Source organism: Bacteroides sp. RTP21281st1_H5_RTP21281_210402 (assembly GCF_040918965.1).
Lineage (GTDB): Bacteria > Bacteroidota > Bacteroidia > Bacteroidales > Bacteroidaceae > Bacteroides > Bacteroides congonensis.
In genome coordinates, this window is record NZ_JBCOWR010000003.1 from 157132 (window position 1) to 214802 (window position 57671).

Here is a 57671-nt window from a genome sequence, read left to right on the forward strand (position 1 = left end):
TTTTAAAACTTTCCTGGTCAATGAAGTCTGATAGAATGAATGCCGTACAGCGTCTTTTCATCACATTAGTCAAGTATTCTAATGCAAGACGTATATTGGTACGACGGCTTTCCGGTTGAAAGTCAATCAGTTCACGGATAATATATAGAATATGTTTACGTCCCTTTTTAGGTGGAATAAACTTTTCTATCCGGTCTGAAAAGAAAATCACGCCGATCTTGTCATTATTCTGTATGGCAGAAAAAGCAAGAGTAGCCGCAATTTCCGTTACCATGTCCTTCTTTAACTGTTTAACAGTACCAAATTCCAAACTTCCGGAAACATCAACCATCAACATGACTGTCAGTTCACGTTCTTCTTCAAACACTTTCACGTAAGGTTTGTTGAAACGTGCCGTCACATTCCAGTCTATGTCACGTATATCATCGCCAAACTGATATTCCCGGACTTCGGAGAACGACATACCCCTACCCTTGAAAGCCGAGTGATACTGGCCTGCAAAGATATTGTTAGACAATCCCCGTGTCTTAATTTCAATCTGACGAACTTTTTTTAGTATTTCACTTGTCTCCATTTATACAGTAGTTAAGTAGTAAGTAGCTAAAGTAGTCAAGCATAACACTATGACTACTTATTGACTGTATTATAACTACGAATCAGGGCACTTCAACCTTATTCAGAATCTTGCTGATGATTTCGTCCGAAGTCATATTGTTAGCTTCCGCTTCGTACGTCAATCCGATACGATGACGAAGGACATCATGTGCAACAGCACGTACATCTTCCGGAATTACATAACCACGACGCTTGATGAAAGCATATGTACGGGCAGCCAAAGCCAGATTGATAGAAGCACGGGGCGAACCACCAAATCCGATCATATCTTTTAATTCTTTGAGATCATATTTTTCCGGGAAACGGGTAGCGAATACAATATCTACGATATAACGTTCTATTTTCTCATCCAAATATACCTGACGAACGACTTTGCGTGCTTCAATAATTTCATCAGCTTTTAGAATCGGTTTCACATTGAACTTTTCTCCATTGATATTTTGGCGGATAATCAACTTCTCTTCTTCCAACTTCGGGTAGTCGATGACCACTTTCAGCATGAAACGGTCGACCTGTGCTTCAGGAAGAGGATAAGTTCCTTCTTGTTCAATCGGATTTTGAGTCGCTAATACAAGGAAAGGTTCTGGTAATACAAATGTCTCTTTACCAATAGTAACCTGACGTTCCTGCATGGCTTCCAACAAAGCACTCTGTACTTTGGCCGGAGCACGGTTTATTTCATCAGCCAGTACAAAGTTGGCGAAAATCGGGCCTCTTTGTACCTTAAAAGATTCATCTTTCTGACTGTAAACCATTGTTCCTATAACGTCGGCAGGCAATAAATCCGGTGTGAACTGGATACGGCTATATTTCGCGTCGATCAGAGAAGCGAGTGTTTTAATAGCCAAAGTTTTTGCCAAGCCAGGTACACCTTCCAAAAGAACGTGACCATCGGAAAGCAATCCGATAAGCAGTGATTCAACCAAATGTTTCTGACCAACAATGATTTGGTCCATACCTGTCATAAGATTGGTAACGAAAGCACTTTGTCTTTCAATCCGCTCATTTAGCTCGCGGATATCAATTGATTCAGCCATAAATACTTAATATTTTATTATTTAATTCCCATTATTTTTATGTAAGCCTTGCCTGTGTCATAAGGCTTTTAATTTTGCTTCCAAAAGTACGCCATATAATTAACGATTGCAACTAATTTTTATTAAAAAACTATGCGAAATCTTTAGATTAAGGTACTTTCATACGCTTTTGCACATCCATAACATTTCACCCGACCAATACAGTGTTTGTATGGTCGGGTGAATGGATTATTGTTACTTATTCTTTGGTAAGTTCCGGTATTTTGACTGTTGTACCGTATGGCACATTATTGGGATTCTTGATTACGTCCGGATTATGTTTCACAATGTACGGCCACATAGCTTTTGTGCCATAGAATCGCAAAGAAACTCTTGTCAAAGTTTCGCCCTCTTTGATTGTGTATTTGGTTTTGGTTCCCGTAATCTTATAAGATGCCGAATCCAAATAAGCAGAAGCTGGTTGTTGTTGCACAACTTTATTTTCAGTTTTTGCGGGAGTGCTCGCTTCTTCCTTTTTAGCAATCGGCTGTGGAGTAACAACTGCTTTAGGTATATCAGGCGTTATTTCTTTAATTGTATCTTTATGCTCGATTGTATCAGAGAGTTGCGCTTCCGGTTGTACGGGTTGAGTTGTGACAGGTGGCATATCAAGCGCATTTTTATCGGATGAAGAAGAAAATAAATCCGGATAATAAATGAATAGAACGACACCGCCGCATAACAGTAAAACAAGAATAATGACAGCAACCAAGTAAGGTACTGGTGACTTTTCTTTCGCCGAAGAATTTTTCTTCTTGGAACTCGGAGAGACAGTAGTCTGTGCCGGCTTAACAGGGGTTGCATTTTCCTCTTTAGCTGGTACTATGGGAATTTCAGGTTTCAGGTTTGCTTTCAGAAGCTCTTTCTCAATAATCTCTTCGGCAGTGAATCCTTCTTTTTCTTTTATAGGAGTCGGCTGTTGTTCGATGATAGATATTTCTTTGGCAACTTCCTCTTCTTTTGGCTGTTCTATCGGTTCTTGTACAACTACGGGGGCGATTTCATCTGTAATCTGCTCTCCAATGGTCGTTTCTTCAGATTGTTCGGTTACCTGTTCTTCCTGTACCGTTTCCTCTTCCGGAAGCTCCTCGCTCTCATCAACAACTTCATTTATTTCTACTACAGCAGAGCTATAATCATCCTCTTGAATCTCTTCTTTCTCATTTGTCGGTGTCTGTACAGGAATCTCTTCTACTATTTCTTCTTCCTCCGTTTCTTCTACCGGAGTATCTTCTAAAATTGTATTTTCATTTAGAACGACAGTCTCAAAATGCGCAAAAGGCTTGTTGATAATATCTCTCAGACTAGCATCCGGAGAAAAGGAAACTTTTGTATGACCTTTTATCTGAAAGCGTTCTCCAGTATTGACATTGACACTTTCCCTACTATCTACATCAATAAGCTTGAAAGTTCCCAATCCTTTGATTTTTACAGTATTCTCGCTTTCCAAGGCTTGTTCTATCAGGAGAAAAAACTCTTTTACGAACGCCTCGGCATCCTTCTTGGTCATGCTATGTTTGGCAGCCAATAAGTCAGTAAGATCTTGAATTGTTAGTCTTTCATTCATAACGGGAAATATTTATTTAAACTTATCTTTCAGTGTATTGCTAGGTCTATAAGATAATACCAATTTGGGAGGAACCAGCATACGCTGTTTACTCGCCGGATTAATAGAAATGCGCTCCGCTTTCTTCTTTACTTCGAAAGAACCGAATCCCTGTACCGCAATCATATTACCTTCCTCCAGCTCTTGCGTCATGCTGGACAGCAAAGAGCTTATTAATTCGGAAGTATCTTTGATGGTATATCCCAATCTTTCTGCCAGTTCAGATGTAAATTCCTTATTATTCATAGTCATCTATTATCTTTGCATATAAATCAAAATCATCTGCATCTATCACTTCTACCTGATAGAACTGTCCGATTTTAAGTTCTTTTTCTGAGCGATTAATCAACACTTCCGGATCCACCTCCGGCGAATCGAATTCTGTTCGCCCGATATAATAATCTCCCTCTAGTCGGTCGACGATAACTTTCATTTGTCTACCGACCTTTTCGGCACTTAATTCAGCAGAGATTTCCTGCTGAATATCCATCAGTTCATCAAGTCTGGCTTGTTTTACCTCTTGTGGGATAGAGTCTTCATATGCTTCTGCTGCATAAGTCCCCTCTTCTTCTGAATAAGCAAAAGCCCCCATTCTATCAAAACGTACTTTTCGCACAAATTCTTTCAGATCCTCAAAATCCTCTTCGGTTTCCCCCGGATGTCCCACCATTAGCGTCGTTCGCAGATGAATACCAGGTACTTCTTTGCGGAATTGCTCAATCAGCCTATAAGTATCTTCTTTGGTAACTTGTCGGCGCATCAATTTCAACATATTGTCGCTGATATGCTGAAGGGCAATATCCATATATTTACATACATTATCGCGCTCGCGCATTACACGGAATAAATCGGTCGGAAAGTGTGCAGGATATGCATAATGCAGACGAATCCACTCCACTCCCGGAATATCTGAAATTCGTTCAATCAATTCAGGAAGCATTTGTTTCTTATACAGGTCGATGCCATAATAAGTCAATTCCTGCGCAATCACTTGAAACTCTTTCACTCCTTGCGACACCAGATACCGAACTTCATCCAGAATTTCTTCTATAGGTTTGGATATATGACGCCCCGTAATTATCGGAATGGCACAATAGGAACATTTGCGATCACACCCTTCTGAGATTTTCAGATAAGCATAATGCTTGGGAGTAGTCAATGTCCGCTCGATGTACAACTCGTCGTGGTATGTTTTCCCTAAATCCTGTAGTAATTCTTTCCAATTGAATTTACCATAAAACTTATCTACCTGTGGTATTTCAATCGCCAATTCTTTAAGATAGCGTTCAGAAAGACAACCCATTACAAAAAGTTTCTTCAGAGCACCTTCCTCTTTTCTTTCGGCAAATTCCAGAATCATATTGATAGACTCCTCTTTGGCGTCACCGATAAAACCACATGTATTGATAACGGCTATTTCTCCTTGAGGTTCTTCCGTATCATGAGTTACGCTGTATCCGACTTCTTCCAACTGACGCATCAACTGTTCCGAGTCAACCAGATTTTTGGAGCACCCTAAGGTGATTATATCAATTCTTTTTCTTTTCATGCATTTTCGCCAAACAAGGAATCTACAAATTCGTTTTTACGGAATACTTGTAAGTCCTCCATACCCTCGCCTAATCCAATATATTTAACGGGAATCTTGAACTGATCGGAAATGCCGATCACTACACCACCCTTTGCCGTACCATCCAGTTTTGTGATAGCCATAGCAGTTACTTCAGTTGCCAAAGTAAATTGCTTGGCCTGTTCAAAGGCATTCTGTCCGGTAGAGCCATCCAATACCAACAATACTTCGTCCGGTGCATCAGGCACCACTTTTTTCATAACGTTTTTTATCTTTGTCAGCTCGTTCATCAAACCGACTTTATTATGAAGACGCCCCGCCGTATCGATAATGACGATATCAGCATTGTTGGCGACAGCGGAACTAAGAGTATCATATGCCACAGATGCAGGATCAGCTCCCATTTTCTGTTTGATAACCGGCACACCTACCCGTTCCCCCCAAATCATGAGCTGTTCTACCGCGGCAGCGCGGAATGTATCAGCAGCTCCTAAATAAACGGATTTACCCGCTTTTTTAAATTGATAAGCCAGTTTGCCGATTGTCGTAGTCTTACCCACTCCATTCACTCCCACCACCATAATCACATACGGCTTTCTTTCGATGGTTACGTCGAAATCGGCTACATCGTCCGAGTTGTTTTCGGTCAGCAAGGCGGCTATTTCATCGCGCAATATATGATTCAGTTCCTGGGTATTCACATATTTGTCAGCAGCGGCACGTTTTTCTATGCGCTTGATTATATTCAAAGTGGTTTCCACACCCACATCAGATGTAATTAGCACTTCTTCCAGGTTATCCAATACTTCGTCATCTACCTTTGACTTTCCAGCCACGGCACGAGCTATTTTACTAAATACGCTCTCTTTGGTTTTAGATAATCCTTTATCTAAAGTTTCCTTCTTCTCCTTTGAAAAAAAACTAAAAAATCCCATATTTACGGTTGTTTGTATAATACATTATTCTACAAAGATATAACAAAGGATTGAAAAAGTAAAAAAAAGAAGCAATAAAAAATCCTCTCACTGATAAACAATGAGAGGATTTTGAATTTATAGCGTGTGTGCTATTTCAATTATTTTTTGAAAAAGTCTTGTACTTTTTCATTAGGAACCATTTGCTCATCAAAAGTATATGCTCCGGTTTTCGGAGATTTTACCATTTTGATAACCTTGGTATAAGCACGACCTTCTTTTGAACCTTCGTGCAAACTAGCTACTGTTTTCTTTGCCATGGGTTATACTTCTTTATTATTTAATTTCCTTGTGTACTGTTACTCTCTTCAGGATTGGGTTGTATTTCTTCAACTCAAGTCTTTCTGTAGTATTCTTTCTGTTCTTAGTTGTGATATAACGAGATGTTCCCGGCATTCCACTGTCCTTGTGTTCTGTACATTCCAGAATCACCTGTACTCTGTTACCTTTTGCTTTCTTTGCCATTGTAAGTTTTCTCCTCTACGTTTAGCCGATTACTTTAATGCTTTTCCAATCACAAAAACCTTTAGCTACAGCATCAGTAAGCGCAGCATCCAGTCCCTTTTTGTTGATAATACGCAACCCGTTAGCACAAATGCTAAGGCTGATCCAACAATCCTGTTCTACATAATAGAACTTTTTGTTAAACAAGTTCAAATCAAAGGTTCTTTTAGTTCTTCTCTTTGAGTGTGAAACATTGTTGCCAATCATGGCTTTCTTTCCGGTAATTTGACAAATCTTCGACATTTCTATCTTATTTTTATAGTTTTATATCTATACTTATTTCAAACAGGACGCAAAGTAAGCACTTTTATCCGTATAAAACAAGGATTTCTTAAAATAATTCACTTATAAGTAGCTATTTTTCTTTATTTGAGTAAATCCCGAAGCATTAGCAGCGCATTATTGCCCGCCCGTTCAATATTCATGGCCCTTCCACGATTTGTTTCCTGCTTGTAAGTACGAATTTCGTTTTTATAACCAGCGGCTATCCAGACAGTCCCTACAGGTTTTTCCGGTGTGCCTCCGCCCGGGCCGGCTATTCCCGATGTAGCAACCGCACAGTCAGTTTTCAATGCTTTCATCGCGCCTTTCACCATTTCAATCACAGTCTGCTCACTTACAGCGCCATAGCGTTCCAAGGTTTCGGTAGAAACGTGTAAAAGTCCCATTTTTACGTCATTGGAGTAAGCCACCACACTACCGTTAAAGTATTCCGAGTTTCCGGCGATGGATGTTAATCGTGCGGCAATACTTCCTCCGGTACAACTTTCTGCGGTGGAAACGGTCAATTTCTTCTTTCTCAAGAGTTCGCCCACAATAATTTCCAATGGCACATCTTCTTCACTGAAGATGTCATCATCTAATATTTTCTCTAGTTTTACTTTTTCGCAGTCAAGAAGTTTTTTTACTTCTTCTTCTCTCTGTCCGCGTCCGGTTAATCTCAGGCGGATTATCCCAAGTTTGGGCAGGTATGCTAATTTGATACATTCAGGTAAAGCACTTTCCCAAGGTTCTAATTTTTCAGCCAATACCGATTCCGGATAATGTTGTACAAGAAAAGTCTGATGGATGATTACATCCGTTTGGAACCTTTCGTGCAACTTAGGTAATACGCTTCCGGTCATTACGGCAGTCATTTCCTGCGGGACTCCGGGCATAGATACAAGTACTTTCCCATCCTTTTCAAACCAACTGACAGAAGCGCTCCCTACAGGATTATTGATTACCGTGCAATTTTCAGGAACCATTGCCTGGCTTTTATTCAGCGCATTCATTGGGATTTTTCCTGCTAACACCCGTTTTACATTCTCGAATACTTCTTCACTGAATACCAGTTGCGTGTGGAAGTATTTACAAAGAGTCTGTTTGGTTATATCATCCTTAGTAGGGCCAAGTCCTCCGGTCACTAAAACAATATTTACCCTTTCCATCGCATTATCAATCGCTTCCAGAATCTCTTCCTCACGGTCACGGACTGAAACAACACGAAGAACTTCAATACCTATTTTGTTTAACTCCTGCCCCATCCAGGCGGAGTTAGTATCGATAACCTGCCCTATCAGCAGTTCATCGCCAATGGTTATAATCTCGGCAAACATATTTCCCTGCTTTATTTTAATTATATATAGGTACGCGAAAGCAACTTATAATGTCACGCGGGAATAAGCCGGAAGATCAATGGAGCAGAAGTCTTTATCCAGATACTTAAAATATCCGGTAATGGCAATCATTGCCGCATTGTCGGTCGTATAGCTGAATTTAGGAATAAATATATTCCAGCCATATTTTTCGGCGTGTTCACGGAACGCATTACGTAGTCCGTTATTTGCGGAAACGCCACCTGCTACGGCTACTTCCTTAATTTTATATTCTTTCGCTGCTTTCCGCAGTTTATCCATTAAGATATCTACGACCGTTGCTTCCAGTGACGCAGCTAAATCCACCTTATGATGTTCGATGAAATCAGGATCTTCCTTCATCCAATCACGCAATGAATACAGGAATGACGTTTTCAACCCGCTAAAGCTGTAATCCAACCCCGGAATATGCGGTTTGCTGAAAGTAAATGCTTTCGGATTTCCCTGACGTGCCAATTTGTCAATAATCGGGCCACCCGGATAACCTAATCCCATGACTTTCGAACATTTATCTATTGCTTCACCTGCTGCGTCATCAATCGTTTGCCCGAGAATCTCCATGTCATTATATGCTTTTACCAATATAATTTGGGAATTTCCCCCGGAAACCAACAGGCAAAGGAAAGGAAATTGCGGTTGCTTATTCTCTTCTCCTTCTGCTTTAATAAAATGTGCTAAAACATGCCCTGTCAAATGGTTAACATCAATCAAAGGAATATTTAAAGAACGAGCGAACCCTTTTGCGAAAGAAACACCGACAAGCAAAGACCCCATTAATCCCGGGCCACGGGTGAAAGCCACCGCACTTAATTCTTCTTTGGTAATGCCGGCGCGTTTCAATGCTTCATGTACTACCGGTACGATGTTTTGTTGGTGTGCCCGTGAAGCCAGTTCGGGTACTACTCCACCGTATGCTTCATGTACGGCCTGACTTGATACCACATTTGACAGCAAATAACCATCCTTGATTACGGCTGCCGACGTATCATCACAAGAAGATTCTATTCCTAATATTATTGCACTCATAAGTATTTAAACTATTAAACGGTGCAAAAGTAATCATAAAACTACGATTCATAACGAACTATTTTATATTTTTGTTCGCAAAATAAAAGTAATCGCATATCAGAACGCTGAAAAAGACTGTACGCTGGGTAGTCGGCATTGTACTGGGAGTATATATCGGGGCTATTATCTTGTTGAATATACCAAGTATTCAACGAGCTATGAGTTCATTTGTTGCCGGAGAACTTTCCGAGGTCTTGAATACAAAAGTCATGATCGGCAGAATCAATATCGGATTATTGAACCGCATTATTATCGACGATGTATTGCTAGACGATCAAAAGGGACAGGAAATGCTCAAAGTTACCCGTCTGTCCGCCAAATTTGATATAATGCCTTTCTTTAAAGGAAAGATTTCTATCAGCAGTGTCCAACTTTTCGGTTTTAATATCAATCTTCAGAAGGATACACCGGATTCTCCGCCAAATTTTAAGTTTGTTTTGGATGCCTTCGCGTCAAAGGACACTGTGAAGAAAGAGAATTCACTCGATTTACGTATCAATTCCATTTTGATTCGTCGGGGTCGGATGGCCTATCATGTACTTTCGGAAGAGGATACACCGGGGAAATTCAATGCCAAGCATATTCAGCTCCAAAATATCATTGCTAATATTTCTTTGAAAGCATTGAGCAAGGATTCTGTGAATTTAGGAATCAAGCGATTGAGTCTAGACGAAAAGGTATCAGGATTTTCTTTGAAGAAAATGAGTTTAAAGTTGGTAGCCAATAGTAAGCGGACGAATATTGATAACTTTGCCATCGAACTGCCGGAGACTTCTCTGAAAATGGATACCATACACTTGGTATATGATAGCTTGGAAGCTTTCAATCATTTTACAGAGAAAGTTCATTTTTCTTTCCGTACATTACCGTCACAAGTTACTTTAAAAGATATTTCACCTTTTGTACCTGTCCTGTCACATTTCAAAGAACCTGTTACGCTGGATATGGAAGTGAAAGGTACAGTCGACCAATTGAATTGTTCGCATTTGGAGATTACAGCGGACGACCGGCAGTTTCGTCTTAGAGGAGACGTGTCGCTTCAGGATTTGTCGCACCCACAAGATGCATATGTATATGGTACTCTTTCTGAACTCTCAGCCAATACTCGTGGTGTCGGCTTCTTAGTACGCAATTTGAGTCATAATTACAATGGAGTTCCTCCCGTCCTCGAACGTTTGGGAGATGTCAGCTTCCGGGGAGAAATTTCCGGATATTTCACGGATTTGGTTACATACGGACAATTGCATACCAGTTTGGGAAATGTAAAGACTGACTTGAAGTTAAGTTCGGATAAAAGTAAAGGGCTGTTTGCTTACTCCGGTGCTGTGAAAACGGAAGATTTCAAGCTTGGTGAACTATTAGCCAATGAACAGTTGGGAGAAATCACTTTCAATCTCGATGTACATGGGAGACATATCACAGATCGGCTTCCGATAGTGGAATTAAAAGGATTGATTGCTTCTATAGATTATAGCAGATATAGATATGAGAATATAACGTTGGACGGCGAATATAAACAAGGCGGCTTTAATGGTAAAGTGGCATTGGATGATCCGAATGGCTCTATCTATTTGAATGGAGATGTCAACGTCACTTCCAGGATTCCGACTTTTAATTTTCTTGCTGTGGTTGACAAGGTACGGCCCAATGATTTGAATCTCACCACCAAGTATCCGGACGCGGAATTCTCTCTAAAATTGAAAGCTAATTTTACAGGCGGGTCTGTGGATGAAATGATTGGAGAAATCAATGTAGATAGCCTGAAGTTTACAGCGCCGGATAAAGAATATTTCATGAATAATATGAATATCCGGGCTACAAAGCAGAATAACGAGAATCAATTAAGGCTGACTTCCGAGTTTCTGACAGCAAGCGTAGAGGGCAAGTTCCAATATCACACGTTGCCTGCCAGTATTTTGAATATTATGAGGAAATATGTCCCATCTTTGATATTACCTCCTAAAAAGCCAATTGAAACACATAATAATTTCCTGTTTGATATACATATATATAATACGGACATCTTATCTACAATTTTTGATATTCCGCTGACCGTATATACTCATTCAACTTTGAAGGGATATTTCAATGATCCTATGCAACGTTTGCGCGTAGAAGGTTATTTCCCTCGTTTGCAATATAAGAATAACTATATAGAGTCCGGTTTGATTCTTTGTGAGAATCCGGCAGATCATATTCGCGCACGGGTTCGTTTAATCAGTTTGAAAAAGAAGGGAGCAGTAAATCTTTCCCTGGACGCACAAGCGAAAGATGATAATGTCAGTACGACATTAAACTGGGGAAATAGTGCGGCAGTAACGTATAGCGGGCAATTGGCTGCCGTGGCCAAGTTTTTACGTACCGAGGGAGAAAAGCCATTATTGAAGGCAATGGTAGATGTGAAGCCTACGGATATTATTTTGAATGATACTCTCTGGAAGATACACCCTTCGCAGGTTGTGGTAGATTCGGGGAAAGTAGATGTGAATAACTTCTATTTCAGCCATCAAGACCGTTATGTACGCATTAACGGACGTCTCTCTGATAATCCCAACGACACGGTTAAAGTCGATTTGAAGGATATTAATATGGGATATGTATTTGATATTGCAAGTATCTCTGATGATGTCAACTTTGAAGGTGATGCAACGGGAACAGCTTATGCAAGCGGTGTGCTGAAAAAGCCTGTGATGAATACCCGTTTGTTCGTAAAGAATTTCTCGCTTAACGAAGGACGTTTGGGCGATCTGGACATATACGGTGAGTGGGATAATGAAAACAGGGGTATCCGTCTCGACGCATCTATTCAAGATATAGCTTCTGCCCCATCACGCGTCACGGGTATTATCTATCCATTAAAACCGGAAAGCGGACTTGACTTGAATATCGAAGCTCATGGATTGAACCTGAAGTTTCTTGAGCATTATATGAAGTCCATTGCTACCGATATAAAAGGCCGGGGAACAGGAAATGTGCATTTCTATGGAAAATTCAAGGGATTGAACTTGGATGGTGCCGTCATGACGGACGCTTCTATGAAATTTGATATATTGAATACTCATTTTGCCGTTAAGGATACAATCCGCCTTGCTCCTACAGGGTTGACATTTAATAATATGTATATTTCCGATATGGAGGGACATACCGGAAGAATTAATGGATATTTGCATTTCCAGCATTTTAAGAACTTAAACTACCGCTTTGAGATACAAGCTAATAATATGCTTGTGATGAATACAAAGGAGTCGGCAGATATGCCTTTCTATGGTACGGTATATGGTACGGGAAATGTGTTACTTTCCGGAAATGCAGTGCAAGGATTGGAAGTTAATGCCGCTATGACCACCAACCGGAATACAGTCTTCACCTATATTAATGGTAGTGTAGCATCAGCCACCAGTAATCAGTTTATTAAGTTTGTGGACAAAACACCCCGTCGCACTATTCAGGATTCTGTTCAAATCATCTCTTACTATGACCAGATACAGCAAAAACGTCAAGCGAAGACAGAGGAACAAAAGACGGATATTCGCTTGAATATTCTGGTAGATGCAACGCCTGACGCTACTATGCGGATTATCATGGATCCGGTTGCCGGAGACTATATCAGTGGAAAAGGTACAGGAAATATCCGAACGGAATTCTATAATAAAGGTGATGTGAAGATGTTTGGTAATTATCGAATTACACAAGGGGTATATAAGTTCAGCTTGCAGGAAGTCATTCGCAAGGATTTTGTGATCAAGGATGGAAGTACGATTACTTTCAATGGTGCGCCTTTGGATGCTAATATGGACATACAAGCTTCGTATACGGTAAATTCTGCCTCGTTGAATGATTTGATACCCGACGCTTCAGCTATTATACAACAGCCTAATGTGCGGGTAAATTGTATTATGAATTTGAGTGGGATGCTGGTACGCCCGACTATAAAATTGGGTATTGATCTTCCCAATGAAAGAGATGAGGTGCAGACATTGGTACGCAACTATATCAGTACGGAAGAACAAATGAATATGCAGATTCTTTATTTGTTGGGTATCGGCAAGTTTTATACAGAAGATGCCCGGAATAACAATCAGAATTCTAATGTGATGTCATCGGTACTCTCTTCTACCCTTTCTGGTCAGCTGAATAACGCACTATCACAAGTTTTTGAAACAAACAACTGGAACATTGGAACAAATTTGAGTACAGGTGATAAAGGTTGGACAGATATGGAAGTGGAAGGCATCTTGTCCGGCCAACTATTGAATAACAGACTGTTGATTAATGGAAACTTCGGTTATCGGGATAATCCGATGGCAAATACCAACTTTGTGGGAGACTTTGAAGCGGAATGGCTGATTAACCGTTCAGGCGATATTCGTTTGAAAGCCTACAATGAAACGAATGACCGCTATTATACAAAAACGAACCTGACCACGCAAGGTGTGGGTATTATGTACAAAAAAGATTTCAATAAATGGAGTGACCTGTTCTTTTGGAATAAGTGGAAGTTACGTAATAAGCGGAAACAGGAAGAAAAGACCAAACAAAAGACAGATAGTATCATCGAAAATGACAGTACAGCAAAGTCTGTATTGAAAAGGCAACGCGATACACACTGATAAATGTTCATTTTCTCTGAAATTCCGTAGTGTAAAACAAGATAAAACATTTCTGAGAACAACCTTGTAGCAAATACTCGTAGATTCTTTTTTGATTTATATTTGCTTCATTATAAATCAAAAAAAACTTATTTTATGAAAACAGGTAATCGAAACATCTACAAAGTTTTAATCATTTTTGCTTTATTGTTTTCCTTCTATGGATGCTCATCAGACGAAGATGAGCCACAAGAAAGCCAACTCCCGACTTTTAAATCATCTTCAAATTCTTTATTTCCTTCGATAACTTCTGGAGAATATGTAGATGGTGTATGGCATAATATAGCTGCATGTTCTGCTACTATATTGGATAATGGCGGAACTCCAATTATCGAATACGGCTTTTGTTGGGTAAAAAACACGACAGACACTCCTTCCTTAGAAAAAGGAGAGAAAATTATAGTAGGAACCGATGACTTTGTAGGAGTCTATAATGCAAAATTATTAGTCGAGTTGTATAAAAATTATAATGTACGAGCTTATGCCATTAATTCATCCGGAGTAAGTTATGATGATATGAAACGTGCCTATGGCGGCTCGATAAGTCCAAGATAAAGTGGTTCAGCAAATTGAATAGATTCCTATTCCTTGATAGGTATAGATAAAAATCCATAAGTAATTAAAAAGCCCTTAATATCATTATTGATAAAAGGGCTTTTTAAATTAATCTTATTCAACTAATATAAAGTAAGCCCATTTCTGAGGGTCATTCCTATATTTGCCTATCATTTCCCGTTGTGTTTTTGTGAAAGCCTCTGGTTTGCTCATTCCTTGCTGCCAATACCGATAAAATCCGGTCATAAATTCTACAGTTTCCCTATCAGGTATTTCAGACAGACTAATAATCATAGAACGTACTCCTGCCAAGCGGAAAGCACGTTGTAATCCAAAACTCCCCTCGCCTTCATGAATTTCTCCTTGTGCAGAATGGCAAGTGGAAAGTACAGCAAGCTCAATGCCTGTAAGATTCATAGCTGATATTTCCAATGCTGTAAGAATCCCGTCATTTTCGCCATTTAATGGTAACTCTTCAACCCAGTTTTTATTAGCACCGGTTAAAATAAAGCCCGTACGCATGAGCGGTTCTTTATAACCACTTTCTCCTTTATGGTTAATGGCAGTACTTTGTATCGAATCATTGTATTCTAGATTGAAACCATGAGTTGCCACATGAAGAACTGCTCCCGACATAGATTGATTGGAAAGTTGTTTGAATGAAGCTTCATTTGCCTCCTCTCCAATATATTTGTGGATTTTCCATTGATTGGAAAGCAGTTGGCTTATACTATTGATTTCCTTTACTGTGCCTGGCAGATAAGCAAATCCTTGTCCACGCAGTTTTTCCTGATCATCATTTTCTGGCTGTATATTGAATTTTGCTCCTCCAAAAAAGAAAATATCTCTATGCGCATGCTCCAAGTTATCTCTCTGCGATTTTATGAAAGGAATATCTCCGGTATATAATAAATGATGAAGAATGTATTTTTCGGATATATACTGTTGCCCATTATGTAAGTCAGCAAAGGGTATTTGGCTTAAATCACCATCTAATGACAGATAAATATGCTCGCATCCTGATATTGCTTTTTCAATCGGTTGCCAGAATCGGGAATATAGTTTATTATGAACAAACAATTGGTGCAAACTTAATTTTGTGGTCAGAGGGATTAAATGAGGAAGTGTATCTTTGGCAGTAAATGCAATAGCTATGTATATTCTATCAAAATAATTATAGGATATAGGTAAACTGACTATGTCCACTACCGCTTCCTTCGGAGAAAGTGATGCCGCTATTTCTTTCCATTCGTGATGCCATGAATATTTGACCGGATATTTCTTTTTCAGATAATCAGTGAGTACAAATTCCATATTGCGTACAGTGATTTCGTTTTCTAATTTTTGAATATAATTCTTCTGTGAAGGATTTCTAAACGCCTTTTCACTAAAACGTAATTTTTCTATCTGTTGTTGCAGTTGAAACACATAACTATCTTGTACAGTGGATATCGTTTCTTGAAGCTTATAGGATACGGTGGTAAATAATTCTTTTTTCAGCAGTTGGCTCTCATATAGAAGTTCTGCTATTTCTTCCCATGTCCCGCATATCATATTGTCACACATGAAGAATTCCATTTCTTCGTAATAGGGTTTTAAAATATCCCATAAATTACTACGTTCAGCCGGCAGTAAATAGGGCAAATCCTTTTCTATATTCGATGTAAGCAATTCCAGTATTCGATGATAAACGTCAGACGTTTTTTGAAGATTTCCTTCCATTTCATATTTCCGTGCAGCATTCTTGAACATCTTAAAATAATCCGGTAATCTTTGGTTATAAAAGATTTCTGCAAGAGATATCGGGTGATACATTTGCTCGGCAATTTTCAGATACTGATCTCCTGTTGAAGAAGAATCTGCTAATAAAGTCAACGCTTTCAATCTGTTTTCAATCAATGTACGCTCTTTTTCGCTTCTTTTAGATTTCAGTGCCTGGGTTAGATAATAAATGGCTTCTTTGAAATTCCCGGCTTCCCAGCAGTATAAACTTGCTCTGTCCCAGTTGTCAGATATACTCGCGTACAAGTCTTCAGCTTCTTTTAATAAAGAATTGTTTCCGGTCTCAATTCCTTTTTGGGTTAATTCCAAGACTCTTATGACTATTGATTGAGTGTAGTTCACGACTGAAACTAATTCAATCATTCCACCAGGAATCAAGTTTCCTTTATGCCCCAGTTTATTGTTTCCTACAAATGTATATATATTTATTAAATCTTTATAAAGCTGAATGTTTTCAGTTTCCTGTTGTGTTGTTGCTAATTTAGCTTCTAATATCTGAATAGCTAACTGAGATAACTCTTCTCCTTGCTTGTACATATTTCTATGCTGGCAATATTGAGCAAGCGAGAATAATTCGCGCGCATATTGTAAACTGTCTTTAGCTGATTCTTCTAATCGCCGGATATGTTCCAGTCCTTCTTTTATTACAGGTTCACTCCATATAGACTTTTGAGCAGTTACATTGTAGGCAACTGCGAGGAAACATAAGCATCCGATGAAACGTTTGATTAAAACCATTTCTTCTTTTTTAAGTCAGTTTTTATTCGGGCAGCAGCACTGGCGAATGCTCCTTTCTCTGCCTGTATCTTACCAGCAAGTTCTCCGGCTTCTTTTCGTTGATTTGTCTTTAAATAACAGCAAAGCAGTAACCACTCTGTTTCTTCTTGATAATCGGTACTTTTTGTATGCAAAAGAATAGTCGTTGCATCCTCTGCTTTCTCTTGTTCCAACAAGGCGACAGCTATAAATAATGAGGTGTAATCGGGCAACGCGTCAATAGTCTTTTCTTGTCGGTTACGATTATACCAGTCGGTAATATCTTTATATTTGCCTTGTTCGTACCATTCGGTCAATAACGCATTCGTGACAGCGTTTTCTTTAGTCAATTCATTGCCACCGCGTGCACGTTCGAGCACAGGTATAGAATGATAAATTAAGTAAAGTTCTTGCGGGCTATACAAAGGCTGGTTACCAAGCCATCCCCCCATTCCCAACAAAAGAATGATACAGGCTGCCGCAATCCAACGAATTCTTTTTCTATTGTTCGTATGCGCAATGTTGGTAAGTGCCATTCGGGCTTTTTTTTCATTGCTTATTAATGTACCTTCCAACAATAAGTACCGGATGGCAACTTGTTCTTTCAGTTCTTTGTCCTTTCTCATGGAAAGGACGAATTGTTCCCGTTCGTCAGTTGTCATTTCGTTTTGTATGAAACGATCTATTTGTTGTTCTGATATTGTTCTGTCCATAACTTTTCTTTTAACGTTTCCAATTAATACCTTTTTCCGCCAATCTTCTTTTAAGTTCGAAAGCGAATCGGCGCAAACATGAGCTTTTTTTATTCTTGGCAACCTGTTCGGTTTTATAGTTCATTTGTTTGGCAATATCTACCATTTTCAGACGTTCCCAATAATAAAGTTTCAAAACTTGTCCACAGTCATCTTCCGCTTTTTCAATCAGTTGACTGACTACCTCTTGTGCTTCTGCCCACTCTTCCATGTAATCATTTTGTTCGAACCATTCGGAAGATAGATTTTCGATAGGCATATATTCAATGTGGTGTTTATTCAGATATTTGCATATCTGATGCTTTCCGATTTCGAACAGATAAGTTTTTAAGGAGCTTCCTTTCTCAACATATTTTCCATCCTGAACATTTTGGCACATACTCATGAAGCTTTCTTGATATATATCAGCAGCCGTTTCCTCTCCAATCGGATAATTTTTCAAAGCAAATGAGATGAAAGACGGCTTATACAAATTATATAGGTAATCTATTTCCCTGTTATGTTTGAATAGTCCGGTCAGCCAATATATTTTCTTCATTTTTCATCTTTTATTTTATCGGTATATTTGAAATGGGATGTTTTCGTCACTACATTCCATATATACAGTTTGTTTTCTGCTTTTACGGAATCCGGTCAGTTGATTCACCTTCTTTTGCAATGCTTCCATAAATCCTGCAACAGAACTGAAGTTTTCGGGAGAGCGGAGTAATGTATAAAAAGCATATGTCAGCATACCGTAAAATTGCTTTTGTGTTTGGCTATAATATTCGTAATTGATTTCATTTGCCAGACAAGCGCTAAAAACAAAAGCGGGAGAAAGACCCTTAATCGGTTTTAGTTTCAGGCTCAATTCCTGATGAATGCCGGGTTTAGGAGTATATCCTTCGGGGGCAAAAATAGCGGATGCTCCACGGATATAATCATTTACTCCGTTATCACGGTTCCCTGTTCCGCTGTGGCAGGCATCCAGTACCACTGTTACCTGTCCTTTGTCGCCTGCTTTTTTTCTTAGTTTGTTTATCCATATACCCAATTCGTCGTCTCGCAAGTGATTCTCGCCTTCATACTTTCCCGGAATATACCAATAACCGGCATCATATAGAACGAGTGACTCGTCTAATCCGTCTTCTTCATCTCCGTTGTCATCCATCATTTGTTGTCCATGACAAGAAAAGTGCAAATAAATGAAGTCACCATAAACTGTCTGTTCCCAGCATTGTTGAAAAGCAGCGGTTACAGCTTTCTTGGTAGCTTGCGCGTTTGATAGTACTTTAATATTGCGGGATTGATATTGATTATTCAATAGCAGTTCAGTCACTAACCCTTTGTCATTGTCAGCATGTATTTTTTCCCAACCACTGATAATCGGATATGTTCCTATACTTATTATCAAGGCTCTGTTTGTTTGTGCCAATACGAAGGCAGATATAGTCAAACAATATAAAAACAGTCTATATCTCATAGTTCTTTTTGTAATATCTATGCAAAAATAGATTATTTTTTTTAATTCCTGCCTGTTGCCTTTCCACTTTTTCCAGTATAAAGAGAAAAAAGCAAACTTGTTTTTTGCGAGATGTGTAATTAACAAGATAAAACTAATCGCTATCTACATAGCAAAAAAACATCTATCATATCTATCATGATTTCCGGTAATTTATTGTATTTCAGATTAATAGGCATGATGGACAAGTCATAAAAAAGGTATCTATCATCATTGCGCCATCAAAAATAGGGTATCTATCATACCATAAATCCCTGAAATAAGGGCTGATTCACCATAAAAAGGCACACTTTTGTTGCAATGAAGCAGATAAATCCATCTATTCATGCCTGAATTATCCTGTTAGGATAACGGAACATCTTGAGCCCGCATATGTGGGCTCTATATCCCACGTATGCGGGATGTGCGGCACACACTTGTGGGCTATATAGCACACAGATGTGGGATATAAAAATATCTTCGCCCTAAATGGATTATTAAGGTATCAAATACTGATTATCATGCAAATAAACTTGCATTCACCTACCATTTAATGCTTGATTTTCCTATAGGATACAGTAAAACAGCCTGGGATAGGTATGATAGATGCATTGTTTTAATGGTAAAATCATGATAGATACCTTTTTTAGAACTTATCTATCATGATTATCTATCTAATAAACAGTGAATTATGAGAAACAATGAAAGTATGATAGATATTTTTTTTCACTATGTAAAAGATGGAAATGTTTTTGGCAATTCAATATGATTACGTGTACCAAGCAATTTTTTTCATTCTCCTCTGTTACCTTTTCCCTTTTTCTTGTATAAAGAGAAAAAACAAACCTTGTTTTGGCAGGGTGCGTAATTAATAGTTGTGATGATGTTTCGAAACAAGGTTCATTGATTTTCATCAACAACCTTGTGCCGGATAGCGCACAACTGTTATTTAACTTATTTTTGTCCGACATAAGTACATAAAACATGAGTGATAAACTAAGTATATCTTATCATACAGCAAAAAGAATCTTATTGGAGCTATTGGAAAATAATGATTTTTCAACGGATGAGGATATTTTGAAGATTTTAGGTTCGGTAGTACAAAAAGAGATTAATAATGAAACAAACAATGATAAGGAAGAAATGAGCCGGATTATTATAGACAAGAACGGGCACATATTTTTGCCTGACTACTCTCCTATGGAAGTAAAGATGCCATATCTGCCGAAAACCGTATTTCTTTTTTTCTTAATACATAAAGAAGGTGTCGAATTTAAAAGTATGTACAACTATATGCATGAATTGTATGAAATCTATCAAATAGTAGCACTAGAGAAAAATACGGAAGCCGGCAAGATAAGGCGCAGTCTTGAAAATTTGGTGGAACCTGTCAATAATAGAATCTACGAAACATGCTCCATCATCCGTCGAAGTCTTGCGAACGTAGTTCCTGAATCATTGATGGAAATATATTGTATTACGGGGAGACGAGGGGAAAAGCATCAGATCAATGTCGACCGCTCATTAATAAAAGTGGAGAATGGAAAACTAAAAGAGATGTTTGATATGAAAAATGATTTATAATGCGGAATAAACTAAATGTTACACTAAAAATAATAACAATGAAAACATTGGATAAACTGTTTGTAAAAGGCAAAATCAGCCATAAGAAAGCAACCCTTCTTTTAGGAGTAGTTTGCGGTACTTTATTAGTATCTTCCTGTGGTGGAAGCATGATCAAGAAAGAAAAAGGAAATGATTGGACAGTAATGAAACTTAAAGGTCAAGTAAAAAAAATGACAGAAAAGAAATCGTCCTTTGATATTTCTTCACTTTATACCTTTAATGAAAAAGGTTATTTTAATGAGAAGGGACAAATTTCAACTTGGCCCGCTAATAAAACTGTAATAACAGAACGGTATGAATATGATGCTGATGGCAAACTCTCTTGCATTAGTTTTTTTAGTAATATGTCAGGTGATTTGCAGAGTAAACAGATCTACAAAGATGGTTTACTTACAGAAGAGCAGAAGTATGCTGCCGATTATCCAGAGAGTAAACTTAGTAGCACAAAATATTATGCTTATGACAAAAAAGGTTTACTTTCTAAAAGTTGGACAGATCAAAATGAACAGAATCGTGCAGAATATGAATGTGACCGGGCGGGAAATATTATAAAGCTCATTGGTTATTCGATGGATAAGGTATATGAAACTTGTAAGACGGGCTATGAATACGATAATCACGGAAATATAACAAAACATGAGATATATTATCGGGAAAGGAAAGATGATCCGGGAGAAAAAGATGGTATGCTTGATTATGTTGAAGAATATAAATACGATGATAATAGCCGTTTATTGGAACGGAACAATATCATTTATCGATATAATAGCGGAAAAAAAGAAAATGAAATCAGTCAAAAACAATCTTATACATATAAGTATGATGAACAAGATAATGTAGTAGAAATGTCATGCCTGACGTATGGCTATAGGGACGGAAAAGAACAGGAACCCGGTTCTCCGGCAATTACTACTTACATATATACTTATGATAAACATGGAAACTGGACTTCACGGGAGACACAATATAACGGAAGAAAACAAGATATGGTATCCCGTACGTATACGTATTATGGAGAAGCTGAGCCTAAATTTACAATGGAAGATTTGGTCGGTGCATGGGACTATTATTCCGAACCTACGAACAAAATTGAAATGGTGTTCAAAAGGGACGGAACACTGATTGACTATATTGATTTTCATTCCACAGGAACTTATAAATTCAATCCGGAAGGTACAGTAATAACAATGCAATTTACATATGATGATGGAGAAGAATCACAGACTTCCAAGCCTATGGATTTTCAGATTCAAGAATATACCGGAGATCGATTGATACTAAAAAGTGGTGAAACTCTTCTTTATTATGACAGAAAAACAAAAAGCGAAAATTATAATGGTAAATACTAACAATTTAACAACTATAGTGATGAAAACAACAAAAAATTATTTGATTTTCGGAGTGTTAACCTTATGCTCCTTGTTCTTTTTGGCAGGATGTGATTCTGATGGAAAACTGCGTGAAAGTTTGAATGAATATGTTAATATGAATCATAGTCAGTTCTTTCTTACCGGAAAGTTTGTCTTCGACGAAAATGTTACAGATATGAATCTTGGTAAAATTACTATTGATATGTTAAGCAGCCTACGGGATGAAGGACTTATCACATATACAGTTTTGGAAAGTCAAGGTTCAATTCATGAAGTTGATGTAAAATTAACAGAAGAAGGGATGAAATATGCAGAAAAAGCAGAAGGAAATGTATATTCAGTACGTTTACATACAGAGAAAGTCGATAAGATATTGGAAAAAGAATTCAATGAAGACACAGGTACAGGAATATGCTATTATTCTACCGTATATGATAAAGTTACTCCTTTTGGAAAAATCATGATGGGAACTAAATCCGGCGATGTATCCCAGAAGAAAATCGATAGAAGAGTAAAGAAGATTGATGGAGTATGGCAAGCTGAATGGCCATCTTGGAAAGCACCGAAAGAGAAAAAGTAAATATATAGAATAATATGAAGAAAATATTCTTTTTATTTTTGATGATAGCTACCTTGTTGAAAGTACAAGCACAGGGAAGCTCTCCTGTAGGGGTATATGAAGGAAAAGATAAAGTGTTAGGAATGACTCGTTTGGGGTATCTTGAAATTAATCTTGATGAGCCTTTGGTGCCAGACTTTTCACAACAATTTGTGAAGGGTCAGAATCATAAGTTTATGCTTCTACCTGATAATTACCAAAAAAAGCCTTCTACCCATTTTAAAGGACAAAAGGCTACAGGGTTTATAAAATTTCAGAATAGAATGTTACTTGTCAATTCCGAGGTTTGTAAATTAAGTAATCCTTCTGAAGGTGATAACTGTTGGACATTAGACTGGGAAAACGAAATGGGACAAAAAGGAAAATGTACTTTATATGCTCCTACTGACTCTACGTTGCTTTTTATTGGACTAGGTTCATTTGATAAGTCAATAGGCCCTGACAGTTTACTGTTTGCCCTCAACAAAGAAGAGAGTTCGGTAGCCGGTAAAAGGTCATATCTCACCCGCAAACCTCGTCCTCAAAAAGAGGAAGAATCCGGTAATCCCTCTAATTCTCCTGAGGCTTCTGATTCTTCCAGGCCATCTTCCCAAATACCCGATAATGTACCTGAAGCATTACGGAAGTATAAACCTTCCGTGCCGACAACTAAAAAAGTTCCGGCTACCAATTCGGGCTATATTAAAGGCACATGGGTAGGAAAACTTACCGATGGAAGCGTTATTTCCATCACATTGAATTCTGCTGCCAAAAGCATCAGCTATTATGGACATAAATACTATGGACTTATTAAAACGGATGGGCCGACTTTCATAGAGGAAGGGGTAGTTGCTGTTCAGAAAATAGGAGATGCTATGTATGGACTATACACTCGTCCGTTAAGTACAGATGTATCTGATATTCATTATTCCATTGTGGCTGGTTATCTGAAAGATATACTGTTTTTCCCGACTTCTGCTACTCCGGCAAAAAATGTAATGGGTCGTCCGGCACCTATGCCGGTGTCGATATACTGTATGCCGCCATTGCCGCATTTTATTCCGATGTGTTCAACGGGAAAAGAAGTGAAAAATTTCCCTCTAAACTTTTATCAGAAGGGATATTATAAAAACAGAGAAGGGGAAGCTGTATTATGTTATGGAATCATATTTACTTCCTTTAATATGGGAAGCCGTACAGATGAAGATATTATTCTGGAAGCCTATCCTGACATACATGGTGTTGATAAAAAGAATGTCAGAATAAAATATAAGTGTGGCAGAACGGATAATGTTTATACGGCGGTCTTGGTATATAATCCTCAAAAAACAGAATATAAGGTTACTCAAGTGAAGATGGTAAAATCAGAAAGTAAATACCCCGATGTAAATGACTGTTATTTACAGAATGGTATCATTGGATGCGTGGGACTTTTGGAAGTAGTGATAGAATATAAACGATAATATAAAAATATATAAACATGAAACGTATTAATAAATTCTTGCAGTTACAATTCTGTATGCTGTTGTTGTTACTGACAGTTTTACCTGAGTTTAATTTACTCAGTGCACTTTTGGGTTTTAATTTTGACATTCCTAAATTCTGTTGTAAAGTACTTGGACTTGTTGGTGGAGGTATGGCTTTTTATTATTTTTATAAAGAGGCACAATCGAAATCTCAGCAACTTCCTACTTCTTTCTTAGCCACTGCCATAAGCGGTATGGCTCTTGTCCTGCTAGCCATGATTCCGGGAGTACCTTCTTGGTTGGATTATATTGCACTTATAGCTTTGTTTGTTGCAATTTACCTTTGCAAGAATAGCCTAGGTGTTGTGTGGAAAAATAGAGGATCGCAAGGAGCCTATTTTATATTATTGGCCATTTTGCTACATGTATATAATGGTATTGGTGACACAATGATAACCGGTGTTGCAGCTCTAATCGGTTTAATAATCTACTGGATGGGGCTTGGGCGAATTAGGACAGCTTTGGATTCTATAGGTGAGCAAGGAGTATCCAAATTGAAAATAGCCGTTATATTGGGACTGGTAGGAGTAATTATCGGATGGATTCCATTAATTGGTGGTATCATAGGCGGTATTCTTGCTATATTGGCTTTCGTGTTTGAATTTATGGGATATGGACTATTAAAAAGCTCAAATGCCATCGGCAACGAAGGACAGATAGGTGCAGGAAAGTTGCGTACAAGTATGATTATTCTTTTAATAGCCACTGTTATCGGTTTTATTCCCGGATTAGGAATAGTCGAAAAATCACTCTCATTAGTCTCTTTATGGTTTGTATTTCAAGGTTGGAACCAAATTTTATTGGGTATGGAAATGAAATCGGGAAGAGCGGAAGTCGAGCTTCAAGAAAGTTAAACTATAATATATAATAAGGGTCAAATAAACGATGACATCATCCGCCAGGAATCATGTCATCGTTTATCTTATATATGATGTAACTATTACTACTTCAGAATATTATCATCACAACTCATTAGCCAAGTATCTGTCCGTCAGCCGATATCTTCACATCCTTTTCGCTGTTTTCTATATCTATCAAGTAGTATGTGTCACCTGTTGCTTCTTCCACATATTCAGCGTCGTCATCATCAACTTGGCCGGGGTATGTGGTATTAATCGTATTTTTTACAGCTTGCGGCAGTGCATCATACGGAATATCCGTTTCCGTCATCTGCCACTTCCCATCTTGAGTGAACCATGCAGACGTTTCGTATCCATCATAGAAATCCGCTACATAATATCCTGACTTGCTCTCCCATTTCACATTGGCCGCGTTCGGATATTTGGATGAAAAGGCATTTTGCAATTCAGCAGGAACAGCTATGGAATCATCGTCATTATTATCACAGCTTTGCAAGCTCCATGCAGCGCCTAACGCTAATATAAGTGTATAAATTTTCAGTTTCATCATTGTCTGAATTTTGAGGGTTTAGTTATCAATATCAATCAAGTTGAATTTCAAGTCAAACTTCAATTCCGTACGATTGGAAAGTTTTACTTCATATTCCTTTTTATCGCGTTCTATTTTCAGAACCTTTACGTCAGGATAGTTGGTCGTTACATATTGCCGGATAGCCGTGGGGATCGTTGCTGTGGGAACGACCGTATGTTTGCAGTCTATTTCCGTCCACTCTCCCTTCTTGTCAAATTCTACTTTATTACCATTCGTGAAAATCACTTCATAACTTTTATAGAAGAATTCACTCTCCATCTTTGCCAAAGCCACTTTGCTGTCAGCAAAATGCTGTTTGATAAACTGCTGTACCGCTTGTGGCATTTGAGTAACCTGAATGGGCTTGTCATCATCTGCACGTGCCACAGTTTGCAAAGTAAATAAGCATACTAATAAGAATACTAACTTTTTCATAATCGTTGTTTTTTTAATTGGTTTTACTATTATCATTTAATTTATACTGCAAAGATGAGAGCAGAATCTGAAAAGATTTGGGAATTTTGAGAAATTTCGCAAAAAAACTCATTGAAAATTATAGTGACGCTATACCGTCGTCATGGCGTCACTATGTTTATGGGATACCGTCACTATCCTATGAAGATAGCGTCACTATAATTTCACCACAGAATTAGATTCTTTATAATTCTTTTAGTAGCAATTAATAAACACATCACTTATTTTTGCAGCCATAGATTTGGCAATATTCATATTAAATAACCATAAGAACTTTTGTATGACTATGAGAACAAATTATCTCTTATTATTAGCTATTCTACTGGGACTGATTCCCATGAATTACACACGCGCAAATGATTCGATTTCTAAAAGCGTGGTATTGTACACACCTTACACAAAAATCTCCGTATCACCCGGAGCATCAATTGATTACAGCATTGACCTTATTAACAACACTGACGAATTGACGAATGCAACCCTTTCCGTCAGCGGGCTAGGCAGCAGTTGGAAACATGAAATGAAATCCGGTGGATGGAGTCTGAGTCAGTTATCCGTGCTTCCTAAAGAGAAAAAGACTTTTAATTTAAAAGTCGAAGTTCCATTGAAAGTAAATAAAGGAAATTACCACTTCGTTGTGTATGCCGGAGAAACGAAACTTCCATTGGACATTGTTGTTGCCCAGAAAGGTACTTATCAGACGGAGTTTACTACCGACCAGCCTAATATGCAGGGAAACTCCAAATCCACTTTTACTTTTAGCGCTACTCTGAAGAATCAAACGGCCGATCAGCAATTATATGCATTGATGGCTAATGCGCCAAGAGGATGGAATGTTATTTTTAAACCCAATTACAAACAAGCCACTTCAGCTCAGGTAGAAGCAAACAGCACTCAGAACGTAAGTATAGATGTTACTCCGCCTGCCAATGTCGAAGCCGGCAGTTATAAAATTCCGGTACGTGCGGCTACGGGGACTACTTCGGCAGAATTAGAATTGGAAGTCGTTGTTACCGGCTCTTATCAAATGGAACTGACTACTCCACGTGGACTGTTAAGTACAGACGTTACAGCCGGTGATGTGAAGAAAATAGAGTTGGAAGTCAAGAATACAGGATCTTCATTGCTGAAAGATATCCAATTATCCGCCAATAAGCCGGCAGACTGGGAAGTGACCTTCGAACCTTCCAAGATTGATGCGTTAAAAGCCGGAGAAACATCAACTGTGACGGCTACATTGAAAGCTTCTAAAAAAGCACTTCCCGGCGATTATGTGACTACCATGATGGCCAAGACACCTGAAGTAAACGCGGATGCACAATTCAGGATAGCTGTAAAGACTCCAATGATATGGGGATGGGTAGGTGTACTTATTATTATTGCCACCATAGGTGTTGTCTACTATCTGTTCCGTAAATATGGAAGGAGGTAAATATGGGCGAACAAGTGATCGTACTTACCGATTTAACCAAACAATATGGTAACTTTACTGCTGTAGATCATATTCGCCTGAATATTCAGAAAGGAGAAATTTTCGGATTATTAGGCCCGAACGGTGCCGGAAAATCAACGACTATATTAATGATGTTGGGATTGACGGAACCCACATCGGGAACGGTCGAAATTTGTGGAATAAATTCCACTACACATCCTATCGAGGTGAAAAGGAAAATCGGGTATCTTCCCGAAGATGTAGGATTCTATGATGATATGACAGGCCCGGAAAATCTGATCTATACAGCCCGGTTGAATGGTATTCCTGATGGGGAAGCAAAAGAAAAAGCAATGGATTTGATGAAGCGTGTAGGCCTTGAAGACCAGTTGAAGAAAAAGACCGGAAAATATTCCCGGGGAATGAGACAGCGTCTGGGGCTTGCCGACGTACTAATAAAGAATCCGGAAATTATTATTTTGGACGAGCCGACTTCAGGTATTGACCCTGCGGGTGTTCAGGAGTTTATCGAATTGATTCATTGGTTAAGCAAAAAAGAGGGCTTGACTGTGCTGTTTTCGTCCCATCATTTGGATCAGGTACAGAAAGTTTGTGACCGGGTGGGGTTGTTCAGTAGCGGCAAATTGCTGGCTTTGATTGATATGGCAGAACTGAAAGAAAAGAAACAGGAATTGTCTGATATTTATAACCATTATTTTGAGGAAGGGGGAGAAAGACATGAATAAAGTCAATCATCCTTTTTGGGTTATCGTCAACAAAGAAATTGCCGATCATGTCAGGAGTTGGCGTTTCATTATCTTGATTGGTATTATAGCACTCACTTGTATGGGGTCGTTATATACGGCGCTCACCAATATAGGTGCAGCCATAAAACCTAATGATCCGGACGGTTCATTCCTATTCCTGAAGTTATTCACGGCATCGGACGGGACTCTCCCCTCTTTTGTGTTGTTTATCAACTTCCTGGGGCCATTGTTGGGAATTGCTTTAGGTTTTGATGCTGTTAATTCCGAGCAGAATAAGGGAACATTAAGCCGTATGCTCTCCCAGCCTATTCATCGTGATTGTATTATTAATGCCAAGTTCGTGGCTGCTTTGATAGTCATTGGTATCATGCTGTTTGTACTGGGCTTTTTAGTAATGGGATTCGGACTGGTTGCCATTGGTATTCCTCCTACGGCAGAAGAATTCTGGAGAATTGTTTTCTTCATTATAACAAGCATTTTCTATGTTGCCTTTTGGTTGAATCTGGCTATTCTGTTTTCGCTTCGTTTTCGTCAGGCTGCTACTTCAGCACTGGCATCGGTAGCCGTATGGCTATTTTTCAGCATATTCTATACGATGATTGTGAATTTGGTGGCAAAAGGGCTGAGTCCGTCGGAAATGGCATCGCCTTATCAGATAATCAGTTATCAGAAGTTTATTCTTGGTTTGATGCGCCTGGCACCGAGCGAACTGTTTAATGAAGCTACTACGACATTGTTGATGCCTTCTGTCAGAAGTCTCGGCCCACTGACTATGGAACAGGTACAGGGAGCTATTCCAAGTCCTCTACCTTTAGGACAAAGCCTTTTGGTCGTTTGGCCGCAACTGACCGGATTGATTGCAGCGACTGTTATCTGTTTTGCAATTTCGTATAGTATGTTTATGAGAAGGGAAATCCGTTCCCGATAACTATCGTACAATTTAATTCTAATAAAATTCCCCTTGTTTAAATCACGCTTATCTGCAATATGATTTAAATAAGGGGATTCTTTTATGGGGAGAATCAAGTTCTATTTAGAAATCTCAAAGCAATGTTCTTCCTGTTCGTAGTAATACCGTAGGGTCAGATGCTGCAAGCGACAGATGGATTCGGCTATTGCCAATCCCAATCCGGTAGAACCTTCCTTCTTGGCACCTTGATAGAAACGCTCAAAGATATGTTCCTTGTCCAACGGATGCTCTACTCCTGTATTCCGGAAAGTTATATTGTTTTTAGTCACAACTATTCGGATATGTCCCCTATCTACATTATGCACAAAAGCATTCTTCAGAAGATTTGTCAGTAAAGCCACCGCCAGGGATTCATTCATTGTAACATTGAAAATATCTTGTTCTTCAATGCAAGTTTCTATATTGCGATAGTTATACACTTCTTTATAGTCTTGCAAGTACTGTTTGAGAAGTATATTAAATTCCAACTGTTTAGCATCGGTAAACTGACCATTATCTATCTTAGTAAGTAATAGCAGGGATTTATTCAGTTTGGTAATGTACTCCAAGGTCTGATGTGTTTTTATCAATTCTTCCAGTTGCTTTTCTGATAATGAATCATCTTCCATCAGCATTTCCAATCGGTTGCGGCAGATGGCAAGCGGAGTCTGTATCTCATGCGAAGCATTCCCTATAAACTGTTTTTGCTGTTCAAACATCTGTTCTGTACGTTCTACATAACGGGTAGCGGCATCATTCAATTTCCTAAATTCTGTAATTTGGGTATTATTGTTCAACGGTTCATTTTTTTTCCCGGTTTGATAATTGTCCAGCCAATGAAGAAGTACATACAGCGGGCGCATATTCCGGTAGAATACCCATACCGAAATTATGATAATACAGAATAGTAAAGCCACATACAGAAAAATAATCCATACCTGAATAGCATCTTTCAAATCATCTTTTTCGATACTGGGAGTAGATACTGTCAGTTCATGGTATCGTCCTTCGTCATCCTGAAAGATTGTGGTAAGAATGCGTGCCGGTTCGGTTTCTCCTTTTTCTTCAATATATACCATGGAGTCCTTGTACTGAATATCTTCCTGACTTTCCGCATATTCCTTACTTACTTCCGCCATATAATACTGATTGTTGGAACCGTTAGTCTTGGAGGGTAGTTCCTCGCCTGCCAACGCGCGGATAATGATTGTTTCCGAATAGTCTTCCAAGGCATCATCCACTTCATCATTCACTTCGTCAATCATCGTGACATAAAAGAAAACAGCCCAGACAGTCAAGATAAGAGTCAGAGCAAGAGTGATGCGGAGAATGATGTAATATATTAATTTCATGGATGATAGTCTCTTTTTATTCAACAATCAATTTATATCCGAATCCGTAGACAGCTTTTATTTCAAGGGTTGCGCCCGAATCTTTGAGCTTTTTGCGTAGATTCTTGATTTGGGCATATATGAAGTCGAAATTATCTACCTGGTCAATATGATCTCCCCACACAGATTCGGCCAATGTATTTTTATTGATTAATCTTCCGGGACGGTTAATGAAGTATAGCAGAATATCATATTCCTTTCTGTTCAGTTCTAGTTCGCGATCATTAACGAATACATGAAACTTGTCCGGCTCTATCCGGACATTTCCCTGACGGATATCTATCTCTCCATCCTGTTGACGACGGCGGATCACGCTTTTTATCCGGGCATTCAGTTCCACCAAATGAAATGGTTTCGGTAAGTAATCATCCGCTCCGAGCTCAAGCCCCAAGACTTTATCTTCTAAAGAATCCTTTGCAGAAATGATAATCACGTTTTCCCGTTTATGGAGAGCTTTCAATCGTTCGAGAAGGTCAAGCCCGCTTCCATCCGGCAGCATAATATCCAGCAAGATACAATCATAGTCGTAATCCTCAATTTTACGTAACGCTGAATTGAAGTCACCCGCTGTTTCCACAACATAACGTTCTTTTTCAAGTGAACATTGGATCAGTTCCCTTAACGACGGCTCGTCTTCTACAATCAATATCTTCATTGTTCTTTCTCCTTTCTTTATAAATGCATTACAAAGAAAAGGGATATTTCTGAAATAAAACTGAAATGGGCATAAAAAAAGTCGGAAACCATTACTGATTCCCGACTTTTGATTCTATCAGATTTACTTTCTATAAGCTTAATAAGAACGTGCGAATACTACACGGCAAGCAGAAGGTTTACCTGTAACCATACATTTACCCGGTTCCTTGTCACCCGGAACAAATGAATCGAACGGGATACAACGGATTGTAGCTTTTGTATCTTCTTTAATCTTTTCTTCTGTTTCGGTAGTTCCGTCCCAGTGAGCAAGAATAAATCCGCCTTCTTCGATTTTTTCTTTGAATTCGTCGTAGGTATCTACTGTCGTAATCTTGGAGTTACGATAGTCTAATGCTTTCTTGTAGATATTTGCCTGCATTTCTTCAAGCAAGTTCTGAACGTATGTCTCGATACCGTCGCACGTAATAGTTTCTTTTTCCAGCGTATCGCGGCGCATCACTTCCATCGTATTGTTCTCGAGGTCACGGCCACCCATTACCAAACGAACAGGAACACCCTTCAATTCATAATCCGCAAATTTGAAGCCCGGACGTTTATTGTCTGCATTATCATATTTCACTGAGATGCCCAATGCTTTCAATTTAGCGACAATACCTTCTACTTTAGCGTCAATCTGTTTCAGTTGGTCATCGTTCTTATAGATAGGAACGATGACTACCTGAATCGGAGCCAAATGCGGCGGTAATACCAAACCGTTATCGTCAGAGTGAGTCATAATCAATGCACCCATCAAACGAGTGGAAACACCCCATGAAGTAGCCCAAACATACTCCAACTTGTTTTCTTTATTAACAAACTGAACGTCGAATGCTTTTGCGAAGTTCTGTCCCAAGAAGTGGGAAGTACCACTTTGCAATGCTTTTCCATCCTGCATCATCGCTTCGATTGTGTAAGTATCAAGTGCGCCGGCAAAACGTTCGTTAGCTGATTTTACACCTTTTACTACCGGAACGGCCATATATTTTTCAGCAAAGTCACCATACACATTCAACATTCTGATAGCTTCTTCTTCCGCTTCTTCACGGGTAGCGTGAGCGGTATGTCCTTCCTGCCACAAGAATTCAGCAGTACGCAGGAACAAACGGGTACGCATCTCCCAACGGAAAACGTTCGCCCATTGATTGCAAAGGATGGGCAGGTCACGGTATGACTGAATCCAGTTCTTATAAGTGTTCCAAATGATCGTTTCCGATGTCGGACGGATAATTAATTCTTCTTCTAATTTAGCAGCAGGGTCTACTACTACGCCCGAACCATCTTCCGCATTTTTCAGACGATAGTGTGTTACTACGGCACACTCTTTTGCGAAGCCTTCCACATGCTCTGCTTCGCGGCTCAGGAATGATTTCGGGATTAATAACGGGAAATATGCGTTTACGTGTCCTGTCTCTTTGAACATGTCATCCAGTTGACGTTGCATTTTCTCCCAAATAGCGTATCCGTAAGGCTTAATCACCATACATCCGCGTACGGCAGACTGCTCTGCCAAATCAGCTTTTACCACCAAATCGTTGTACCACTGTGAGTAGTTTTCACTACGTTTGGTAAGGTCTTTCAGTTCTTTTGCCATTATATTCTTCTATTTAAATTTTTTCGGGTGTTAAAACAGGGTGCAAAAATACGAAAAATGAGCGAACTGCGCTCATTCTTCATACATTATTTTCTTTATATCTCAACTGTATATTATAATAAACAAAAAATCAGACAGTATGCATAAGTTAACTGCCTGATTTTCAAACGAGCGGTAAACGAGGCCCGAACTCGCGACCCCCAGCTTGGGAAGCTAGTGCTCTCTAAAGCCTTCAAAGCCTTCGGCTTCGCAGGCAACCAACTGAGCTATAACCGCTTATAATAGTTATCTTTAATAACAGATTTCCTTATAGAATCTATGGTTGAACTCTTGGTTGAACTTCTAAGTTAAATCCAAGAATGGTTAATAATCTCTTTGCGGACTTCATCCACGCTGCAAAGGTAATGAATTATACTTATAATGCAACTATTCAACCCTTCATAGATAGGGGGACTATATTAATATATTCTGCAATAAAAGGTAGTATTAGTAATGCTGTGGTAATTATCTACATTCAATAATAGCTTAATCACCTATTCCTTAATTACAGCCTTACAGACTTTGGAATAGTGGTATTTAAATATGCCTGCCCTGCAATATTTAAAACTTCGCTCTATGTATTATGTTCTTCCCCTGCTTCTTAGTACCTTTATTGTCAGATGATTCAATGATTAACTTATAAATATTAGTACTGATATGAAAGAGAAGAAAGCTAATGTAGGCTATTTAGGGGACGAGATTCGTGAAACTACCATAACGGAACGTATCTATCATCTTGTAGATTTCACTCTGTTGGATAAATACTTCCCCGGTCTATTTAAGGAAGAGAAGTGTAAACTAAAGAGGAAGAGACGGAGATAAGTGAACTGGAATGGAAACTAAAAGGCAGCAAGTGAATGTTACTTCAAATGCTGCCTTTATTAATTAATAGTGACTATTCCATTCGAGTAAATGTTTCTGTAAAGTCTGCACTGTCACGATGATTAGGGTTATAATCGGGGTCAGTTGGTTGGCTCGTCTGTACATTATCATATTTGATACGAATCGCCAACTTATCTGCTGTTAAGGCTTCAATGGTGAGATTGGCATAAGAATCAAAATAACCATAGCTACCATTAGTTTCGCTTACAGTTAATGTGTTACCATTTAAGGTTAATGTCTGACTACTTCCGTCCATTTGCCATTTTGAACCATAATAGTAATATGCAGCTACAGAATAAGTGTTATCTGTAAGTTTCTTAATAACTAATTTCTCACACTCACCATCACCACTATTGGGATTATAAGGGTCGCAAGTATAATCCCATTCTTCTCTTTCGGTTTCTTCGTTGCAGAATTCCCAACCTGCACTACGCACCAATCCCCAAGTTCCCTCTAACTGGCTTACATCAATGTCATCATCGTCATCGCTACAAGCAACGAAATTCACACTCATAATAATGGCTACTATAGCCATACCAATAAATCTTAATGTCTTCATTATCATTATCTATTAGATTCAATAATCATTTCTTCTTATAAGTAATTTCTGTACCATACTCATTCTTGGCCGTCATAGTATTGCCATTAATGTTGATAGTGTATTTGTCAGTATCATCATCGTCATAGTTTATTATTAATGTACTGGATTTACTATCATAAGTGTAAGTAAACTGATATGTGTATGATTCACTATCATCGTCATAAAATAAATGCTCTTCTCCGCTTCCGTCATTTCGAAAGGTCCACCTTAAATGTTCGCCTTCATCATCGTTCTGCCATACTCCAACCAATGGATTAGACGGGTCATCATCGTCGTCATCACCACAAGCGGTAAAGTTTAAACACAACACAACCATTAACAAGGTCGTTCCAATTAACCTTAATGTCTTCATCTGTTATATAAATTAAAATAAGTAATGAAGGTTATAGATGAACCATTTCGCCTACAACCTTCTCATTTATTGTTATTTAGTAAACTCTATTACCGTCCCAGTTGCAATAGCTTTACGTTTCCCCCAAAGCAAATAGAATTGATTCTTATATTGTACATTGGTGTTTATAATAGCACGTGCTTCTCCTTTTAAATTTGCCTTCTTTAGCATATCACTCATTGCAGATTCTCTTAAGGATTTCCTAGACAAACCACCAATTCCAAGAACATAATTCTGTTTACTCTCTCCAGTAACAGTTTCTACTACCTTATAATTCTTCTGATTAAGAACGATAGAGGTCTGAATTTGATTCTGATTACTTGTCGCTTCCTGAGAAACGGAGCAACTTGACAACATTGCACCAAATGCAATCACACTAATAAATAATACTTTTCTCATGGTTATATAATCTGTTTGTGCCTCTACGTTCCTAATAGAGAGCGTTAATAATTGAGATATAAGTGTGAGGAACACAACACGGAGTTGCACACTTCTTTGATAAAGAACTGTTGAGTAGTAAAATAGACTGTCTGTTTCTTATATACCTGTATTTATGCCAACCTGTTCCCTATGGTTGACTACTACATACAAGAAGCGTGGGAACTATTGAATATTACTACTGTGGGGCTCTGGACTTGCCTAAGGTGAATAATAAACAATAGCCCACGCCAAACGATATATAGACTATCTTAACAAGATAGGTATATAACATTGACGTGAGCGTTCTTGCCTATTATCTTCACCTTTTGAAATTGTCCAGATTTCACAGTAAGATAATATCTTAAACGCTCTTCGTTAACTATGTCCTTTCAGAACTATCTCCATAGAAGTCTGAAATTGCTACAAAGTTACTAAAAGCTGTTTAATTTGCAAGAACTATTGTTTATTAAATGTTGAGAACTGTCTCTACTCAATAATTCAAGGTTGGTATGAAACTTGCTAAATCCCCATATAAGTAGAAATTCTGAACTTCCATACCAACCATAGATTTAAGAGATTAGGAATTAATGAACTGATTCTTTATCCGTTGAACGGTAGAGATACCAATTCCTTGTAACTTAGATATATTCCTAACTGAATACCCTTTCTTTAATAACTGGATAACTTCCTTGTACTCTTCCCGTTTCCGTTCCTCTGTCTTAATACTGCCAACCTTCCTACCAAGTTTACCACCTTTAGCAATGTAGTTAGCTCTTCCACTGTTGAGGCGATATACTATGTTAGAACGTTCAATGTTAGACATCTCCGCTAGTATGGTTATCAGAATTGAGACGATAGGATTAACTTTACCGTCCGTTTGAAGTGTGTAAAGTCCCAAGTTCTGAATGTAAACTGATACCTTAGCTTCATGTAGAATTTCTAAGGAACGAAGTACCTGTAATGTACTTCTACCTAGTCTGGATAATTCAGACAGTAGCAAGTAATTAACAGAATTGGCAGTACAATATTCCAAACAGTCCGTTAAAACTTGCCTCTCTTCATTCTTCTTAGCACCGCTTATATGTTCCTCAAAGATAGAGACGACTTCAATTTCCTGTGCGTTGGCGTACCTTGTTAAATCTTGAATCTGTCTTGCTGTATCCTGTCTGTCACTTACAGACGATACACGTGCGTAAATCACTGCATTTGTTTTCATTAAAGTCTTTGATTAAATTGATAACATGAAGGAATGTGTTCAAACCACCTTTATAGATTTAATTGAACACATTCCCAATTTGAACACAAATAAGTTAAAGCGTACCTTCATCGCTAAAGCTATAATAGCTTTCACTTGTCATAATGATATGGTCTAGTACATTAATTCTCATTAGCTTGGCAGCTTCCTTAATACATCTCGTTAACTCAATATCCAATGTGCTTGGCTTTAAATTCCCGCTTGGGTGATTGTGTGCCAAGATTAAAGATACAGAATTAGTTAGTAGGGCAGCCTGCAATATCATTCTGACATCTACGCTTGTCTCTGTTATCCCACCTTCGGATATTTGTGTATATCCCAAGACTTGGTTGGCTTGATTCAAGAATAATACTTTAAAGTACTCCTTGTAATCTATCGTCCCTTCTTTGAAGGTAGGCAGCAGAATTTGGAAAGCGTCAGCAGCACTGTAAACCTTGCTTCTGTTTCTGGTAGTTGGCTTATATGTAAGCTCTACTTCTCCAACTTTATAATCTAAATTCATAACGTCAATTATTAATGTGATTATCTTGTTAATTAATAACTGCTATCCTCTGAACAGGGCATATATTATCAATAAGATATAGCCCGCTATTAATAAAGGAAATGATAACATTGCCACAATCATTGTAGCACTGACAACTAGCAGATAGAATAAACTTCTCATGAGCCTGTAAAGTTGAAATTCCCCTATCTGAAAGCTAAGCAAACCACAATCAGTATTAATAATCCCACAAAGAATTGCGGCATTAGAATTAACGGCACAATTAGTATTGTACCAATCGTACATAACATCTTTAAATCTTCCATACATATTGTTTTAGATTAGTAATCAGTGAATAAAGCAGTAAATAGACGGCTTGGCATGAAGCACTTCCCTTATCACCTGTCTTTGTGTCTGTCAATACAGAATCATATATTAATAATAGATGAGGCTGATATTCCAGAGATTCAGAAAGCCTGTGAGTTGGAAAGCGATTCACGCTAAACTATTTACTTCTCCAATAATGGGTAAGGGGGTGTAGAGTAGTTACACCGCTATAGAGTGCATAACATATACCTCATGCTTACTGACAAATCAAATATTTCACTCTATCTCTGCATAAAGTCTAAATAGAAACACTGCCTAAATCTAAAGGGCGGGGGTATGATTTTAGATACTACCAAATTTGGGTTTGGGCATATAATATAAATAAATCTCATTAAAAGATAGTACACTAATACATCTTTATATTGTCAGATTCAAATAGATTGGCTACATTTGCATAAACTCATAATTATATGAATTATGGAATATATTAATGAATTTCACAAGCAATGGATAGAGCGTACCCGCCAATCAATAATCTCTTGGAGCAAGCAGCCTGTATCACCGGAAGAAGTAAGGAAGCAACAGGAGAAGTTGAACCAACAGAGGGCTATAAGGGAAGGCAAATTAAAGAACTGATAGAATTTGCCAACGTCAACAACTTATGGATTGACTTGTCATCCCTCAATATTACCTACATGGATAAGGGCGGTGAGAATGAAGTGTTCCATGACGGTAAATCGTCTGTTATCAAGCTGAACAACTTTGAATATGCAGGGGATGATTTGGAGAACTTCTTCATTCGCATTAACGCACACAATAAGTTCTTTAGTAATGTACCCTATCAGATGATTGGCTTCTCTTATAACAGTCGTCAAGAGTTCAGTGCAGTTCTCACACAACCTTACATATTGGCAGAACGGGAAGCAACAGAAGATGAAATTGTTGAATACATGGAAGCGCTTGGCTTTGAAATGGATTATATAGACGAGTTCCATAACGACCAATATGAAGTGTTTGATGCTGTTCCCAACAATGTGCTGTACGGTATTGACAAGGACTTGTATTTTATTGATACTCAAATCAGACTAAAGAAGTAATTTAGATATATGTGTAGAGGGATAAAATCCTCAACCTTATAATATAAATCTCATTAAAAGGTAGTATTCTTATCAAATGCTGTCTCTATCATTATTAATTTGACTTCATGAGCATATAACGTTCATATACCATAGGTGGTGGGGAAATTCATCTCATTATTAATTATATAATATAAGATGTATTTTCCCCTGTTTCCCATTAATCAGACTTCAGAAGCGTATTATGTGCATATAATACCAGTATGGCTACCTTCCGCCAATAAATATCAGTAGAAATGTCTATTAATATACTGGCTGTCTGATAATGGGGAAATTATGTGCCTTATTAATTATATAATATAGCACTATTTATCCCCTCTATTCGTCTTTACTGGAGTTCAGAGTTATATTGGGTAGTTCACTGCATCCCCGTTCTCTTGCACTTGACTTCTTCTGCCCTTTAAAGTCATTCTCAAGTAAAATTCCGTCTGTGTGGAGAACTAATTTGTTTCCATTATAAGAAACGAGCTTGTTAAGCAATTCACTGATGTACTTGTCATAGGTCTTTCTATCCATTCTCAAAGTCTTGATTATATTAGCTTTAGTAAGTTCTATATTGCCATATTTGGAGAGTAATATAAGTTGGATAAATAAACCCTTAGCCTCTACACTCAATTCTACGTTAACAAATTCTTTGGATAATGTTATACATTTAAGTTCCATAGGCGGAATATGATACGCATTGCGTTTACTCTTGTATGCAAATCCATTATTTACATAGTACGGTTTAATGTCTAAGAACTCTCTGAATTTATTATTGAATCCACTTACAGACTTGTCGCCAGTCAAACTCTTTAGTTCATCCAATGTAATTCTAACATTGTACCAATCATCTCTACATAATGATAAACAGTAAAACCTGTAAAGATAGGCAGGCTTGAACAAGTTAATCATTGAGTAGTTAATTGTAGCATTACTTCTGCATGAAGCTAATAATCTTGTCTTCATATCTTTATTGTATTTAATATTAATAATTTGTTATTGGTAGAGCCTACCTGTCACATAGGCTCTCTGTTTGATTGGAGTTAGGCTTCCAGTGCTTCTTTAAGCATTACTTGGAAGTCATCCTCTTCTTTGACCTGTTTCAGTCTCTCTTCATTCAGATTCAGAGCCTTCAATTTATCCAATGCTTCAAATGCCTGCTCCTCACTATTTATCTTAGCGTAACTGTTAAAGCCTTTAATGAAGTATCGCTTTGTGAGGAAGGAGACTGTGATGTGGGCGGCTTTACAAAGTGTAATGAATTTATTTCCCCTCTCAATTTCAATTGTCGTACCTTTAGGCAGCTTGTACTCTTCACCCTTCAATACCTTGTCAAGAGCTTTCTCTGATATGCTCTTCCTTGTATAAACCAAACCTGCCGTTGTAGGATTGAATCCCTCTTTGATAAGTTCTGCCATATTCTTGAACAATGCTTCTTCTGATGTCAGAGCGGCTACTGTCAGTCTGTCTTTCTTGTCCCAGTTACCAACAGTGTTGATGTTTACCAGATATTCTCCTATATTCTCAACTCCTTTGACAAATACATTAGGAATGACTATGCCGCCCTTGATTGCGTTCAACTTGGCAAATGCAGTACCTCTGTGCTGTCCGTCCAGAATCACATAGTAGCCTTCTGCTTCCTCTGCACTTAACTCTCTGCCATTGATGTCTGTTACAGTATATCCTGCTTCTATCAATGCTTTGGCTTCCGCTACAATGATTGGGTAGGCTTCTTCATACTTGCCATTGTCAATAATAGCGATGAACTCATCCACTTTCTTGGAGTTGATAACCCTGTTATTCTTAACCAAAGCTATCTTCTTTGACACTTCCTTACCGTCCTTAGCCAGTCTGAACGTGATTACATCATCATTCAAAGCTACGGTAGATGCCAGCTTCTTGCTTTCAACCTGTGCAATATCCTGTTGCAGTTGGGCTATAATTTCCCGTTGGGCGTTGATGATAGTGTCATTCATTCTCTTGTTGATTAAGCTCTTTAAGTCTCTCTCTTCTTTAGCAAGACGCTTCTTTAAATCTTTGGTGCACATGGTTGTTATTGTTTTAATGTTAGATACTGTGTTTACGTTCTCTGTTGCTTTGGTTAATTCTGCTGTCATATTCTTTAAATTTTAGATAGTTATTAATGATTGCAACCTCCGGTTAAGTGTGCACCCTTAACATTTGATTGCGGTGCAAAACTACTGCTATCCTAACTGCTGTGTTATAAAGAATAAGCTCTGATTTCAGCTCTATTCTTTAGGGAATTGTCTTGTCAGTTATTCAATGCTCTCGTTTTACATTGCAAAGGTGAGGAATAGTCGGAAGGTGTGTTATAAAGAATAGAAGGCGATTTGAAGTGTATTCTTTAGATATAAGAATATCAGCGAATTAGCTAATTTAAGGACATAAAAATAACTACCACGTGATTACATGGTAGTCTGTAAGGATTGGTGGATTTATTAATTACCAAAGATGTTCTGTAGATTGATTATTGGGTGAGAAATTGTAGTCTTCTGTCTGTTTGGTCTTCCATTGCGGTTTATAGCCTTGTTTCACCAAATAGGCTATTGCTGCATTGGTATAGTTCTCATCATTATTGAAACTGCCTGCTTCAAATAATAATTCCATGTAGCCTAACGTCATGCGTATCTGTTCACTCTTGGTCTTTATTGAGGAATATCTTTGTAACAGGTGGAATGTACCATACATGATTAGATTATGGGCTGCATTATTGGCTTTCCTGCCCTTCTTCTGTGAATATACTTCCTTCAATTCCTGTTGGGCTTCTTCCAAACTGTTTACTCCTAAATAGATGTGAAGGTAGTTATCCAATAAATCAGTCAGCCAATAGCAAGAGTTATCAAGAGTAATCTTCTTAACTCCGTTATCAATGGTTATAGGACTGAATACCCTTAGTTCCTTCTTCTTGGAAGGTGAGTATCTCTTGGTATTCAGCAACTCATATAGCTTTAGCATTTCTGGACGGACTTGTTTCAGATAAGGCAGTGTGTTCTCTGATATGACAACTTCTGTGTAAAGTTCACCATTCTTATACTTCTCATATATGGCAGCTACAACAAGCAAACTTATTCCAATTACTCCGTCGTTGTCAGTTTCACCATGCTTCTGTAATAAATCAATCAGCCGTTCCAATAAATTATTACTTGGCAGAGTGATAAGTATATTGTGTTCTGAATCCATAATGAAGCTACTTGGATTAAACGCCTTACTGATAGAAGTAGATTTGGGAGCATACCGTTTATAATCAAATACTCCGTTATCTACTGCGATAGTATTTAGAAATGAATAGTCTGTCATGTAGTTCTTACAAATGTCTTCACTGATTCCGTTGGGATATTCATGGTAGTAAGTAGCTGACAGTTCATTCTCAAACATGGCACGCTTATAGCCAAAGTATTCCGTGAGTATGGGTTCTATCTTCTTTAATTCTGGAATTGGTAGTATGTAATCTCTCATATCGCTTCTTATATTAGTGCTGTAAAGTTAACAAGAATAATCCCACCTGCAATAATTACAAGTGGGATTAATTGAATGTACTATAATAAGTTCTTCATTGCATCATCTATCTGTTCGTTATCGAAACTATCAAGGTATATTTGTGTTGTTGCTAAATCAGAATGTCCTAGCGCTTCACTTATTAATGCAATATTTACTCCTGATTTCTTCAATACAGTCGCAAACGAGTGACGAGCTACATAAGTAGTTAAGTTAATATCAAGTCCTGATTGTGTAGCTATTAATTTAAGATTACTGTTAACCTTACTTAATATCTTATGGATTCTATTCTGTTTCTGCAATGCTGTCTTATGTACTTCTACATTTAGAATGGGAAATAAATATCCATGACTATCAGGGGCATACCGTTCAATAATTCTTAAGGCTGCATCAGATAATCCCAACTTAATAAGTTTACCTGTCTTCTGCCGTATATAATGTAACCTCTTGCCGTCAACAATGTTCTTACTTGTTAAATTGGCAATATCAGTAAAATTGATTCCACCACATAAATAACTAAACATGAATATATCCTTACTTAATTGTACGTATTGTCGCTTACCAACAGAAGATATATCGGCTGTCAGCTTCATTATATCAGCTTTGGCTATAGCCCTCTTCTCTGTGCTGACATCAAATTTACCAATCTTGTATTCATTGAAAGGATAGTCTGATTTACGTGCATATTTATTCTCAATAGCCTTATTATATGTACTACGTAAAGTACGTAACATCAAACTCATAGTTGTCTCTTTGTTACCTTTAGAACGTAACCATTTCTCATAATTACAAAGCCATGAAGGGTTAATTGCGCTGAATGGAATATCTAAATTACCTTTAGTGAAGGTATAAAGAGAATTATATGAAGATTTATAAATGAGTCTATTGCCACATTTACTCTCATCTGCATATTGTTTTATTAAATCCTGATAGAACTCACTAACTGTCTTATGTTTAACTGTCTTATCTGTATCATTGAGAAGAAGCATATTGGCGGTATACTCCCTGTCATCTGATTTTAATTCTAACATTCGTTGCTGAAGTTCTGCCTGCTTATTGAGGATTATCTTCTGAATGTATTCTCTATTTGGGCAACTAGGTTTAAGCCTATTTCTAGTAAAGTCCCAATACTTAACAGGAATAGAAATTCCCAAACTCTGATACTTCTTCTTACCATCCTTACAGATACGTAACATTAATGGTACTTCTCCATTTGCAAGCGTCTTCCACTTACAACATACGACGTTAATGGTTGCATTCATGACAAATTTTGGTTGAACTCTTGGTTGAACTTTAGTCAGTTCAACCACCGTTTAACGTCTTATTCTATAAACAAAAATCAGGTGGCCATCCTAAGATAACTACCTGATTATCAGTGGAGCGGTAAACGAGGCTCGAACTCGCGACCCCCAGCTTGGGAAGCTAGTGCTCTACCAACTGAGCTATTACCGCATTGTTACGTTTCTCTGCAAAAAGCTTTCTGAAACGGTGATGCAAAGGTAAACATAATTTTTATATCTCAAATAAAATCTTTGAAATTTTAATGCAGGAAAAAGTATCTTTCATATTTGTTTTGCTGATGGAATAATCTCTGTGCCTTGTGAAATGAACAAACCTGTCTTTTTATCTGTTAGAATAGCTCAAAAATAGATATAACCTAACCAGTATGAAAAAAAATAAGTTACTTTTTGTACTATTGACTTTGTGTTTTTCCATTATTCGGGTAGATGCACAGACACCATTAAGTTTCGAAGAATCGTTGCGTCTTCTTAATCAAGGAAATCAGAGCCTGAAGATTGCTGATAAAGGAATTGAGATAGCCAAAGCGGAACGTGACAAGCTCAATGCTTTCTGGTATCCCAGTCTCCAGACTACGGGAGCATTTGTACATATGTCCGAGAAGATTGAAGTAAAACAACCGTTATCGCAGTTTACAGACCCGGCTAAAGACTTTGTACATTCCATTATCCCGGATGACCAAATTATTTCATCCATATTGGATAAGATAGGAGCAAATACGCTTGTTTTTCCTTTGACCCCGAGAAACCTGACTACTGTCGATTTATCTGCGGAATGGGTATTATTCTCCGGTGGTAAGCGTTTCCGTGCTACCAATATAGGTCGGACAATGGTGGACTTGGCACGGGAAAACCGGGCACAAGTATCCGCCGGGCAACAGAATTTATTGGCCGAGAGCTATTATGGATTACGATTGGCGCAACAAATCGTGACTGTTCGCGAAGAAACCTACAACGGACTGAAGAAGCATTATGAGAATGCCTTGAAACTTGAAGCGGCCGGAATGATTGACAAAGCAGGACGACTTTTTGCGCAAGTGAATATGGATGAAGCAAAACGGGCATTGGAAGCCGCACGTAAGGAAGAAACCGTAGTGCAAAGCGCGCTCAAAGTTTTATTGAATAAAAAGGATACCGATGAGAACATCATTCCCACCTCTCCCCTTTTCATGAATGATACCATCCCGCCCAAGATGCTTTTTGACCTCTCCGTGAATAGTGGAAACTATGTGCTCAACCAACTACAATTGCAACAGCATATTGCCAAACAAGAGGTGCGGATTGCTCAAAGCGGTTATCTGCCGAATATAGCCCTTTTTGGAAAACAAACCCTATATTCGCATGGCATTCAGAGCAATCTATTGCCACGTACCATGATAGGAATTGGCTTTACGTGGAATCTCTTTGACGGGTTAGACCGTGAGAAGAAAGTACGGCAGTCCAAACTGACAGAGCAGACGTTGGCCTTGGGACAGATGAAAGCCCGCGACGAGCTTGCTGTCGGAGTGGACAAGCTTTATACGCAACTACAAAAAGCGCAGGACAATGTAAAAGCCCTGAACGCTACGATTGCTTTAAGCGAAGAGCTTGTACGGATTCGGAAGAAATCTTTCACAGAAGGGATGGCGACCTCTACCGAAGTTATTGATGCTGAAACCATGCTTGCCAATGTAAAAGTGGCTCGCCTGGCAGCATATTATGAATATGATGTGGCACTGATGAATTTACTTTCACTTTGTGGCACACCGGAACAATTTGCAAACTATCAACCTAAACCGTAACAAACAATGAAACTAGCCAGTAGAACCCTATCATGGGCTTTTGTGATTATAATGTTGGCTGTGGGTATCTTCACAGCCCTTGGAATCATATTGATGCATAAACAACCGATGGTGCTTCAAGGACAAGCAGAAGCAACTGAAATCCGTATTAGCGGGAAACTCCCCGGACGTATAGATACATTTTTCGTTCAGGAAGGAGACTGGGTGCGCCAAGGCGATACACTTGTCGTCATCAATAGCCCTGAGGTGCATGCCAAATATCAGCAAGTGAATGCTTTGGAACAGGTTGCCGTGCAACAAAACAAGAAAATAGATGCAGGAACCCGCCGTCAGATTGTAGCTACCGCATTGCAACTATGGAACAAAACAAAAAGTGACCTCGGTCTCGCTGAAACGACCTATAACCGTATTCTTACCTTATATAAAGATAGCGTGGTCACTTCGCAGAGAAAAGATGAAGTGGAAGCGATGTACAAAGCGGCTGTCGCTGCCGAGCGTGCAGCCTATGAACAATACCAGATGGCTGTAGACGGTGCACAGCAGGAAGATAAAGCGTCTGCCGCCAGTATGGTAGATGCCGCCCGAAGTACAGTAGACGAAGTCTCCGCTTTATTGGTCGATGCCCGGCTGACAGCCCCCGAAGACGGGCAAATAGCGACCATCTTTCCAAAACGCGGAGAGTTAGTCGCTCCGGGAACTCCAATTATGAATCTGGTAGTGATGGATGATGTACATGTCGTGCTCAATGTGCGCGAAGACCTGATGCCACAATTCAGGATGGGAGAAACATTTGTCGCAGACGTACCTGCCATCGGCAAAAAGAATATTGAATTTAAAATCTATTATATTAGTCCACTGGGCAGCTTTGCTACCTGGAAGTCGACAAAACAGACCGGAAGCTATGACTTGCGTACTTTCGAGATTCACGCCCGTCCCACTCAAAAGGTGGACGATTTGCGCCCCGGTATGTCTGTGTTATTGACACTTGATTAATGAATGTAGCAAAATCAATCATAGAATGGATTCATCACACAGATATTCACCTTTTCGTTCCGTACTGCTCAGGGAGTGGCGGCGGATGACTTCACGGCGTCTTTATTTCGGCGTCTGTATCATTTTGCCGTTGTTTACCCTCTTCTTTATGGCTACAATCTTCGGCAACGGGCAGATGGAGAATATTCCTGTCGGCATTGTCGATCAGGATAATACCGCCACTTCCCGGGCTATCGCCCGGAATATCTCTGCCGTGCCTACTTTTAAAGTGACGAAGCATTATATAAATGAAGCGGCTGCCCGCGAAGCCGTGCAAAGGAAAGAAATATACGGCTATCTTTCCATTCCCCCGAAATTTGAGCAGGATGCCATCACCGGAAAAAATGCTACCCTCTCTTACTATTATCATTACGCTTTGCTATCGGTAGGCGGTGAGCTGATGGCAGCTTTTGAAACATCATTGGCCCCCGTGTCCCTTTCGCCTATTGTGATGGAAGCCGTATCTTTGGGAGTGGAACAACAGCAGATTACCACATTCCTACTGCCTGTACAAGCCAGTAATCATCCGATATACAATCCAAGCCTGGATTATTCGGTTTATCTGAGTCAGCCTTTTTTCTTTGTCCTGTTTCAGGTCTTGATTCTGCTGACTACCGTATATGCAGCCGGCATTGAAATCAAATTTCGCACGGCGACCGACTGGCTGGCTACCGCCAAGGGCAATATGGTGACCGCCATTTTGGGTAAATTGCTCCCCTATACCATTATATATATACTGATAGGATGGTTTGCCAATTATGTCATGTTCGGTATCCTGCACATTCCTTTTCAAGGGAGTTGGTGGTTTATGAATATGATAACTGCGCTCTTTGTTGTCGCGACGCAGGCGCTCGGGTTATTTTTATTTTCCTTGTTTCCGGCGGTATCACTGGTTATCAGCGTCGTTTCCATGGTCGGTTCTTTAGGGGCTACCTTGTCCGGAGTTACTTTTCCGGTTCCCAATATGTATCCGCTGGTGAGAGATGCTTCTTATCTTTTTCCTGTCCGTCATTTTACGGAAATAATGCAAACGATACTTTATGGGGGTGGCGGGTTCGTCCATCTTTGGCAGTCGGCAGTGATACTATGTATTTTCCCGCTACTGGCCTTGTCGCTGCTTCCCCATTTAAAACGAGCTATAGAAAGTCATAAATATGAAAACATTAAATAGAATCCAGCAATTATCGTTCATTATCCGCCGGGAGTTTCTCGCCATAAGCACTAGTTATGCCGTTCTGTTAGTGCTGATGGGCGGAATCTTCATGTATGGGTTACTCTATAATTATATGTATGCCCCCAATATTGTAACAGATGTGCCTGTTGCCGTAGTGGATAATTCGCATAGTGAACTAAGCCGTAATTTCATCCGTTGGCTGGATGCCACCCCGCAGGCGGAAATATACAATCAGGCAATAGATTATCACGAAGCCAAAGAATGGATGAAAGAGGGTAAGGTGCAAGGAATAGTCTATCTGCCCCATGATTTTGAAGAACGGGTATTTCGTGGGGAAGAATCCGTATTCTCCCTATATGCGACGACCGACGCGTTTTTGTATTTTGAAGCATTGCAAGGAGCCTCTTCGCGTGTCATGTTGGCAATTAATGACAAATACCGACCGGATGGAGCAGTGTTTCTTCCGCCGCAGGGATTATTGGCGGTAGCTATGGCAAAACCGGTGAACGTAGCAGGGACTGCACTCTATAATTATACGGAAGGATATGGTTCCTATCTGATTCCGGCAGTTATGATGATTATTATTTTCCAGACTTTGCTGATGGTTATCGGCATGGTGACCGGAGACGAACATACCAATCGGGGAATTCGTGCCTATACGCCTTTCGGACAGGGATGGGGAGTCGCAATTCGCATTGTGGCAGGAAAAACGTCCGTATATTGTACTCTGTATGCTGTTTTTTCTTTCTTTTTGATAGGCTTGCTTCCCTACTTTTTCAGTATCCCTAATATCGGAAACGGATTGTATATTATATTATTACTGATTCCTTATCTGATGGCAACTTCTTTTCTGGGACTGGCAGCTTCCCGATATTTTACAGATTCAGAAGCTCCGTTACTCATGATTGCCTTTTTTTCAGTCGGATTGATTTTCCTTTCCGGAGTTTCTTATCCGATGGAATTGATGCCTTGGTACTGGAAAGTCGCACATTATATTCTTCCCGCCGCACCGGGCACACTTGCCTTTGTAAAACTGAATTCTATGGGAGCCGATATGGCGGATATAAAACCGGAATACCTAACCCTGTGGATTCAGGTTATCGTTTATTTCATATTAAGTGTATGGGTATATAAAAAGAAATTGGATATAAAGCCTGATTGATTAAATTAACCAAACAAACAAAATGCGAATTATGTATATATATGGGAGAATATTTCTCAGATAAGTCAAGTTCTTTAAGTAAATAATCAACTTTGGAAATAAAAAACTTTCCAAATGAAATTTTTTAAAAAGAATATCTCCTGTTTCTTTGTTTCTTTCATTGGTTTTGTATAATTTCGTTGACTGTTATCACTAGAAGTAGTATAAAACAAATACTAACATGAAATACATTATCTATATTCTCTTCTTTTTTCCTGTTTGGGTCACTGCACAAACATACAAATATATAGGGACTGAAGATGGATTGAGCAACCGGAGAATATTCAGTATCCAAAAAGACGATCAGGGATATATGTGGTTTCTTACCGATGAAGGTATGGATCGCTATAACGGTAAGGACATAAAGCATTACAAACTAAATAAGGATGACCGTACGCTTGAAGCTCCCATCCATTTGGGGTGGATATATACCAGGCCTCATATAGGGACATGGGTCATTGGCAAGCAGGGACGGATTTTCCAATATGAATTAAAGTATGACGACTTTAAAATGGTGTATAAGTTGCCGAATAGCCTGGAAACGATTAGTTATGGCTATATGGACAACAATGATAATATATGGTTATGCCGTAAGCATTCCATATTGCTTTATAATGCCGGAGACGCCCGGATAGTCCAATTCCCCAATATACTGCATAGCAATATAACAGCAATAACACAAGTGGACGAGCACCATTTCTTTATAGCGACAGAAACGGGCATCCGATATGCCAGGCTGGAAAACGGTGAACTGGAAATTATTCCTGTTGAAACGCTTGACTATTTTCATGCGCAAGTGAACGAACTGTATTACCATCAAGCATTAAAAAGATTGTTTATCGGTTCATTTGAGAGAGGAATGTTCGTATATGATATGAATAGCCGGGAAATAATAAAACCCGAAGCCGATCTAAGTGATGTAAATATAACTTGTATCTTTCCATTGGACGAGTCGCAGCTATTAATATCAACAGAAGGAATGGGGGTATATAAGATCGACATAAACACTTGTAAGCTGGAACATTACATTGTGGCAAACTATCAAAGTTATAATGAAATGAATGGTAATAATATCAATGATATCTTTGTTGATGAAGAAGAGCGGATATGGCTTGCCAATTACCCGACCGGCATTACGATAATAGATTATCGATATGAAAATTACCATTGGTTGAAGCATGCCATGGGGAATAAACAGTCATTAATCAACGATCAGGTACATGCCGTGATTGAAGACAGTGAGGGCGATTTATGGTTTGGCACCAGCAACGGCATCAGTCTTTATAATTCAACAACAGGGCAGTGGCATTCATTCCTGAGCTCTTTTAACGAACAATTGAAAGATAAAAATCATATCTTTATTACTTTGTGCGAAGTATCTCCCGGCATTATCTGGGCAGGTGGCTACACTTCGGGTATCTATAAAATAAACAAGCATACATTATCTGTCGAATACTTCTCCCCTTACCTGCTCACTTCTATCAATATGCGTCCGGACAAATATATTCGTGATATGATAAAGGACTCGAAAGGTAACATATGGTCGGGCGGATATTATAACTTGAAATGTTTTGATCTGGAAACCAAAAAGGTGCGTTTGTATCCCGGAGTGAGTTCTATCACTTCTATTGTGGAGCATGACAAGGAACATATGTGGATTGGCACGGCTACCGGATTGTATTTGTTGAATAGAAATTCCGGCCAATACCAGTATATTGAAGCAGAGATGGGAGCGGCTTATATCAATTCGCTTTATCAGGCTGACAACGGCTCGTTATATATAGGAACAAATGGCTCAGGAGTATTTGTGTACAATATACAGAACCATACTCTTGAACACTACTATACGGATAATTCGGCATTAGTCTCCAACCGGATATTCACGATATTGCCGGAAGTGGACGGACGTATCATGATGAGTACGGAGAATGGGGTCACATGTTTCTTCACCAAAGAAAAGAACTTTCATAACTGGACTAGAGGAGAAGGATTACTACCTGCTTATTTTAATGCCTCTTCGGGTACATTACGCAAAAATAGAAGTTTTGTTTTCGGTAGTACGGACGGGGTTATCGAAATTCCTGAAAATGCCAGATTCCCCCGTTATAAGTTTTCAAAGATGATATTCAGCGACTTTCATATTTCTTATCTACCTGTCTATCCGGATAGTGAGGACTCCCCTTTGCAGGAATGTATAAACGACACAGAAGTGTTGAAATTGAAATATGATCAAAACACTTTTTCTCTCAATGTCTCTACTATCAATTATGACTCTCCTGACAATACGCTTTATTCTTGGAAATTAGAAGGATTCTATGAGAAATGGACACAGCCGGGAACAACAAATCTGATTCGTTTCACCAATCTGCCGCCAGGAAAATATACGCTTCGTGTGCGTGCCGTATCCAGAGAGGAACATGATGTTGTCTTTGAGGAGCGTGCGATGAAGATCATTATCACGCAGCCTTTCTGGTCTAGTTGGTGGGCTATCATGTGCTATGTCTTGTTTATAATATGGGGAATCTCTTTCATTATACGTACGATGAACCTGAGAAAACAAAAGAAAATATCAGATGAAAAAACGCAATTTTTTATCAATACAGCCCATGACATACGTACTCCGTTGACTTTGATAAAGGCGCCTTTGGAAGAATTGCTCGAAGAGGAGACTCTTACAGAGGTTGGGGTAACCCGTACAAAAACTGCGTTGAGGAATGTAGATTCTCTTTTGAGACTGACTAGTAACCTTATTAATTTTGAACGTGCTGACGTATATTCTTCCGAGTTGTATATATCCGAATATGAGTTGAATACTTATATGAAAGAAGTGTGTGCCGCATTTACTAATTATGCCAGTATCAAACATATAGACTTTACTTACGAAAGCACTTTCAGTTATATGAATGTATGGTTCGATAAAGAAAAGATGGATTCTATTCTGAAAAATATAATATCGAACTCGTTAAAATATACGCCGGAAAACGGAAAAGTCAGTGTCTTTGTCTCTGATACGAATGACTCGTGGAAAGTGGTGATAAGTGACACCGGTATCGGGATTCCTTCTGCTGAACAAAATAAGTTGTTCAAACTGCATTTTCGTGCCAGCAATGCCATTAACTCCAAAGTTACGGGTAGTGGCATAGGGTTGATGCTGGTGAATAGGTTGGTTCGTCTTCATAATGGAAAAATCAATATAGAAAGTACCGAATATCAGGGGACTACTGTCAAGATTGTTTTTCAGAAAGACAATAGGGCTCTTCAGAAGCCGAATCAGAAACCCGCCCCTGAACCTGCATTGGAAACGCCGGAACTGACTGCTCCGGCCACGTTCAAAAGTATCGCCAATGCAGCCAATAATGCGGATTTACAGCGTATCCTTGTTGTAGAGGATAATGATGAGTTACGTTCCTACCTGGTTAATTTACTTTCTCCGTTGTATAATGTACAGACTTGTGCCAATGGTAAGGAAGCACTGATTATCATAAAAGAATTTTGGCCGGAACTTGTCCTTACTGATGTGATGATGCCCGAAATGCGAGGTGATGAGCTATGTGTTGCTATAAAGAATGATATTGAGACTTCACATATTCCAGTATTGCTGCTTACGGCATTGGGAGAAGAAAAAGATATTCTTGAAGGACTGTCGATTGGGGCGGACGAATATATAATCAAGCCTTTCAATGTGACAATATTGAGAGAGAGCATCAAGAATCTATTGACCAACCGGGCATTGCTACGTAGCAGATATGCGAGCTTGGAAACGGATATGCAGTCAATGGTTCCATCAGCTAAAGGAACAAATAGCCTTGACTGGAAATTCATATCGGATGTAAAGAAACATATTATGGATAATATTGACAATACAGAACTCAGTGTGGTTATGCTCTGTGAACTGCAATGCATGGGGCGTACAAGTTTATATAACAAGCTGAAAACATTAACCGGATATACCCCAAATGGTTTTATTCAACTTACTCGTGTGAAACGCGCTGCAGTGCTCTTAAAAGAAGGACAGCATAATATCAATGAAATTTCTGACATGACCGGATTCTCCGATAGCAAATATTTCCGGGAAGTATTTAAGAAACACTATAAGATGAGTCCGAGCCAATATGCAAAATGTGGGGGAAACATCTCTCCTGTTACTTTGGAAGAGGATGAAGACGAAACGGATGACGCAAACGAATAATATTTTTTTCAAGCTTGTGATATGACAATATCAAATATATATGAATAATGTAACGATATAGGAAGTGATACTTTCACTAAGTGATTAAATGGAAACATATAAATTCAAAAAGAGTCTGGCATCAACCGATACCAGACTCTTTTTACTTAATCAGACTTATATTGAACTGACGTTATATTGTTATTTACGAATCAGATATTTAATGAATAAATAACCGCCGAATACTTGCAGGCACATTCCGGGAATACCGATACGGAAATCCTGAACAGCTTTATAAAAGTTGCCGATGTAAGCCCATTCTCCTAATGTCCCTATGGATTGGTATGTAAGTACTACACCTGCCAGAAGAAGGATGGAGATATGTCCAGAACGTTGTGCAGTCCATCCGGCAGCAACAGCCAGCAATACGGATTTCAATAGGATGGCAGGCAATGCGGACGGCATTGGCATTCCGAAGAGTACACAGTTTATAACGGGCGAAAGGATAGCGGTCAGCAGTCCTACTTTCCAACCATATTTATACGCACCGATCAGCGTAAAGAAATAGATTGGCAGCCAGGTTATTCCTCCTTGTGGGATGAGATGAAAGAGTTGGGGAAAAAGCATATTACCAATGATAAATAACGAGGCTGCCAAATAGGTATTTACATTGTTATAGTTCAGCGAATAGAGTTTTACAGTAGTTGATTCCATATTCATTTTATTATTTAAAAGTTCAAATTAATACCACCCATAAATGTAGCTTTCGGCATAGGATAGCCGGCATTTATCTCATAACGTTGCGCAAGCAGGTTCTCCCCTTTCACAAAGAGACTGGCGAAACGGCATACACGATAATTCCCCCGAAGATTCCATAAAACAAAATCTTCTTGTTGTTCACGCTCTTTGGTGACAGAGGTATAAAGCCCTTTCACATATTGCAGCCCCGTCGATACGCTCCAACGCCCCGAAGAATAATCGACTCCCGCATACAGTTTATGTTCGGGAGCGGCAAGAACCGGATTCTCCATATGCAGCCAACTATAATTGGTGTTGACATTCCAATGCGAATTAACGTGATAATTGATATTGGTTTCGATGCCCCAGTTCTCGATTTCCCCGGAATTGATATTCAATGGCGGAACCAGTCCGTTTGACATTATTACATTATCACCATTGATGTAGTAAAGATTCACTCCATAAGATAATGCCCCGTCCAGTAAACGCTGCGAATAGGAAAGTTCATAACTCATCAGTTTTTCCGGTTGCAGTTCAGGGTTGGCAGGGGCGAACATATACATTTCACGAATCGTCGGGTTACGGTATCCTTTGCTGACCATTGCTTTGAGTTCCGCGCTTTTCGGCAGATGAAATGCTAATCCTCCTTGTGGTATCCATTCTGTGCCTACATGAGAATGGTGGTCTACACGGATACCAGCATCCAATGAAAACCAATTGTTTATGTCCTGACGGAAATCAACATATCCAGCAAATTCATCCAGTTGTTTGTCAACTCCCGGCTTACGTTCGCCCGTAGCTACCACTTTATTCCACGATTCACCACCGAAATGCTGATAATCAAACCCTGCCGTAATACGATTGCCGGCAAAGAAAGTCGCACTCTGATACCACGATACGCCCAGCATCTTGTCTTTAGAATTGAAATGCGCTGTCTGCGGTTCTTTTCCCGACTGATAACCATCGTTTATCTTGTGCCGTCCCCAGTTATAGAAAAAGCTCAATGCTCCCGATGTATTGTTATAATGATTTTCCAATGCGAATGAAGTCATTCCACGAGTGATACGCGAATCATTGTCGATAAGTGGAACTTGAATCGTTCCGGGGTTGGAAGCATTGAAATGAGTGACGTTGACATCACCCGCTAGTTTCCAAAAAGAGCTTATCTCATAACCCAGTTTTGCATATCCGCCGTATTGTTCGAATTCCATATCAGGACGATGCCCGTCCGTCCGGTTGTAAGAACCGGTTACGATGCTGCTGAAACGTCCCTTTTTCACACGGTTGGAAAACTCGGTCTGCAATGTATTATATGAACCATATCCTACTTGCATATTGGTATTTATCCCCTCTTCCTCTTGCTTGCGGGTGACGATATTGATAACTCCTCCCATAGCATTTGAACCGTAAAGCACGGATGCAGGGCCGCGTAAAACCTCTACCCTTTCCGTCATCATGGATTGGTAAGCATCTGCTATCGGATGCCCCATCAGTCCCATATACTGCGGGTGACCGTCTATTAAAACTAACAATCCTGCCGTAGGACTGCCACCGACACCCCGCAGGCTCATACCTCCCGCCGCTCCGGTGGAGACGCCATATCCCATGATACCGCGACTGGTAGTGAACAATCCCGGAACCTGTTCCGTCAGCAACGGTAAAAGAGAGGGTTCGTACCTTTTCTCAATCTGTTGCCGCCCTACTACGGAGATAGTCATCGGAAGATGACGTATATCCGTTTCATTCCGTGTTCCCGTGACTACTACCTCGTCAATGACGTAGTTTCTTCGGAACTGTGTACTGTCTTTTTTATTCTGTGCCACTCCCGGAACAGAAAGCAGACCGACGAGCAGAAACAGACAAGTTGTATCTTTTCTCATATTTTATTCCGTGTATCTGATTCTTTCTTTTACTTTCTGCTTCTGATTTTCTCAAGAAAATCACAAATCAACGGTAAAATAGCTTCAACAGATTCTTCTTCACTACACATCGTTTCTACAGGACACCATCCCGTGCGGTCGCGATTCCAGATAAAAGGTACTTCCTGCCCGAAACCGACTTTTACATCCGATGTCCGAAACAAGTCCATAGCTTTAGAACTGATAATATCCGTGTACAGTTCTTTTATACCACCTGAAATCATCAGGGCTGCCGCCCCTTTCCCGACAACCTTATCGGCAATCAAAGCTTCTTTCAGGAAATCCGGTTCCTGAGTCAGCAAATCATATAAGTCGGCCACCCCGCGTTGGGTAAAAGTACGTACCTTTCCTTCGTTGGCAATCACGCAGGAATATCCCCCGCTATGTAATAAATTGATTAATTCTTCCATTATAAAGTTCCTTGTTTCAGTTGTTCGACAAATTGGTCTATCCTATGCAACTCTTTGGGTATATCTATGTTTTGCGGACAATGCGCCACACACTGGTTGCATCCGATACAATGGCTTGCCTGACGAAGTTTCGGCACGCTACGGTCATAACCGACGAGGAATGCGCGACGGGCTTTGGCATAGTTTTCATCCTGTCCGTTCTTGGGCACATTTCCTTCGTTCACGCAACGGTTATAATGCAGGAGAACAGCCGGAATATCCAGTCCGTACGGGCAAGGCATACAATACTTGCAGTCATTGCAGGGAATGGTAGGATATTTCAGCATCAACTGTGCCGTTTCTTCGAGGAAGTCCATTTCTTCATCCGTCAACGGTTCCAAGGGAGAATAAGTACGGAGATTATCCTGCAGATGTTCCATATAAGTCATGCCGCTTAATACAGTCAGTATATCCGGGAATGAGCCGGCAAAACGGAACGCCCAGGAAGCGACACTGTTTTCGGGACGGCGTTGCTTGAGACGTGCCACCAAGTTGTCATTCAACTTAGACAAACGCCCACCCAGAAGCGGTTCCATAATAATAGACGGAATCCCTCTCTTGTGCAGTTCGCCATACAGATATTCGGCATCGGTATTTCGGGCGTTAGTTGCTTTCGCATGCTTCCAGTCTACATAATTGAGCTGTATCTGCACGAAGTCCCATTTAATTTCATCATGCCGTGAAAGCAGATAATCATATACTTCAATATCTCCATGATAAGAGAATCCGAGATTACGGATACGCCCTGCTTCGCGTTCCTTTATCAGGAAATCGAGTATGCCGTTATCCAGATACCGTCCTTTAAGGGCATCCATCCCGCCCATGCCAATGCCGTGAAGCAACATATAGTCGATGTAGTCAACCTGAAGTTCGGCGAATGACTTGTGATACATTTTAAGTGATGCTTCACGCGACCATGTGTCCGGAGAAAAGTTGGACAGTTTGGTAGCGATAAAATATTTATCTCGGGGATGGCGGCTCAACGCAATACCCGTTGCTCTCTCGGAAAAACCTTGTACATAAGCCGGAGATGTATCGAAATAATTCACTCCATGGGCAATCGCATAATCGATCAATCCGTTAACGGCATCCTGGTCAATGACTTCTCCGTTACCGTCCGGAGCGGGTTTGAGCGGCCAGCGCATACAACCATATCCCAAAAGTGAAACACGGTCACCGGTAGTTGGAGATGTCCGGTAAGTCATTTTATCAGTCGGTATCTCCCCTTCTCCCGTGGCACTGCCCGAAGCGGAGTTGTTTTTTGAAGAACATCCGTATAGTAAACCTGTCGACGTGGCAGCACTGATACCTACAATCTTAATGAAATCTCTTCTATTTATATCTTTTTTCTTTTTTTCTTCCATAATCTTATACTGATTTATTAAATCAAATAATTCTGTGCATTTGATGTCCTGTCACGTAGATAGCACTGAACGGACGAGAAGGACAAAGATTCTCACAAGCTCCGCAGCCGATACACTTCTCTACGTTCACTACCGGAATCTTTGGAGAATCCGACTTTTCAGAATCGGACGCCACCATCTGAATAGCTCCAGTAGGACAATGGCGAGCACAGTTGCCACACTCCATACCATCGGTCAATGGCACACAATTCTCCTTTATCCATACAGCGTGGCCGATTTGAATAGCTGATTTTTCAGCCAAACTGGTCAAGTGAATGGCATCTGTCGGGCATACTTCCGCACATTTCGCACATTCTGGACGACAATATCCACGCTCATATGACATTTCGGGTTGCATCAAGGTCATCAGATTATCAGAAGGACGCAACACTTGGTTGGGGCATACGGAAACACACAATTGGCAGGCAGTGCAATGCTGCGCAAAATTACGGGCACTTAATGCCCCCGGCGGATAAATAGGATTCTCCCGACTGGGAATCTTCTTGTCTTCAATAGCAGCCAATCCCCCATCCACTTTCTTTTCCTGGGCTTTCAATACGGAAATCGTAGCAAAGATTGCCGATGCTGAAAGAAAACTACGCC

At 39.3% G+C, this 57671-nt stretch carries 50 protein-coding genes, 2 tRNA genes and 1 pseudogene (1 of these 53 running past the window's edge); 17 read left to right on the forward strand and 36 right to left on the reverse strand.

The window, feature by feature from the left end:
- From AB5443_RS06245 to tsaD, 11 genes are all read right to left on the reverse strand, one after another.
- On the reverse strand, positions 1-574 hold a 574-nt coding region (locus AB5443_RS06245; RefSeq protein WP_368119598.1), incomplete at its 3' end, for a DUF58 domain-containing protein.
- An 82-nt stretch (positions 575-656) separates the two neighbouring features.
- Positions 657-1652 carry a MoxR family ATPase gene (locus AB5443_RS06250; protein ID WP_277133083.1) on the reverse strand — a complete coding sequence of 332 codons (996 nt, stop codon included), beginning with the start codon at positions 1650-1652 and terminating at the stop codon, positions 657-659.
- A 238-nt stretch (positions 1653-1890) separates the two neighbouring features.
- Positions 1891-3258, reverse strand: coding sequence for an HU family DNA-binding protein (locus AB5443_RS06255; protein ID WP_277133085.1), 1368 nt, complete (start codon positions 3256-3258; stop codon positions 1891-1893).
- Between the two features lie 12 nt (positions 3259-3270).
- Positions 3271-3543, reverse strand: coding sequence for an HU family DNA-binding protein (locus AB5443_RS06260; RefSeq protein ID WP_073346459.1), 273 nt, complete (start codon positions 3541-3543; stop codon positions 3271-3273).
- A complete protein-coding gene (gene rimO, locus AB5443_RS06265) occupies positions 3536-4846 on the reverse strand; it encodes a 30S ribosomal protein S12 methylthiotransferase RimO (protein ID WP_277133088.1) in 1311 nt (436 codons plus the stop codon). The genes AB5443_RS06260 and rimO overlap by 8 nt, the downstream gene beginning before the upstream one ends.
- Positions 4843-5802 (reverse strand): signal recognition particle-docking protein FtsY, encoded by a 960-nt coding sequence (gene ftsY, locus AB5443_RS06270; protein ID WP_022138243.1) that lies wholly within the window; start codon positions 5800-5802, stop codon positions 4843-4845. Before ftsY ends, rimO begins: the two co-directional genes overlap by 4 nt.
- Positions 5803-5942: 140 nt before the next feature.
- The gene (locus AB5443_RS06275) at positions 5943-6101 is read right to left on the reverse strand and encodes a DUF4295 domain-containing protein (RefSeq protein ID WP_022138244.1); all 159 of its coding nucleotides are present in this window, start codon (positions 6099-6101) and stop codon (positions 5943-5945) included.
- A gap of 16 nt (positions 6102-6117) precedes the next feature.
- Positions 6118-6306: a 50S ribosomal protein L33 gene (rpmG, locus tag AB5443_RS06280; protein ID WP_002560155.1), complete on the reverse strand. Its 189-nt coding sequence runs from the start codon at positions 6304-6306 to the stop codon at positions 6118-6120.
- 21 nt (positions 6307-6327) lie between these two features.
- A complete protein-coding gene (gene rpmB, locus AB5443_RS06285; RefSeq protein ID WP_022138245.1) occupies positions 6328-6588 on the reverse strand; it encodes a 50S ribosomal protein L28 in 261 nt (86 codons plus the stop codon).
- Between the two features lie 122 nt (positions 6589-6710).
- Positions 6711-7943, reverse strand: a complete 1233-nt coding sequence (locus AB5443_RS06290) for a competence/damage-inducible protein A (RefSeq protein ID WP_368113471.1) — start codon at positions 7941-7943, stop codon at positions 6711-6713.
- A gap of 45 nt (positions 7944-7988) precedes the next feature.
- Positions 7989-9008 (reverse strand): tRNA (adenosine(37)-N6)-threonylcarbamoyltransferase complex transferase subunit TsaD, encoded by a 1020-nt coding sequence (tsaD, locus tag AB5443_RS06295; protein ID WP_022138247.1) that lies wholly within the window; start codon positions 9006-9008, stop codon positions 7989-7991.
- A gap of 200 nt (positions 9009-9208) precedes the next feature.
- Here tsaD and AB5443_RS06300 point away from each other — a divergent pair, with 200 nt between their 5' ends.
- Positions 9209-13660 (forward strand): translocation/assembly module TamB domain-containing protein, encoded by a 4452-nt coding sequence (locus AB5443_RS06300; protein WP_277133095.1) that lies wholly within the window; start codon positions 9209-9211, stop codon positions 13658-13660.
- 135 nt (positions 13661-13795) lie between these two features.
- Entirely contained in the window at positions 13796-14254 is a 459-nt protein-coding gene (locus tag AB5443_RS06305; protein ID WP_022138249.1) for a hypothetical protein, read from the forward strand.
- A 114-nt stretch (positions 14255-14368) separates the two neighbouring features.
- Here the strand turns inward: AB5443_RS06305 and AB5443_RS06310 are convergent, their stop codons facing one another.
- The 4 genes from AB5443_RS06310 to AB5443_RS06325 are packed head-to-tail and all read right to left on the reverse strand — an operon-like array spanning position 14369 to position 18937.
- On the reverse strand, positions 14369-16774 hold the full coding sequence (locus AB5443_RS06310) for a CHAT domain-containing protein (protein ID WP_022138250.1): 2406 nt from the start codon (positions 16772-16774) through the stop codon (positions 14369-14371).
- Positions 16765-17505 (reverse strand): hypothetical protein, encoded by a 741-nt coding sequence (locus AB5443_RS06315; protein ID WP_277133098.1) that lies wholly within the window; start codon positions 17503-17505, stop codon positions 16765-16767. The genes AB5443_RS06310 and AB5443_RS06315 overlap by 10 nt, the downstream gene beginning before the upstream one ends.
- Positions 17506-17515: 10 nt before the next feature.
- Positions 17516-18082 (reverse strand): sigma-70 family RNA polymerase sigma factor, encoded by a 567-nt coding sequence (locus AB5443_RS06320; protein WP_022138252.1) that lies wholly within the window; start codon positions 18080-18082, stop codon positions 17516-17518.
- Between the two features lie 15 nt (positions 18083-18097).
- A complete protein-coding gene (locus tag AB5443_RS06325) occupies positions 18098-18937 on the reverse strand; it encodes a caspase family protein (RefSeq protein WP_283140009.1) in 840 nt (279 codons plus the stop codon).
- A gap of 1071 nt (positions 18938-20008) precedes the next feature.
- Between AB5443_RS06325 and AB5443_RS06330 the strand changes: the two genes are divergently transcribed.
- Genes AB5443_RS06330 through AB5443_RS06350 form a run of 5 tightly spaced genes read left to right on the forward strand, consistent with a single transcriptional unit; the run spans position 20009 to position 24998 of the window.
- A complete protein-coding gene (locus tag AB5443_RS06330) occupies positions 20009-20608 on the forward strand; it encodes a hypothetical protein (protein ID WP_195407285.1) in 600 nt (199 codons plus the stop codon).
- Between the two features lie 38 nt (positions 20609-20646).
- Positions 20647-21999, forward strand: a complete 1353-nt coding sequence (locus tag AB5443_RS06335) for a hypothetical protein (RefSeq protein ID WP_073345318.1) — start codon at positions 20647-20649, stop codon at positions 21997-21999.
- Positions 21956-22600 carry a hypothetical protein gene (locus AB5443_RS06340; RefSeq protein ID WP_073345315.1) on the forward strand — a complete coding sequence of 215 codons (645 nt, stop codon included), beginning with the start codon at positions 21956-21958 and terminating at the stop codon, positions 22598-22600. Before AB5443_RS06335 ends, AB5443_RS06340 begins: the two co-directional genes overlap by 44 nt.
- 14 nt (positions 22601-22614) lie before the next feature.
- Positions 22615-24081, forward strand: coding sequence for a hypothetical protein (locus tag AB5443_RS06345; protein WP_368113473.1), 1467 nt, complete (start codon positions 22615-22617; stop codon positions 24079-24081).
- Between the two features lie 17 nt (positions 24082-24098).
- The gene (locus AB5443_RS06350; protein WP_368113475.1) at positions 24099-24998 is read left to right on the forward strand and encodes a hypothetical protein; all 900 of its coding nucleotides are present in this window, start codon (positions 24099-24101) and stop codon (positions 24996-24998) included.
- 124 nt (positions 24999-25122) lie between these two features.
- Here AB5443_RS06350 and AB5443_RS06355 read toward each other — a convergent pair.
- Together AB5443_RS06355 and AB5443_RS06360 are read right to left on the reverse strand one after the other, a co-directional pair.
- Positions 25123-25551: pseudogene (locus tag AB5443_RS06355) on the reverse strand (PepSY-like domain-containing protein); the annotation flags it as partial.
- A gap of 21 nt (positions 25552-25572) precedes the next feature.
- Positions 25573-26010, reverse strand: a complete 438-nt coding sequence (locus AB5443_RS06360) for a PepSY-like domain-containing protein (RefSeq protein WP_368113477.1) — start codon at positions 26008-26010, stop codon at positions 25573-25575.
- Between the two features lie 319 nt (positions 26011-26329).
- Between AB5443_RS06360 and AB5443_RS06365 the strand changes: the two genes are divergently transcribed.
- The 3 genes from AB5443_RS06365 to AB5443_RS06375 are packed head-to-tail and all read left to right on the forward strand — an operon-like array spanning position 26330 to position 29176.
- Positions 26330-27481, forward strand: a complete 1152-nt coding sequence (locus AB5443_RS06365) for an NEW3 domain-containing protein (protein ID WP_022138261.1) — start codon at positions 26330-26332, stop codon at positions 27479-27481.
- Positions 27482-27483: 2 nt separating this feature from the next.
- Positions 27484-28227, forward strand: coding sequence for an ABC transporter ATP-binding protein (locus AB5443_RS06370; protein WP_022138262.1), 744 nt, complete (start codon positions 27484-27486; stop codon positions 28225-28227).
- Positions 28220-29176 carry an ABC transporter permease gene (locus tag AB5443_RS06375; protein ID WP_368113478.1) on the forward strand — a complete coding sequence of 319 codons (957 nt, stop codon included), beginning with the start codon at positions 28220-28222 and terminating at the stop codon, positions 29174-29176. The genes AB5443_RS06370 and AB5443_RS06375 overlap by 8 nt, the downstream gene beginning before the upstream one ends.
- 101 nt (positions 29177-29277) lie before the next feature.
- On the opposite strand, the gene AB5443_RS06380 is transcribed toward AB5443_RS06375, so the two are convergent.
- The 4 genes from AB5443_RS06380 to AB5443_RS06395 form a co-directional block, all read right to left on the reverse strand.
- The gene (locus AB5443_RS06380) at positions 29278-30549 is read right to left on the reverse strand and encodes a sensor histidine kinase (RefSeq protein ID WP_368113479.1); all 1272 of its coding nucleotides are present in this window, start codon (positions 30547-30549) and stop codon (positions 29278-29280) included.
- A 16-nt stretch (positions 30550-30565) separates the two neighbouring features.
- A complete protein-coding gene (locus tag AB5443_RS06385) occupies positions 30566-31243 on the reverse strand; it encodes a response regulator transcription factor (protein WP_368113480.1) in 678 nt (225 codons plus the stop codon).
- A 138-nt stretch (positions 31244-31381) separates the two neighbouring features.
- Positions 31382-32875 (reverse strand): proline--tRNA ligase, encoded by a 1494-nt coding sequence (proS, locus tag AB5443_RS06390; RefSeq protein ID WP_022138266.1) that lies wholly within the window; start codon positions 32873-32875, stop codon positions 31382-31384.
- A 170-nt stretch (positions 32876-33045) separates the two neighbouring features.
- Positions 33046-33151 (reverse strand) — tRNA-Gly (locus AB5443_RS06395).
- Between the two features lie 420 nt (positions 33152-33571).
- On the opposite strand from AB5443_RS06395, the gene AB5443_RS06400 reads away from it, so the two are divergent.
- Positions 33572-33736, forward strand: coding sequence for a hypothetical protein (locus tag AB5443_RS06400; RefSeq protein ID WP_167482589.1), 165 nt, complete (start codon positions 33572-33574; stop codon positions 33734-33736).
- Between the two features lie 73 nt (positions 33737-33809).
- On the opposite strand, the gene AB5443_RS06405 is transcribed toward AB5443_RS06400, so the two are convergent.
- From AB5443_RS06405 to AB5443_RS06425, 5 genes are all read right to left on the reverse strand, one after another.
- Positions 33810-34355 carry a lipocalin family protein gene (locus AB5443_RS06405; RefSeq protein ID WP_307997297.1) on the reverse strand — a complete coding sequence of 182 codons (546 nt, stop codon included), beginning with the start codon at positions 34353-34355 and terminating at the stop codon, positions 33810-33812.
- A gap of 25 nt (positions 34356-34380) precedes the next feature.
- Positions 34381-34713, reverse strand: a complete 333-nt coding sequence (locus tag AB5443_RS06410) for a DUF5640 domain-containing protein (RefSeq protein ID WP_368113481.1) — start codon at positions 34711-34713, stop codon at positions 34381-34383.
- Positions 34714-34821: 108 nt separating this feature from the next.
- Positions 34822-35187, reverse strand: a complete 366-nt coding sequence (locus AB5443_RS06415; RefSeq protein ID WP_368113482.1) for a DUF6567 family protein — start codon at positions 35185-35187, stop codon at positions 34822-34824.
- A 598-nt stretch (positions 35188-35785) separates the two neighbouring features.
- Positions 35786-36424, reverse strand: coding sequence for a recombinase family protein (locus AB5443_RS06420; RefSeq protein WP_149941724.1), 639 nt, complete (start codon positions 36422-36424; stop codon positions 35786-35788).
- Positions 36425-36518: 94 nt separating this feature from the next.
- A complete protein-coding gene (locus AB5443_RS06425; protein WP_008649616.1) occupies positions 36519-36965 on the reverse strand; it encodes a JAB domain-containing protein in 447 nt (148 codons plus the stop codon).
- Between the two features lie 812 nt (positions 36966-37777).
- Between AB5443_RS06425 and AB5443_RS06430 the strand changes: the two genes are divergently transcribed.
- Positions 37778-38368, forward strand: coding sequence for a hypothetical protein (locus AB5443_RS06430; RefSeq protein ID WP_307996305.1), 591 nt, complete (start codon positions 37778-37780; stop codon positions 38366-38368).
- Between the two features lie 357 nt (positions 38369-38725).
- Here the strand turns inward: AB5443_RS06430 and AB5443_RS06435 are convergent, their stop codons facing one another.
- The 5 genes from AB5443_RS06435 to AB5443_RS06455 all read right to left on the reverse strand — a co-directional run bounded on the left by AB5443_RS06435 (position 38726) and on the right by AB5443_RS06455 (position 43357).
- The gene (locus AB5443_RS06435) at positions 38726-39355 is read right to left on the reverse strand and encodes a hypothetical protein (RefSeq protein ID WP_368113483.1); all 630 of its coding nucleotides are present in this window, start codon (positions 39353-39355) and stop codon (positions 38726-38728) included.
- 77 nt (positions 39356-39432) lie between these two features.
- The gene (locus tag AB5443_RS06440; protein WP_368113484.1) at positions 39433-40506 is read right to left on the reverse strand and encodes a hypothetical protein; all 1074 of its coding nucleotides are present in this window, start codon (positions 40504-40506) and stop codon (positions 39433-39435) included.
- Between the two features lie 346 nt (positions 40507-40852).
- The gene (locus AB5443_RS06445) at positions 40853-41866 is read right to left on the reverse strand and encodes a hypothetical protein (RefSeq protein WP_368113485.1); all 1014 of its coding nucleotides are present in this window, start codon (positions 41864-41866) and stop codon (positions 40853-40855) included.
- 80 nt (positions 41867-41946) lie between these two features.
- Positions 41947-43167, reverse strand: coding sequence for a site-specific integrase (locus AB5443_RS06450; protein ID WP_288359919.1), 1221 nt, complete (start codon positions 43165-43167; stop codon positions 41947-41949).
- Positions 43168-43281: 114 nt separating this feature from the next.
- Positions 43282-43357 (reverse strand) — tRNA-Gly (locus AB5443_RS06455).
- A gap of 214 nt (positions 43358-43571) precedes the next feature.
- Between AB5443_RS06455 and AB5443_RS06460 the strand changes: the two genes are divergently transcribed.
- From AB5443_RS06460 to AB5443_RS06480, 5 genes are all read left to right on the forward strand, one after another.
- Positions 43572-44984: a TolC family protein gene (locus AB5443_RS06460; protein ID WP_368113486.1), complete on the forward strand. Its 1413-nt coding sequence runs from the start codon at positions 43572-43574 to the stop codon at positions 44982-44984.
- Between the two features lie 6 nt (positions 44985-44990).
- Complete coding sequence (locus AB5443_RS06465) at positions 44991-45977, forward strand: HlyD family secretion protein (protein ID WP_044655781.1); 987 nt, start codon at positions 44991-44993, stop codon at positions 45975-45977.
- Positions 45978-46002: 25 nt separating this feature from the next.
- The gene (locus tag AB5443_RS06470) at positions 46003-47187 is read left to right on the forward strand and encodes an ABC transporter permease (RefSeq protein ID WP_044655782.1); all 1185 of its coding nucleotides are present in this window, start codon (positions 46003-46005) and stop codon (positions 47185-47187) included.
- Positions 47171-48352 (forward strand): ABC transporter permease, encoded by a 1182-nt coding sequence (locus AB5443_RS06475; RefSeq protein WP_368113487.1) that lies wholly within the window; start codon positions 47171-47173, stop codon positions 48350-48352. The genes AB5443_RS06470 and AB5443_RS06475 overlap by 17 nt, the downstream gene beginning before the upstream one ends.
- A 220-nt stretch (positions 48353-48572) precedes the next feature.
- A complete protein-coding gene (locus AB5443_RS06480; protein ID WP_368113488.1) occupies positions 48573-52580 on the forward strand; it encodes a two-component regulator propeller domain-containing protein in 4008 nt (1335 codons plus the stop codon).
- A gap of 180 nt (positions 52581-52760) precedes the next feature.
- Here the strand turns inward: AB5443_RS06480 and AB5443_RS06485 are convergent, their stop codons facing one another.
- The 5 genes in view from AB5443_RS06485 to AB5443_RS06505 are tightly spaced (at most 29 nt apart) and all read right to left on the reverse strand, a layout consistent with a single transcriptional unit that may run on beyond the window.
- On the reverse strand, positions 52761-53273 hold the full coding sequence (locus tag AB5443_RS06485; protein ID WP_368113489.1) for an ECF transporter S component: 513 nt from the start codon (positions 53271-53273) through the stop codon (positions 52761-52763).
- 14 nt (positions 53274-53287) lie between these two features.
- A complete protein-coding gene (locus AB5443_RS06490; protein WP_368113490.1) occupies positions 53288-55177 on the reverse strand; it encodes a TonB-dependent receptor in 1890 nt (629 codons plus the stop codon).
- 29 nt (positions 55178-55206) lie between these two features.
- Positions 55207-55626, reverse strand: a complete 420-nt coding sequence (locus AB5443_RS06495) for a DUF1893 domain-containing protein (RefSeq protein WP_368113491.1) — start codon at positions 55624-55626, stop codon at positions 55207-55209.
- The gene (locus AB5443_RS06500) at positions 55626-57029 is read right to left on the reverse strand and encodes an aldo/keto reductase (protein ID WP_368113492.1); all 1404 of its coding nucleotides are present in this window, start codon (positions 57027-57029) and stop codon (positions 55626-55628) included. Before AB5443_RS06500 ends, AB5443_RS06495 begins: the two co-directional genes overlap by 1 nt.
- A 22-nt stretch (positions 57030-57051) precedes the next feature.
- Positions 57052-57671, reverse strand: partial view of a 4Fe-4S dicluster domain-containing protein gene (locus AB5443_RS06505; RefSeq protein ID WP_307996292.1) — the 3' portion only. The gene runs 889 nt beyond the window's last position; the window shows 620 of its 1509 coding nt (coding positions 890-1509); its start codon lies beyond the right edge, outside the window; its stop codon occupies positions 57052-57054.

Coding starts and splice junctions, on each gene's coding strand:
- AB5443_RS06250 (WP_277133083.1), bottom strand. CDS start 1,652: ATGGCTGAATCAATTGATATCCGCGAGCTAAATGAGCGGATTGAAAGA.
- AB5443_RS06255 (WP_277133085.1), bottom strand. CDS start 3,258: ATGAATGAAAGACTAACAATTCAAGATCTTACTGACTTATTGGCTGCC.
- AB5443_RS06260 (WP_073346459.1), bottom strand. CDS start 3,543: ATGAATAATAAGGAATTTACATCTGAACTGGCAGAAAGATTGGGATAT.
- rimO (WP_277133088.1), bottom strand. CDS start 4,846: ATGAAAAGAAAAAGAATTGATATAATCACCTTAGGGTGCTCCAAAAAT.
- ftsY (WP_022138243.1), bottom strand. CDS start 5,802: ATGGGATTTTTTAGTTTTTTTTCAAAGGAGAAGAAGGAAACTTTAGAT.
- AB5443_RS06275 (WP_022138244.1), bottom strand. CDS start 6,101: ATGGCAAAGAAAACAGTAGCTAGTTTGCACGAAGGTTCAAAAGAAGGT.
- rpmG (WP_002560155.1), bottom strand. CDS start 6,306: ATGGCAAAGAAAGCAAAAGGTAACAGAGTACAGGTGATTCTGGAATGT.
- rpmB (WP_022138245.1), bottom strand. CDS start 6,588: ATGTCGAAGATTTGTCAAATTACCGGAAAGAAAGCCATGATTGGCAAC.
- AB5443_RS06290 (WP_368113471.1), bottom strand. CDS start 7,943: ATGTTTGCCGAGATTATAACCATTGGCGATGAACTGCTGATAGGGCAG.
- tsaD (WP_022138247.1), bottom strand. CDS start 9,008: ATGAGTGCAATAATATTAGGAATAGAATCTTCTTGTGATGATACGTCG.
- AB5443_RS06300 (WP_277133095.1), top strand. CDS start 9,209: ATGAGTTCATTTGTTGCCGGAGAACTTTCCGAGGTCTTGAATACAAAA.
- AB5443_RS06305 (WP_022138249.1), top strand. CDS start 13,796: ATGAAAACAGGTAATCGAAACATCTACAAAGTTTTAATCATTTTTGCT.
- AB5443_RS06310 (WP_022138250.1), bottom strand. CDS start 16,774: ATGGTTTTAATCAAACGTTTCATCGGATGCTTATGTTTCCTCGCAGTT.
- AB5443_RS06315 (WP_277133098.1), bottom strand. CDS start 17,505: ATGGACAGAACAATATCAGAACAACAAATAGATCGTTTCATACAAAAC.
- AB5443_RS06320 (WP_022138252.1), bottom strand. CDS start 18,082: ATGAAGAAAATATATTGGCTGACCGGACTATTCAAACATAACAGGGAA.
- AB5443_RS06330 (WP_195407285.1), top strand. CDS start 20,009: ATGAGTGATAAACTAAGTATATCTTATCATACAGCAAAAAGAATCTTA.
- AB5443_RS06335 (WP_073345318.1), top strand. CDS start 20,647: ATGAAAACATTGGATAAACTGTTTGTAAAAGGCAAAATCAGCCATAAG.
- AB5443_RS06340 (WP_073345315.1), top strand. CDS start 21,956: ATGACAGAAAAACAAAAAGCGAAAATTATAATGGTAAATACTAACAAT.
- AB5443_RS06345 (WP_368113473.1), top strand. CDS start 22,615: ATGAAGAAAATATTCTTTTTATTTTTGATGATAGCTACCTTGTTGAAA.
- AB5443_RS06350 (WP_368113475.1), top strand. CDS start 24,099: ATGAAACGTATTAATAAATTCTTGCAGTTACAATTCTGTATGCTGTTG.
- AB5443_RS06360 (WP_368113477.1), bottom strand. CDS start 26,010: ATGAAAAAGTTAGTATTCTTATTAGTATGCTTATTTACTTTGCAAACT.
- AB5443_RS06365 (WP_022138261.1), top strand. CDS start 26,330: ATGACTATGAGAACAAATTATCTCTTATTATTAGCTATTCTACTGGGA.
- AB5443_RS06370 (WP_022138262.1), top strand. CDS start 27,484: ATGGGCGAACAAGTGATCGTACTTACCGATTTAACCAAACAATATGGT.
- AB5443_RS06375 (WP_368113478.1), top strand. CDS start 28,220: ATGAATAAAGTCAATCATCCTTTTTGGGTTATCGTCAACAAAGAAATT.
- AB5443_RS06380 (WP_368113479.1), bottom strand. CDS start 30,549: ATGAAATTAATATATTACATCATTCTCCGCATCACTCTTGCTCTGACT.
- AB5443_RS06385 (WP_368113480.1), bottom strand. CDS start 31,243: ATGAAGATATTGATTGTAGAAGACGAGCCGTCGTTAAGGGAACTGATC.
- proS (WP_022138266.1), bottom strand. CDS start 32,875: ATGGCAAAAGAACTGAAAGACCTTACCAAACGTAGTGAAAACTACTCA.
- AB5443_RS06400 (WP_167482589.1), top strand. CDS start 33,572: ATGAAAGAGAAGAAAGCTAATGTAGGCTATTTAGGGGACGAGATTCGT.
- AB5443_RS06405 (WP_307997297.1), bottom strand. CDS start 34,355: ATGAAGACATTAAGATTTATTGGTATGGCTATAGTAGCCATTATTATG.
- AB5443_RS06410 (WP_368113481.1), bottom strand. CDS start 34,713: ATGGTTGTGTTGTGTTTAAACTTTACCGCTTGTGGTGATGACGACGAT.
- AB5443_RS06415 (WP_368113482.1), bottom strand. CDS start 35,187: ATGAGAAAAGTATTATTTATTAGTGTGATTGCATTTGGTGCAATGTTG.
- AB5443_RS06420 (WP_149941724.1), bottom strand. CDS start 36,424: ATGAAAACAAATGCAGTGATTTACGCACGTGTATCGTCTGTAAGTGAC.
- AB5443_RS06425 (WP_008649616.1), bottom strand. CDS start 36,965: ATGAATTTAGATTATAAAGTTGGAGAAGTAGAGCTTACATATAAGCCA.
- AB5443_RS06430 (WP_307996305.1), top strand. CDS start 37,778: ATGGATAGAGCGTACCCGCCAATCAATAATCTCTTGGAGCAAGCAGCC.
- AB5443_RS06435 (WP_368113483.1), bottom strand. CDS start 39,355: ATGAAGACAAGATTATTAGCTTCATGCAGAAGTAATGCTACAATTAAC.
- AB5443_RS06440 (WP_368113484.1), bottom strand. CDS start 40,506: ATGACAGCAGAATTAACCAAAGCAACAGAGAACGTAAACACAGTATCT.
- AB5443_RS06445 (WP_368113485.1), bottom strand. CDS start 41,866: ATGAGAGATTACATACTACCAATTCCAGAATTAAAGAAGATAGAACCC.
- AB5443_RS06450 (WP_288359919.1), bottom strand. CDS start 43,167: ATGAATGCAACCATTAACGTCGTATGTTGTAAGTGGAAGACGCTTGCA.
- AB5443_RS06460 (WP_368113486.1), top strand. CDS start 43,572: ATGAAAAAAAATAAGTTACTTTTTGTACTATTGACTTTGTGTTTTTCC.
- AB5443_RS06465 (WP_044655781.1), top strand. CDS start 44,991: ATGAAACTAGCCAGTAGAACCCTATCATGGGCTTTTGTGATTATAATG.
- AB5443_RS06470 (WP_044655782.1), top strand. CDS start 46,003: ATGGATTCATCACACAGATATTCACCTTTTCGTTCCGTACTGCTCAGG.
- AB5443_RS06475 (WP_368113487.1), top strand. CDS start 47,171: ATGAAAACATTAAATAGAATCCAGCAATTATCGTTCATTATCCGCCGG.
- AB5443_RS06480 (WP_368113488.1), top strand. CDS start 48,573: ATGAAATACATTATCTATATTCTCTTCTTTTTTCCTGTTTGGGTCACT.
- AB5443_RS06485 (WP_368113489.1), bottom strand. CDS start 53,273: ATGGAATCAACTACTGTAAAACTCTATTCGCTGAACTATAACAATGTA.
- AB5443_RS06490 (WP_368113490.1), bottom strand. CDS start 55,177: ATGAGAAAAGATACAACTTGTCTGTTTCTGCTCGTCGGTCTGCTTTCT.
- AB5443_RS06495 (WP_368113491.1), bottom strand. CDS start 55,626: ATGGAAGAATTAATCAATTTATTACATAGCGGGGGATATTCCTGCGTG.
- AB5443_RS06500 (WP_368113492.1), bottom strand. CDS start 57,029: ATGGAAGAAAAAAAGAAAAAAGATATAAATAGAAGAGATTTCATTAAG.